The sequence below is a fragment of the Rhodoferax antarcticus ANT.BR genome (genome assembly GCF_001938565.1).
Classification (GTDB): Bacteria; Pseudomonadota; Gammaproteobacteria; order Burkholderiales; family Burkholderiaceae_C; genus Rhodoferax; species Rhodoferax antarcticus.
In genome coordinates, this window is record NZ_MSYM01000011.1 from 280,496 (window position 1) to 323,525 (window position 43,030).

Consider the following 43,030-nt stretch of genomic DNA (forward strand, 5'->3'; position numbering starts at 1 on the left):
TCAACAACAACTCATGGCATTCGAACACCATGGCTTTTGGCAGCCTATGGACACCCTGCGTGACAAAACGCAGCTTGAAGACCTGTGGGAATCTGGCCAAGCGCCATGGAAGGTGTGGTAATGCACCCCAACGCATCTTTTTGGCGCGGTAAGCGCGTGCTGCTCACCGGGCACACCGGTTTCAAAGGCGGGTGGCTGGCCTTGTGGCTGCAGCGCCTGGGGGCAGAAGTCACTGGTTTGGCGTTGGTACCCAACACGACACCTAGCCTTTTTGACACGGCGCGTGTCTCGGATGGAATGTGCAGCCGTCTCTGCGACATTCGTGACGCAACTGCCGTTGCGCACCTGATGCAAGAGGCGCAGCCGGAGCTTGTGTTACACCTTGCCGCCCAGCCCTTGGTGCGCGCCAGCTACCGTGACCCGTTGGCTACTTTTTCCACCAACGTTATGGGCACTGCGAACTTGCTGGAGTCCCTGCGCGGCCTAGCCAGCGTGCGGGTGGCCGTCATGGTGACCACCGACAAGGTCTACCGCAACCTGGAGCACGCCTACCCCTACCGAGAAGACGATGCGCTGGGCGGGCATGACCCTTATAGCGCCAGCAAGGCGGCCAGCGAACTGGTGATTGCCAGCTACCGCGACGCTTTTTTGGCGCAGCAAGGTGTAGCTATTGCCAGCGCGCGCGCGGGCAATGTCATAGGCGGAGGCGACTGGTCTGAGGATCGCCTTATTCCTGACGCGGTGCGGGCTTGGCAAGCGGGTCAGACCCTGTCTATTCGTAGCCGCCAAGCCATTCGCCCCTGGCAACATGTACTGGAGCCCTTGGCGGGCTATCTTCGCTTGGCCGAGGTTTTGTGGGAGCAGCCAGAGCTTGCCGGTGCCTACAATTTTGGTCCTCCCACGCATGAGGCCGCAACGGTAGAAAAAGTAATGAAAATGGCATCTAGCCCATACCCCTATTGCGCAACAAGCTATCAGATAAATAGTAGTCATCCGCATGAGACTGCGTGGCTGGCGCTGGAAACCGCCAAGGCGCGCAGCGTGCTGGGCGTGCATCCGCGCTGGACTCTGCCGCAGGCTGTTGCGCGCACCATGGATTGGTATGTAAAGCAGCACGCTGGTGCCGATGCGCGGGAATTGTGTGGCGTGGACATTGATTCTTATGAGTCAAACGAATGAATGCATCCGCTAAAGTCGCCGCCACTGTTAGTCTAATTTTTGGGCGTTACTGTGCTGCAGTCATCATGGCTGTAAATCAGCATTGACGTGCTCACCACGCGCTCAGAAACGGAGTAGCCCATATGCTTGCCATACAAGCCCATTGCCATGACGGTCACATCCAACTAGACCAGCTGGCCCATCTGGGCATCCCCCGGGATGCTGAGGTGGTGGTCGTATTCTTGCCAAAGGGCACATCACTGCCTAGCAACAGCGCCGCTGCACTCAGCGCAGTGGCAGCCAGCCTACGCCCCGAGCAGCGCGCCGCATGGCAAATGCAAAGCCAAAGTGGTTTTGCTCAGACCGATCTACTTAACCCAGCAGAAGACGTGTGGAACCATGCTTGACATTCAACAAGGTGGCATTTACAAGTTGCCGTTTCCCTACCCTGACTTGAGCGAAACCAGATATCGCCCTGCGCTGGCCATAACTCCAACCGATAGCGCTGGCGACGCGCGCTTTGTTTTTATAACCACCACCGAGCCCACCCCGCCAGCCATGCGGTTGCCCTTGGGCGAGGCAGATTTTGACGGCGAACCGCTAGCCTATAAAAGCTACGTACGGGCAGAGAAAGCCATGCTCTTAAGCGCCCGTTTGGCTGTTAAAAAACTGGCGCAGCTCACCCCAAAAGCACTGCAAAGCGTATTGCGTCAAATCATCAAAGACGACGTGGCCCATTTTTCAGTGAGCGCCTACGCCCCAGAGCCGTTCGTTCCGGGTCAGACACCCATCCCCCCTTCCGGCAAGCTGCTTGATGCCGCCGAGCTCAAAAACATGGTGGACGCGTCGCTAGACGGCTGGCTCACCACCGGTCGTTTCAACGCTGAGTTTGAGAAAAAGCTTGCGGCCTTTATCGGCATCAAGCACCTCATCACCGTCAACTCCGGCTCATCGGCCAATCTGGTGGCGTTCAGCACCCTGACTTCGCCCAAGCTGGGCGACCGGGCCATTAAAAAAGGCGACGAGGTTATTGGCGTTGCAGCGGGATTCCCCACCACCGTCAACCCCATCTTGCAGTTTGGTGCCGTGCCGGTGTTTGTGGACGTGGACCGCCTCACCCACAACATCGACGCCAGCAAGATCGAAGCGGCCATTGGCCCCAAGACCAAGGCCATCATGCTGGCGCACAGCCTGGGCAACCCGTTCAACCTGGATGTCGTCACGGCCCTGTGCAAAAAATACAACTTGTGGCTGGTGGAAGACTGCTGTGATGCGCTGGGTACCACCTACCGCGGCCAGATGGTCGGCACCTTTGGCGACATCGCCACCTTGAGCTTTTACCCGGCACACCACATCACCATGGGCGAAGGCGGCGCGGTATTTACCAATAACGACGAACTCAAAACCATCGCCGAGAGCTTTCGCGACTGGGGCCGTGACTGCTATTGCCAGCCGGGCAAAGACAACACCTGCGGCAAACGCTTTTGTCAGCAGCTGGGCGACCTGCCGTACGGCTACGACCACAAATACACCTACAGCCACCTGGGCTACAACCTCAAGATCACCGACATGCAGGCCGCTTGCGGCTTGGCCCAGCTGGACAAGGCCGCGCAGTTCATCCAGGCCCGCAAAGACAACTACGCCTTCCTGAAAGAACGCCTGAAAGCCTGTGAAGAATTCGTCAGCCTGCCCGAGCCGACCGAGCATTCCGATCCCTCATGGTTCGGCTTCCCCATAACGCTCAAAGAAAACTGCCCGGTCACCCGGCTGGATTTGCTGACCTACCTGGACCAAAACAAAGTCGGCACGCGCCTGCTGTTTGCCGGCAACCTGACGCGCCAGCCTTACATGATTGGCGCCAACTACCGCATCAGCGGCGACCTGACCAATACCGACAACGTGATGGACAACACTTTCTGGATTGGTGTGCAGCCTGCGCTTACGCCAGAGATGCTGGACTTTGCGGCGCACAAGATCGAGGTTTTCCTAGGCATTAATTTTTAGATGGATTCAGGAGCAAGGATATGAGCTATATAAGTCAAAAAGACCGGGATTTATTCGAGAATCTTTTTGTTCTAGAGCTCGCCAACAACCATTGGGGTAAGGTTGATCGCGGTCTGAAGATTATTCGTGACCATGCTGCCATAGTCCGCTACAACAACGTCAAAGCTGCTATCAAGCTGCAATTCCGCGACGTGGATGAGTTCATTCATCCCGAATTCAAGGGCAGCATAGATCACCGTTACATCAAAAAGACAGAAGACACCAAGCTGAGCAAGACAGACTTTGCCCGCATGGTCGAAGAAATTCGGTATCTGAGCTGCATCCCAATGGCCACGCCATTTGACGAAGCGTCTGTTGACCTTTGCGTCGAATTCGACATGCCGATCATCAAAATCGCCAGTTCAGACATGAATGACTGGGTGCTGATTGAGAAGATTGCCTCTACCCGGCGCCCCACCATTGTGTCCACCGGCGGCGCTTCTGAAAAAGACTTGGATGACTTGGTTAGTTTTTATGAAAAACGCGATATCCCGCTTGCCATCAATCATTGTGTCTCGCTCTACCCTTCTGAAGATGGCGAGCTTGAATTAGACCAAATTGATTATTTAAAGTCCCGCTATCCCGACCATGTGATTGGTCTTTCGACCCACGAATACCACGATTGGCAATCGTCCATTTTGATTTCATACGGTAAGGGCGCACGCACTTGGGAGCGGCATATTGACATTGATCACGAGGGCGTTTCAGTCGCATCTTATTGCTCTCTGCCGCAGCAATGCGACACCTGGTTCAAGGCGTTTCACAAGGCTGCAGAAATGTGCGGTGGTCGTAGTCGGTCCAAGCGCATCATCTCCAGAAAAGAAGTGGAATATTTGGATGCATTGGTACGCGGCGCCTATGCCAAGCGCAATTTAGAACCGGGTTATGTGTTCACTAAAGAGAGTTTTGAGCGCGACTTCTATCTTGCAATCCCTTTGCGTAAAGGCCAGTTGTCATGCCGTGAAATCATGAATGGTGAGGTGCTAGCGTCTGCAATTGAGGTCGATAGCCCTTTGACGATTGATCACTTGAGCGGACCCTACAACCAGAATCCTGGGCTTAAAAGCCTCATTTTGAATCGCGGGCTCTGAATGAAACGTGTTGCAGAACAGATTGCCGACTGGCTTGTGCGCCAGGGTTTGGAGCAGGTTTTCACCGTCACCGGTGGTGGTGCCATGTTCCTAAACCAAGCCTTAGGTGGTCATCCCAGCCTACGCTGTGCGTTCATGCACCATGAGCAGGCTTGTGCCATGGCGGCAGAGGGCTATGCGCGCATTGCGGGCAAGCCCGCCGTGGTCATGCTCACCACCGGGCCAGGTTCAATCAATGCTTTAAACGGCGTGTTTGGTGCCTATACTGACTCGATCCCGATGATTGTCATTTCCGGCCAAGTCAAGCGCGAGACCTGTCTTGACTTCCATAACCTGCCTGGGCTACGCCAACTTGGCGACCAAGAAGGTCCTACGGTGGCCATGGCGCAGCATCTCTGCAAGCACGCGCAGCTGATGCGAACGCCCGAAGATCTCATCGAAGCCTTGCCTAAGGCCTATGCGCTGGCGGTATCGGGCCGGCCGGGGCCGGTTTGGATTGACATCCCTTTGGATATTCAGCAAGCCGTAGTTGAACTGCAAATCCCTGACGCTGTCCTACCCGAGCTTATGGCCCAAGATGACTTGGGCGTTGCTTGTGCCGAAATCGCACGTCGCCTGCAATCGGCCCAGCGCCCGCTGCTGCTAGGCGGTACCGGCGTTCGACTGGCTGGCGCGGTGGATGATTGGGTTGCTCTGGGTGAACTTTGCGGCGTACCCATGGCCACGGCATGGACTCACGACCTGATTGCCTCCGACCACCCACTGTTCGCCGGCCGCCCCGGCACTATTGGTACCCGACCAGGAAACTTTGCGCTACAGGGTTGCGACTTGGTCATCGTAATTGGCTCCAGGCTCAACATTCGCCAGACCAGCTACAACTGGGAAAGCTTCGCCAAGCACGGCTTTGTGGTGCAGGTGGACATCGACTCAGCCGAGTTGCACAAGCCCGGCGTACAACCGGGTTTGCGGGTGCAATCGGACGCCAAGCGGTTCATCGCTGCACTTGACCAAGCGTTGGTTAATGTGCAACTACCCGACTTCAGTCCTTGGCAAAATTTCGTGCGTGGCCTGAACAAGCGGTTCGACCCGCGCCAAGAGCACCCATTTGTAGAAGGTGCGCCACTGAACCCCTATCGGCTGGTGGACCGTGTGTTTCAAAATCTTCGACCTAACGATGTTGTGGCTTGTGGTAATGCCAGCGCTTGCATCCTGCCGTTCCAGATGGCCCGTCTGCAGCGCGGCAACCGGCTTTTCAGCAATTCCGGCTCAGCGTCCATGGGCTATGACTTACCAGCAGCCATTGGCGCCGCCTGCGCCGAAAAGGGCCGCCGCGTTATTTGCTTTGCCGGCGATGGCAGCCTACAGATGAACGTACAGGAGTTGCAAACGCTCAAGACCTTGCAGTTGCCGGTCATCATCGTCGTGTTGAACAACGCTGGCTACCTGAGCATCTGGCAAACGCACGAGAATTTTTTTGGCCGGGTGATTGGTGCCACGCCAGCCACGGGTGTCGAGTTCCCCGATTTCGAAGCCTTGGCCAAGGCGTATGGCCTGAAGGCCCACACATTGGAAGGCGAGGGCGCGTTGACGGATATCGACTTGCTGATGCAGCAAGCCGGGCCCATGCTTCTAAATGTGCACGTCGATCCGCGCCAAGAATTCGTGCCTCGTATCAAATCGCTCGTCGGCGACGACGGCAAGTTCATCACCCCCGAGCTGGACGATATGCACCCCTTCTTGCCGGTGGAAGAGCGAGACGGCGTGCGCGCTGAGGCTGTAGCTGTGCGGGCAATCAACCGATGAGCGATTGGGCTACGTCACTCGCGGCAAGAGTCAAGCCGCTGCGGCCATTGAATGTCGGCGAGTCGGTGTGGATCTTCGGCACTGGGCTCTTCGGCCGCGCTGTGGCCAGCGCTTGTGTCCAACAGGGCGTGCGTGTCGCTGGTTTTGTGCAAACGCTGCCCGCGCAAAGTGAAGTTGAAGGCCTGCCAGTGCGAGGCTGGAGTCAGCTCACCGAGGCAGATCTGGCCATGCCGTTACTCATTGGTATCTACAACCGCGTTATGCCGCTCAATGGCTTGGCGCAGCTGGCTCGCAAAGTTGGCTGCCAGCGCGTGGTGATGCCCTGGCACATCTATGCTCAATTTGCCTCGCAACTGGGCTGGCGCTACTGGTTGGCTGACCCAGCTTTTTTGTTGCAGAACTTGGACGCTTTGAGTCGCACCCACGCCCGGTTGGCCGACGACGTCAGCCGTCAGTGCTTTGAACAATTGGTTGCCTTTCGCCTAGGGTTGAACGACGCCTACGCAGGTTTCACTCACACGGATGCCCAATACTTCAACGAACTGTCCCTGCCGCACCTGAAGCCAGAGGGTCTGAGCTATCTGGACGGTGGTGCCTACAACGGCGACAGCTTCATTGACCTGCTAGGACATCGTCAAGTGGGGCAAGCTTGGTTGTTCGAGCCCGACAAGGCTAACTTCGCCAAGCTCTGCCAAACCGTGCGTTGGCACCACCTGCCGGGGCTTTGTCTGCCCTTGGCGCTGGCCGACTGCTACCGCTTGCTGCGCTTCAACACTGGCTTGGGCGAAGCCGGCAATGTGCACCCTGATGGCGATGAGGGCATTGCCACCGTGGCCATTGATGAGTTTCTAGCGGGCGCGCAACTTGACTTGCTCAAGCTTGATGTGGAGGGCTCAGAGGTGGCTGCCCTGCGCGGCGCGGCGCAAACCCTGCGCGACTCACGCCCAGTACTGGCGATATCCGGTTACCACCGGCCCGAAGATCTGTGGGTGATTCCCGACGTGCTAGCGGAGCTCTGCACAGACTACCGTTTGCACATGCGGCAGCACACGCATAACAGTTTCGATTTGGTTATTTACGCAGTGCCCGCATGACATCGCAGCACCGTCATTGCCCAGTCTGTAACACCGATCAGCCCAAGCTGTTGCTGCATAACCAACTAGCGGCCGTTCACGACTTGGACATGAGCTATCAGGTGGCCCGTTGCGGTGCCTGCGGTTTTCATTACGCGAGCGACCTGCCACCTGATGCACAGTACGCTGCCTACTATCAAGCGGTGTCCAAGTACGACGCACAAGGTAGCGTATCGGCGCTGGACCGCCAGCGTATAGCCGCCGCTGTGGCTTTGTGTCAGCGTGCCGGGCTGCCCAAGACAGCCCGCATCGTTGACATTGGGTGCGGCTTTGGCGTGCTGCTTGCAGCATTGCGCGACGCCGGCTGGTCGCAAGTGCAGGGTATTGACCCAGCCCCACAATCTGCCCAAGTGGCGCTTGCGCTTTTTAACCTCACCGACATTCGCACTGGCTGGCTGGCGAATGCGGGCGAGGTAATGGACTTGCGTCAAGCAGACCTGGTCTGCCTGATGGCGGTGTTGGAGCACCTGCCCCAGTTGCACAGCGACTTAGCGCAATTGATCAGTCATATGCGACCAGGGGCCCGTCTATTGCTAGAAGTCCCGGCGCTGGAGGAGTTTCGCGGTGATGCGGGCGAACCACTGGGTGAGCTTTCTCTGGAACACATCCAGTTTTTCAGCGTTATTAGCCTGCGCAACCTATTAGGTAGGCTCGGTGCGAAGTTACTGATGCACGAAGTGTTAACGCTGCCTAGCGTCGGGTCCGGCGCATTGTTTGTGATGGCCGAAGTAGGTCAGGGTGGTGCGACTAGTACGCAACGCGAGGACAGCGCGAGGATGGACGCTTACCTTGCCGGATCGACAGTGCGACTGGCCCGGGCACTACAGTGTGTGCCTGATGAGCCCTTCGTGCTCTACGGTGCGGGTTCCCATAGCGCCCGTCTCATACCAGCGCTGCAACCCGAGCAACGTCAATGCGTGTTGGCAGTGCTGGATGGCAACCGCAACCTGCACGGCAAGCAGTTTGATTCATGGCCTGTGCAGGCTCCAGAGGCGCTGGTTGACTACCCAGGCGTGCCCGTTCTTATTTCCTCTTACCGCGCCGAAAAGGCCATTGCGCGTGCGCTGGCTGCGCAATATGAGAACCCATTGGTGCTGATGTATGGCGGTGTTAGTGCGGCCGTCTGATCTAGACGCCCTCGGCTCTCAGCACCATGTGCTTCTTACGGGCGGTACTGGCTTCTTTGGTCTTGCGCTGCTGCGGCATTTCGCAGCACTTGGCGCTGCTGCGCCGCGTCTGACCGTGCTAAGCCGCGACCCAGCCCGCTTTGCAGCCCAGCATCCGCAGTTGGCAGGGCGCGCGTGCTGGTTGCAGGGCGACGTGCTGCAGGCACACAAGCTGCCGCGTGGTAAGCGTTTCAGCCACGTCCTTCACGCGGCTGCTGATTCCACATTGGGGCCGCAGCTGTCGCCGCTGCAGCGCTATGACCAGATCGTCAGCGGCACGCGCCAGATGCTGGACTTCGCACTGGCTTGTGGCGCCCAGCGTTTTCTGCTGACCAGCAGCGGGGGGGTCTATGGCCGTATGCCGGCTGGAATGGTGACTGTGCCCGAGACGTACCACGGCATGCCCGACCCGATGGACCCACAACAGGCCTATGGCGTAGCCAAACGAGCTGCAGAACATTTGTGCGCGTTATACGATCAATCAAGCGGGCTAGAGGTAGTGGTAGCGCGGTGCTTTGCCTTCGTTGGGCCTGATCTACCTTTGAATGTGCACTTTGCTATTGGTAACTTTATTCGTGATGCCTTGCATGGCGACAGGATCACAGTAAGTGGAGACGGCTCACCATTGCGGTCTTACCTAGACCAAGCTGACTTGGCTAGATGGCTAATGCTGTTGCTGCATAAAGGCGAGGCGGGCGCAGCCTACAACGTGGGTTCGGATGAGGCTATAAGTATTGCCGAATTAGCCAATTTGGTTCGAGATACTCTAACGCCGGGTAAGTCGGTGGATATCATTGGAGGCTCAAATTTTGACCATAGTCAGCGCAGCATCTATGTTCCCGATATTCAAAAAATAAAGACTGGGCTGGGTGCCTCTGTTTCCGTCTCACTGCGTGACGCGATCACCCGTGCTGCGCAGGCGGCCGTGCTTGGCGCTTGAAAGAGTCGTTATGCCCAGCATCCAGAACGTCATTTTCGACCTCGATGGAACTTTGATCGATAGCTCGGCCAGCATTCTGGCCTCCTACAACGCTGCCTTCGAGTGTGCAGGTCTTACCCCTGTGCTCGCGCTCACCGCAGACATTATTGGCCCTCCATTGCGACCCACGTTGCAGATGCTCAGCGGCTCGTCGGATACGGAGCTGCTTAACGGGTTGACCCGGGCGTTCATCGCGCACTACGACAGCACTGGATACAGGTACACAACGGTATTCGAAGGTGTTGATGCTTTCCTGCGTGAGCTGGCTGAGGCCGCCGTTCCTCTATTCATCGTCACGAACAAACGAATTGCACCGACCAAGCTCATCTTGGATTACTTGGGTTGGGCGGGCCTTTTTCAAGGCGCCTACGCACTGGATTCTTGGGGGTCGCCCTTGCCGTCGAAAGAGGCTGTTATCCGACGAACCATCGAACTGCATTCGCTGCAACCCGATGCCACCCTGTATGTCGGGGATCGCGTTGATGATCGATTTGCAGCCGAACAAGCAGGTGTCGCCTTTTTTCTCGTGCCATGGGGATATGGGATGTGCTCGCCTACTAATATGGACGAGGTGCAGGACAGTACCTTTGGATGGAAAGCACTACGATTGCATTCGGCTCCCCGTTGATTTAGTTCGCGAACTTCACGAACACGGCATGACCATTTAGGTTATGCATGAAGCGCAATCCACGGGTATTCCGTAGTTCGTTACATAGCTTGGTGACGCCTTCACACCCAAAAAATCCGTAATCGTCGAACACCATTATTGCCCCGACGGATAAGCGTGGTAGACACCAGTCCACAATGTCTTTGCTAGATGAGTAAACGTCCACGTCACAGTGAAGCATGGCGATCTTACTGGGAACGATATGTTGCGTGTCGTCCGGAAAGATGCCTTGTAATAAAGTGGTGTTTCCCAGCGAGACAGTTTCCATGAGATCGGAAACAATATCTCTTGAGGTATCGGAGTGCTCACCGCCCGTGTAGCGGGTGTCTTGCTGTCCCGCTTTAACTACGCCTTTGAATGTGTCGGCCAGAAATACCTGCTTATCTGGGAAGTCCCTTACGGCACTGGCCAGGATTGCACCGGTGCCACCCCGCCAGACGCCAACTTCCAGCACATCACCCTCAACGTCGCCGACTTGTTTCGCAAGCGACCAAAGTTCGTGGCATCTGTAGATATCTACCAGCGTGTGGTTTTTGATTTGCTCGTACAACTTCAAAAAGTCGGGGTCCATTAACCAAGGGGCATAGGTCGCAAAGGGTAGTACCCGGTGGTGCAGGATGGCGGATCGGTCGTGCTGCCAAGGCGGTTGTGCTCTTAACGTGTTGTAGGCTGCGACGATTGCTTCATGTGTACGTATGTTGTCGGTCATCGATCAGACTCACGTTTTTTGGAACTCGTTAATACGTATAGCGCGGGCAGCGTACTCTAAGTAGGTCACCGCAAAATCTGTGTGACCATGCGCATGTTCCACCTCCGCTAAGCATGCAAGCGACACGGGATCATTTGGGACCGCACTGAGAACCAGCTCTGCTAATTCGGTGATTGCCGTCCAGCGCTGGTCCATTCCGTCCTTACCATCTGAATTAACCTTAGCACAGGACGTTGCCAGAGCATTGGCGACCATTTTTTGAAGTCGCTGGTGCACTTCCTCCAGAGTGAGCTTTTCGCCAGTTGCAAGCCCTACTCGGCGGTTAGGGTGTGTACAAAGGTGCGCTGGGCGGCTCGCCTCCCATATGTCCACGATATTTTTTTGGGCAATGCCATCACCTGGATGCTCGATTTTGGCCTGCCATCGGAACCACATTGTCCTCATCGCCGCTGCAAAGTGCTGACAAACGATGTCGTCGCGCATCAATGGAGATTGCTCTACCTCGTGGCGGAACGCTAAGCGAAACTCATTGAGCTGTAAAAAGTTAGACGCCAAATCAATAGCGATATCAAGATATTCGCCCGGAGTTTTCGCTAGCCACTCTGTTCGGCGTAAGTGTGTAAGCGCATCAGTGCTCATGCGGCTCGGGGAGCTACGCCCCTCCATTGACACCAAAGGCACCCCCATCCAAAGCACGTCGCAGGTCGTGGTGCCGCCAGTCAGCGGGAATGGGTCGAGCGCAATGTCAATGTCGTGATAGGCGAGGTATTGCTTTGCTGTATCGAGTGGAATCAACACCAGTCGGCCAGTATCAATGCCCATGCTGGCGCACCGTGTTCGATAGCCTTCTGCAAAATCAGCTTTGCCAAATCCTTTGCCCTCAATCAGTAGGCGGGCAGTCGGCATTTTCTGTAACAACTGACCCCAAAGAGCCAGCACTTCGTCAGTGAGCTTGCCTAGGTTATTGCATGAGCCAAAGGTGATGAATCCGTTGCTTAGAGCAGGAGTTTTTCGCACTGCATAAAGCGGCTGGTAACGCCACAACGGGTTACGGCTCAGCGCCCGGTAAGAGCCGGCATAAGTTGGTAGGCGAAACAAGGCCTCTATGAAGAGATGATCGACACCATGCGGTGTGATCACTTCGTCAGTCAGATAGTAATCAATGGCCGTTAACCCAGTGGTTGCAACAAATCCAAGCCATGTCACCTGAACCGGCGCTGGTTTGCGCACCATGGTTAGCAGGGCGTTATTACCTGTGTGCCCTGTCATGTCAATCAGGATGTCAATTTCATGCGAGCGAATGCATGTGGCTTGCGCTTCATATCCCATGCCCGACAGGGGTATAAAGTAATCGACATGGCATTTCACCCGCTTGGTGACTTGGTCCTCGCTAGGATGTAGATAAAAGGCATAGACTTCAAATTGCCGGCGATCGAGTTGCGCCAATATGCCCTCGGCAAAACACATGACTGCGTGCACCCGAAAATCGGGCGACAAAAAACCTATCTTCAGCTTGCGCCAAGGGTCACCTTGCCGCTCCGAATAGCTGGGCCAGTGAGGTTTGTGGTCTGCTTCAAAAATCTCACCAAATTCGCGTGCAGCGGCCGTCAGTTCTTCTGGGGCTGTTTGTGGGTCAGCCAGCATGAAAAGCAAACGGTTCGTATGGTTGCTTGGGTCAGTGGGCCATAGGGCAATGGCCGCTGTGCAGTCTTCCACAGCTTCGCGAATTTGGCCGAGTTCGCGGCGGTGAATAGCCCGCTGTGTCAGTGCTGCCGTTTTTTCCCAGTTGGTTTTTGCCATGGTGTATGCCACCATGGCCGATCCGAAGCCTTTTTCGTTGAGACCAAGCGCATAACAACACTGAGCAACGTGCGCCCAACTGGTGGAGTCGGTCGGTCGTAAAGCGCATAACTTTTCTAAAAGTGGCAGCGCCTCTCCGCTGCGCGCCTGCTCCAGCAGCAAGTTCGTGTAGTTGGCAATCAGTTCGGCATCGGCGGGGCAATACACCACGCCCGTTTGAAATGCTTGTATCGCCGGTTCGAATTGCCGTAGCATTTTCAGGGCATAGCCCAGAAAACGATTGGCAAGCAGATGACGTTTGTCTTTGCGCAGAGCTTGTTTGCACAGCAGTGTGACTTTCTTCCAGTCTTGGGCTGCGTGTGCCGCACGAAGGCGTGCATTGCTCTGATCGGTATGTTTGCTATTCGTCGTCATTGAAATGAATCTTCCTGCTTTGCCGCAAACATCTTGCTAGAACACTGCCTTGCCTTTGTACCAGAATTAAAAAACTGCTGCGACGACGGTACGTGGCTTAAACGACTTACTCTAGGTTCACACTTACTTCAGCAACTGCAGCACACCCTGCGGAATCTGGTTGGCCTGCGCCACCATAGCCGTACCAGCTTGCTGCAGGATCTGAGTGCGCGACAAGTTAGCAGTTTCTGCAGCAAAGTCTGCGTCCAGAATGCGTGATCGCGAAGCCGATAAGTTTTCCGATGTAATGGTGAGTGCAGAGATGGCTGTTTCAAAGCGTGACTGTAAGGCACCCAATTTGGCGCGTTCACCGCTGATAAAGGACAGCGCTGAATCCACCGTCTTCAGTGATTCCGTTGCTTTATCGAAGGTGGTGATATCGAGGTCAGACACTTTCTTTAGCGTAGACGCCGTAGCCGCCGCCCCCAAAGCGTTGGTAGTGGTTTGAGCCACCGCAAAAGACTTCTCAGAGTCAAACGTGACATAACCGGACACCAAGGCGTTTTCGGCAATGGCGTCAGCCGTCAGAGTCACAGCAGAACCAACATCACCCCCGGTGTTATTCAATTTTTGCACAGTGACGTTGCCCGCGTTGGAGAAGACCGCCGTGTCAGAAACTTGAATATCGTTACCTGTCGCATTCGTCAAAAGGATCGCAGTTTTACCAGAGTTGAGGGCTGCGGTGACCCCTGTCTTTGAAGACTGATCGTTGATGGCACTTACAGCTGCAGAAAGCCCGTCTGCCGTGTCTTTTGCAGACAGGGTGAACGAAATTGTTTGGGCTGTGCTGTTGTCGGACTTCAGTTCTAGCGAATACGCGCCTGCAGACGCAAAGGTCAGGCTCGACGCAGTCCGCGCTGTGGCGACCACGCCGGTTTCGTCCTTGACAGCATTGACACTGGCCGCAATATTTAGAGCTGTTGCATGACTGGCAACACTGACGTCCTTTTTGCCCACAAAGCCACTGACTGCTAGCGTGCCAGCTAACACGCCATTCGCACCAAAGGCACCCGCAGTTCCCGTGCCGCCAACCGCTAGAGTACCAGCCGCAACCACTTGGTTATTTCCGTACACACTGGTGCGCAAATTGGCAGTGGCCGCCACAATAACTTGGTTGGCATTTGCGCCCACCTGGAACTGCTGTGTGCCAAAGCTGCCATCCAGCAACTTGGTGCCATTGAACTCGGTGGTTTGAGAGATGCGTTCCAGCTCTGCCACCAGTTGCCCAACTTCTGCCTGCAGTGCTTGGCGGTCCCCCGCGCTGTTTGACGCGTTGGCTGACTGCACCGCCAGTTCACGCACCCGTTGCAAAATATCGCCCGCTGCCTTCATGGCACCTTCTGTCACTTGGGCTAGAGATATACCGTCGCCAGCATTGCGCACCGCCTGATTTAGACCGCGAATCTGGCTGGTGAAGCGCTCAGAAATAGCCAGGCCAGCCGCATCGTCTTTGGCGCTGTTGATGCGCAAGCCCGATGAAAGGCGTTGAATGGAGGTGTTGAGTGACGTCTGGCTCATGCTCAGATTACGCTGCGCAGTGAGAGACGCGACGTTGGTGTTGATGGTGGCGGCCATGGTGAACTCCTTAAAGGCGGGTAACCCACATTGCTATCCAATTAAGGCAGGCGGGCAACGCGGTAGATGAGTGAATTGTGGAGAGTGCCGTGCGCTGCAGTGCCCCAATAACCCGCGCTAAAACCGCCTTTATTTTGGTTTTGACCTCAAGTTCCCTGCGTTTCCTCCGACGGGGTGGCTTTGTTAGCGCATATTGGGATGGGCTGTGGCCTGCGCGAAAAAAAGAAGTGTCAAACCACTTGTTTGCCATTCAAGTTTTCTGCTGGATACCCGAAAACTATTCCAACGGACCAATTTGATGGCCCGTCGTTTACAGAAGGCCAACCGGCACTGCAAACACGAGGGTCCAGCATAGTGCTCCCCTTGGCTGGCGGTAACGCCATATTCAGTAAGTTCTTTTTAGGAGATTTGCAATGGCTTCCACCATCAACACCAACGTCGCGTCTCTCACCGCTCAACGCAATCTGGGCATGAGTCAGACTTCACTCAACACCTCTATTCAACGCCTGTCATCGGGCTTGCGCATTAACAGCGCCAAAGACGACGCGGCAGGATTGGCCATCTCAGAACGCTTCACTGGTCAAATTCGCGGTATGAACCAGGCGGTGCGCAACGCCGGCGATGGCATTTCTCTCGCGCAAACCGCTGAAGGCGCGCTCAAGGCTTCGGGCGACATCCTGCAACGGGTGCGTGAACTGGCGGTGCAGTCGGCCAACGCGTCAAACAGCGCGGGGGACCGCCAAGCACTGCAGGCAGAAGTTGGGCAACTGGTGGCAGAGCTGGACCGCATCTCGCAAACCACCGAGTTCAATGGCACCAAGCTGCTAGATGGTAGCTTTGGCACACAGCAGTTCCAGGTGGGCGCCAATGCCAACCAGACCATCGTTGCCGCAACAGGTAACCTGCGCACCAGTGTGTACGGAAATAACCAGGTGGTTGCGGCTGGTACTCTAGCGGCTAGCGGCACGGGAGCTGTGGGTGCCTTTGGCTCGAATGGCGTGTCAGCTGGCACGCTGGCGGTCAGTGGCTTTGTGGGCAAAAAGGACGTCAGTGTTGCCAGTCATGCAACAGCTCTAAATATTGCGGCCAGTGTCAATGCTGTCAAGGACGAAACCGGCGTGGTCGCCACAGCGCGGACTGCGTCGAGCCTTTCCTTTGCGGCTGCAGGCGCGTATTCGCTAGTACTGAAGTCCGACAACAGCACAGCCCAAACAATTTCGTTCACCCTTTCTGCAACCAATACTGCAGACGGGCTTTCTGCAGCTGTGAGTGCCATCAACGATCAGTCTTCAAAGACAGGGGTTAGCGCAGCCCTCGACGCTGGTAAAACTAAAATCCTTTTGACAAATGCGACAGGTAACGATATTCAAGTTTCTGACACGGCAGTCGCCAACGCGGGCAGCGTCACTGTGCAAAAATTGAATAACACCGGGGATAATGTTGGTTCTCCTGCTGTGACTCTGGCGGCTGACACCGTTGCCGAAAACGCCTTGGTGTCCGGTTATGTCACGTTTGACTCTGAGAAGTCTTTTGCGGTGGCTCAAACCACTACCAACGCTTTGGGGGCGGCGGCTACGGCGTCTACGCTAAAGAAAGTGTCTGAGCTTGATATCACTGATTTTGCCAAAGCAACGGAATCACTGAAGACGGTGGATTCAGCGCTGTCCTTTATCAACGGTGAACGCGCCAAGTTGGGCGCCTTGCAGTCACGCTTTGAAACCTCCATCAACAATCTGCAAGTGACGTCAGAGAACCTGTCTGCATCGCGTAGCCGTATTTTGGACGCAGACTTTGCCGCAGAAACAGCCAACTTGTCACGTGCCCAGATTCTTCAGCAGGCAGGTACCGCCATGGTGGCGCAGGCCAACCAGTTGCCGCAGGGTGTGTTGGCTCTGCTGCGTTAATTCGGTAAAAACGGTTAACGCGAACAAGGGCTCTTAGCCCTTGTCACAGTGCCCCAGGCGGCGACGGTTTTTCTGTCGCCGCCCTTTTGGTTTTTGGAGTTTGTGCTGCAGGAGTCAGAAATGGGTGTGATCTGCGGGGCTTGACGAGCCTTAACAGACCGCATATTCCCGGCAGAATGCTTGCAGCTTAGTTTTCAGGAGGTTTGTATGGCCACTATTTCATCGCCAGGCGTTGGTACCAACGGACTGGATGTCAAAAGTATCATCTCGCAATTGGTTACGTTAGAGAAGCGCCCACTTGACAACCTCAAGGTGCAGGCGGCAGTAGTCAACACCAAGATCTCAGCCTTTGGCCAAATTAAATCGCTGGTTTCGGCTTTGGCAGACGCGGCGGGCAGTTTGACCAGCTTGACGGGGTGGAACGGCGTGTCCACCACATCGTCTGATAGCAAGTTTGTCAGCGCTACGGCCATCGGCGGTACTCAGCCCACCAGTTTCAGTGTGGAGGTGCAGAGCTTGGCCAAGGCGCAGTCCACGGCCTCGGCACCTGTGTTGCCTGTGGGCGCTGCGGTAGGCGCTGGTACGCTGCGCTTAACGCAGGGCGCTTGGTCTGGCGCGGTGTTTACGGCCGGTGCAGGCCAACCGCTGGACATTGCCGTGTCTGCAGGCGACAGCGTTTCTGACATTGCCAGCAAGATCAACGGCGCCAATGCCAGCGTCACCGCTACGGTGCTGACCGATGCCTCTGGCGAGCGCCTGCTGTTGCGCAGCAAGGCCACAGGCGAGGCGTCTGGGTTTAACCTGACGGTCGATGAAGGCCCAACTGGTAACAACACCGACATGACAGGCCTTTCGCGCTTGACCACGATTAACGCCATGGTGACGCAGTCCGCAGCCGATGCCAAAGCTACGGTCAACGGTATTGCAGTCAGCTCTGCCACCAATACCTTTGACAAGACCATCTCCGGTGTCACCTTCAAGGCAGAGCAGGTGACCACAACGCCCATTGAAATCACGGTGTCCAAAGACACCTCGGCGGTGCAAGCCAAGGTGGATGATTTTGTGAAGGCGTACAACGCCATTAACCAGCTACTGCAAGACGCTACCAAGTACGACGCTGGCGCCAAATCGGCCGGCTTGCTGCAGGGGGATTCGACCGCTATTGGCTTGCAAAACTCGCTACGCTCGGCCATGCAGTCTGTGACGACCAGCGGTGGTGCCTTTCAGCGGCTGGCTGATATCGGTATCGCTCAGGAGCGCGGCGGTAATCTATCCGTCAACGCCACCAAGCTGAACAAGGCGCTCACTGAGAATCCGGATCAGGTCAGAGATCTGTTTCGCAATACGGGCGGCGGTGCGGTGGATGGCATTGCCGTGAAGGTGAAGGCGCTGACGACCAATTTGTTGTCGAACGATGGGTTTTTTAAGTCCAAGGATGACACCTTGCAGATGTCTCTTAAACGCATCAGCAAAGACCAGCTGCGTGTGAATGAGCGGGTGAATGCTTTCGAACAACGCATTACCCGCCAGTACAACGCGCTCGACACACAGCTGAGTAACTTGAACGGCCTGAACGCGTACATCGCGCAACAGGTGACGACTTGGAACAAGTCAAACGGATGATTTGGCGCTTCAGTTTCTTCGGGGTTGGCCGATAAATTAAGTACCAACCCAGAAGGATCGACAGCATGTTTAGCGCTTACAACCCCCGTGCATCGAATGCATACCAGCGTATCAATGTTGAAACGAGCATGCACACCATGGACCAGCACCAGCTTGTCAGCCTGTTGCTGCAGGGCGCCATCAGCGCTATTGCCACGGCACGCGGTGCGCTGGTCCGTGGTGATGTGTTGCTCAAGTGCAATTCGGTCACCAAGGCGATCCGCATCATTGATGAAGGCTTGACTACCGCGCTGGACCGCGAAGATGGCGGTGAGCTAGCAGTGAATCTTGGCAACTTGTATGACTACTGCATTCGCCGTTTGATTACGGCCAACGCTCGCAATGATGACGACATGATGCTGGAAGTGCAGCGCCTGATCGAGCCCATTGCCGTGAGCTGGAACGCCATCAAAAATGGCGGTGCAGCCCTAAGGCCAGAGCCCGCTTTTGCAGGCCAGCGCGTACTGATGGAGGCCTAAGCCATGTCACAACAACTCATCGACTACTACAAAGCCATCGAAAACAGCAGCGCCAAAATGCTTGACGCCGCCAAAACCGAGGATTGGGAGCAGGTGGTGCGCTTTGAGGGTGCTTGCGCGGTGCTGATCGAGCAGCTGCGCGAGCGTGCTGCAAGCGAGCAACTGCACCCCGAGCAGCGCGCCGAGAAGACCCGCATCATGCAGCGCATCTTGAACAACGACGCGCAAGTCCGCTACCTCGCGGAGCCCTGGCTCATGCATTGCGAGCAAACCCAGCAGGGGCAGGCACAGTATCTGCACTGATGGCGGTTTGCCTGCGCAGTGGGGATTATATGAAAAATAGTGCTCTAGCCCTTGTGCAGTATGCGCTAGCAGCTATTAAAAAAATAGTATATCTAAGCATCTGTTGATGCCATTGGCGTTAGGGTTAATGCACTCAGTGCGCAGATTCAAGGCAGTGCAAAAACGGCAGAATCGTGAAGTGGTTAGGCTCAATGCGTCGCAACGCAAACGCATCGCGAGCAAATGAAAACTTCCACCTTTCCATCTCTGCGAGTCAAGGCTGAATTGCCCTGCGCGATACCCGACACGCTTTTGTGCCGTTGTTGCTGGTAGCCGCAAGACGCTGCGTAGCAAAAGCTCAGACGGTTTTGTAGATCGCGAATCAAATAGTGCTCTAGCCCTTTTGCAATAAGGGCGAGTTGCTATCTTATTTTCAGCGACGCAGTTTGCCGCACAATGGGGTTGCGCGGCATACTGGTTCGCTTTGTAACTGCTTCCTAGACCTAACAACACCTGAAATGAATACGGCTGAACTCATCACCGCCCACCTCAATGCGCCCTACGGCGCAGTGATAACGGTGGATGATTTGGCGCAGTCCCTGCGCACAGGCCAGCGCAAGGCCCGCACGGCAGCTGGCAATGCGGTTCTGGCGTATTTGTTCACCGAACTCGAGCCAAGGTTGATCGTGACTTGTGCCCAAGAGGTGGGTGCCAACGTCAGTAGTGCCCATTCTTTGTACCTTGATACCTTGGCTCACGCGGCGCACCCCAGCCCGGCGTGGGAGCGGGCGGTAGCCGATTGGTTATGACAACGCATCAAGACATTGAGAATCACCGGGCTTCGGGGTCGTGGCGGGTGCTTGAGCGGATGGCGAGCGAGATGGTGGATGACGCCGCTGCCGCAGCGAAGACTGAGTTTTGCCCTCTTTTGGGTGGAGGGACAAGGCTAATGCTCAGTTTGGGGCACCGTATCAGCGACGGCATCGATCTTTTTGTTCGGGACCCGCAATGGTTGGGCTACCTGACCCCGCGGCTCAATGACCGCTTTGAAGACCAAATCGACGCATACGATGAAGGTGCGACGTCGCTGAAAATCAAATTGCCGCAGGGTGAGATTGACTTCATTGTGAGTATGTCTTTGCTCGGCTTACCTAGTGAGCAGTCATCAGAATGCCTGTTTGACTTGGAACCGGTTGCCGAGGTTTTGGCAAAGAAGCTGTTCTACCGAGGTTGGGCGCTGACACCGAGGGACTTGTTTGATTGGTGGTCCATAGAGGCCCATTTGGCGGCCGATGAGGTGTTGATGCCACAAATCGCCAAGCTGATCCAGGGGCGTGTAAGCAATATTGTCCAGGCGCTCACTCAAATGCGGGCTTCCGGTGTTGCTGCGGTGGTTTGGCAGCAGATTCGCGCGCCGGACATTCCCAAGTTCTCTGAAACTATTGATTGGGCCGAAAACCGATTGAACGAGTTGCGCACCTAAACCTGCATATTCATGATGTCGGTATAAGCCTGCACCATGCGGTTGCGCACATGCAGCGTGGCTTGGAAGCCGATTTGGGCTTTCTGCATGGCCACCATGGTTTCTTCCAGGCTGACCTTGGGGTTTTCCAACTGAACTTCGCGCTGCAGGCGGGTGGAGGTCTTTTGTGCGGCGCTGACAGAGCCCAGCGCACTTTTCAGCGCACCGGAAAAACCGTCTGATTCGGCGCCAGTGACTTGACCCGTAGCCCGCCCGCCGGTCAAGTTGGGCCGAAGGCCGACCGGCATGGTGTTGGGAGTGAGTCTGAGGTCCATGGCGTGAATACTAGCAACGCCACTGACCAAACATAAATTTGAAGTGAGGGGTAAAAACCGCTCTTATCGAACTCATGTTTTTGGGGGCGTGTCAAATAATCATCCGCATCCGAGTTGCGATACACCCTGTATTGAGCACCCATTAACGGAAGAACCCCATGCCTGCCGCCATTGCACTGCCAGCCATCTCTGTGAACCCCAGCATCAGCCAGCGCTTGGCTGCGCTGGATCAGGGCCAAAAATTGCGTTTGGCCGTGGGCATTGTGCTGTTTGTGGTGATTGGCGTTGTCGGGCTGGTGATGGGGCGCCAGGCCGAGTGGCGTGTGCTGTATGCCAATTTGGCTGAAAAAGACGGTGGCGCCATCGTGGCGCAGCTGACCACCATGAACGTGCCTTATAAATATGCCGATGGCGGCGGTGCCATTTTGGTGCCTGCCGACAAGGTGTATGACACCCGCTTGAAGCTGGCATCTCAAGGCTTGCCCAAGGGTACGGTCACAGGTTATGAGTTGATGGACACAGCCAGCCGCTTTGGCATGACCCAGTTCCAAGAGCGTTTGACCTTTCAGCGCGGGCTCGAAGGCGAGCTGACGCGCTCTATCCAAGCGTTGGCGTCAGTGGCCAGTGCCCGGGTACATTTGGCGCTGCCGAATCAAAATGGGTTTTTCCGCGAGCAGCAAAAGCCCTCCGCCTCAGTGGTGGTGGGCATGAACGCTGGGCGCTCGCTGGACCGTGGGCAGCTCGCCGGCATCATCCACCTGGTGTCCTCCAGCGTGCCAGAGATGGACCCAAAATCGGTCAGCGTGCTGGATGACACTGGTAAATTGCTCTCCACCCCGCCAGAGGGCGATATGGGCATGGGCGGTGATGCCCAGCAGTTGCAGCATGTTCAGCAGTTGGAGCAGTTGTACACCAAGCGTATTCTGGACATTTTGGAGCCGGTGGTTGGGCGCCAAAACGTACGTGCCCAGGTGACCGCCGAGCTGGATTTCTCGCAAACCGAGTCCACCTCTGAGCTGTTCACGCCGAATCAGACACCCGATGCCACTGCCATCCGCAGCCAGCAGTTGATGGAAAGCACCACCGCTAACTCTGGCCTGGCCACCGGTGTGCCGGGCGCAGTGACCAACCAGCCGCCAGGGCCAACGGAGGCGCCTATCAACGGCGCAGCGCAAACACCCGTAGCAGCCAATGGCGTTAACGCCACAGTCGGCGGGGTTGGTCGCAAAGAGTCGATCATCAATTACGAGGTTGACAAAACTGTGCGCGTGGTGCGGGGTAGCACCGGCATGGTCAAGCGCATTAGCGCCGCGGTGGTGCTCAATCACCAAACCAACACCGACGCCAAGGGCAAAACCACCACCGTGCCGCTGACCGACGAGCAGCTGGCCAAAATGACCACCCTGGTGCGCGAAACCATTGGTTTCAGCCAGGAGCGGGGCGACTCGGTGAACGTGGTTAACGCGCCCTTCACCACGGAAAAAGTCACGCCAGTGGATGTGCCGGTGTGGCAACAACCCGAAATGCTGGACTTGGCCCGCAGCATTGCCTGGCCAGTGGGGACGCTTCTCTTTGGTGCTTTGGTGCTGCTGGGGGCTATTCGCCCTGCGCTTAAAGTTATGGCGCAGCCGGTGCCAGCGCGCGCCGGGTATGCCACAGCGGGTGGTGCTCTGGATGCAATTGAATCAGACGAGCTGGCCCGGCCCTTGCTGGCGGGTCCGTCGGTCAGTAGCCTGTCCATGGAGCCTAGCCCGAGCGACCTGGCGCTGGAAGAGGCCCGAAAATTAACCCGTGACAACCCTGCTGCAGTCGCTAACATTGTCAAAACCTGGATCAGCGGCGAGGCGTCGGCCTGATGGTGAAGCCCGCCCAACGCAAGGCACTGAACGGGGGAACGTAAAACATGTCGCAAACTGACGGTCTGGAAGATGCAGCCATCCTGATGATGTCTCTGGGTGAAGCCGAGGCCTCAGAGGTGTTCAAGCACCTGTCGCCCAAAGAGGTGCAAAAGCTGGGCGAGGCCATTGCCAAAACCAAAACCATCACCCGTGAGCGTGTCATCGAGGTGGTGGACAAGTTCACTGGCATTGCCGCTGCGCAAAGCTTGCTGGTATCCAACTCAGGCGACTATGTGCGTTCTGTGCTTAGGCGTGCGCTGGGTGACGACAAAGCCGCGCTGCTGATTGACCGCATCTTGCAGGGTGGCGACGTCTCAGGTATCGAAAGCCTGAAGTGGATGGAGCCCGCCAGCGTGGCAGAGTTGCTGCGCAATGAGCACCCGCAGATCATCGCGGCCATTCTGGTGCATCTGGACTTTGACCAGGCGGCTGACATTCTGAAATTTTTCAATGAGCGCCAGCGCAATGAGGTGATGCTGCGCGTGGCCACCATGGAGGGTATCCAGCCCTCGGCGCTGAAAGACCTGAATGAAGTGTTGTTCAAGGTGCTGGCGGGTGGCGACAAGATGCGCAAGTCATCCTTGGGCGGCGTCAAGACAGCGGCAGAGATGATTAATCTGATGGGCACCGCGATTGAAGGCACGGTGATTGAGTCCATTCGCAACCATGACGCAGACCTGGCGCAGAAGATCATGGACAAGATGTTTGTCTTTGACGACGTGATCAAACTCGACGACAAGTCTATCCAGACGGTGCTGAAAGAAGTGTCAAGCGACGTGCTGATCGTCGCGCTCAAAGGGGCGCAACCCGAGCTCAAGGAGAAGTTTCTCTCCAATATGTCGACGCGGGCGGCCGAGTCGCTGCGCGAAGACCTGGAGTCACGCGGGCCGATGCGCCTGTCCGAAGTGGAGGCGCAGCAAAAAGAAATTCTCAAGACCGTGCGGCGTCTGGCCGACGAAGGCGTCATCGTCATTGGCGGTGGTGCAGATGATGCGATGGTCTAGCCATGCGGAATTACGCGCGTTTTATCCCTGGTGAAGAAATTGATGCGGTTGAGCAGTGGCAGTTTGGCTCAATTAATACGGCTGCCCAATTGCTGGCTGCCCGGGTCAAGGCGCGTGAGGTAGAAGAATCGACTGTTCAGACCGAGTCGCAGATGCAGCAGGTGTATCAAGACGGTTATGCGGCCGGCCTGGAGCAGGGCAAGCTGCAGGCGCAGGCTGAAGCGCAACGCCAGATACAAGCATTCACAGACAACCAGGCGCAAGAAGCTGCCGCCAGATTCGCTGAATTTTTTGCGGCGGCGCAGCGCGGGTTGGATGCCGCTGAACAAGCGATGGCGCAGGGCGTGCTGTCACTGTCTTGCGAACTGGCACGCCAAGTTTTGCGCCATGAGCTGATCGTCAACCCGCAAGTGGTCATGCCGGTGCTGAGCGAGGCCATTGGTCTGCTGGGCACCGAGTTCAAAACCGCGGTGGTCAAGCTGAACCCCCAAGACCTGGCGGTGCTGGGCGAGCAAATCCAGGCAGACTTTGCCGGTATGGGTCTGAGCCTGCGTGCTGACGCGGATGTGCTGCCGGGTGGCTGCCTGGTCGAGTCTGCGGGCTGTGTGATTGATGGAACGCTACAAAAAAGATGGCAAAGAGCCATCGCTACGCTTGGGCTAAGCAGTGTTTGGGAGGTAGCTGATGAACCAGCTTGACGCCACCCTCAAGTGGTCCAATTTTTTGACCGATGCACAGAAAAGGGTGGAAACTGGCACCCAACTGGAGATGCGCGGTACGCTGACGCGCTTGGCCGGTTTGGTGCTTGAAGCGGTAGGCATTCGGGTGCCGGTGGGTTCGCAGTGCTGGATTCGCTCCAAATCGCAGCCACCGGTGTTGACTGAGGTGGTGGGGTTTTCCGGCGACCGCGCCTTTTTGATGCCTGCGGGCGATGTGCATGGCCTGTCCAGTGGCGCCAGTGTGGAGCCCGCGCCCGCCTATGTGGTGGTGCCCCGTCTCGGTGAGCGCCGCCAGACCGATCGGGTGCGTACCCTGGGCGTGCTGCTTCTGCCGCTGGGCGAGGGGTTGCTGGGCCGGGTGGTCGACGCGCATGGCGCGCCGATGGATTACAAAGGGCCGTTGCAAAACGTGAGCTCTGTCCCGCTGGACCGAAAACCCATCAACGCCATGGACCGCGCCCCGGTGCGCGAAACCCTGGACACCGGCATCCGCGCCATTAACGCCTTGCTTACCGTGGGGCGGGGTCAACGGCTCGGCCTGTTTGCCGGATCAGGCGTGGGTAAAAGTGTGTTGATGGGCATGATGGCGCGCTATACCCAGGCGGATGTGATTGTGGTCGGGTTGATTGGTGAGCGCGGTCGCGAGGTCAAGGAATTCATTGAAGACATTCTGGGCGATGAGGGTCGCGCCCGCTCGGTGGTGGTAGCCGCGCCAGCGGATGCGCCGCCGCTGTTGCGCATGCAAGGTGCCGCTTACGCCACCGCTGTGGCGGAGAGCTTTCGTGACAAAGGCAAGCATGTGCTGCTGCTGATGGATTCGCTCACCCGCTACGCCATGGCGCAACGCGAGATTGCGCTGGCCATTGGCGAGCCGCCCGCCACCAAAGGCTATCCGCCGTCGTGCTTTGCCAAGATGCCGCAATTGGTGGAGCGCAGTGGCAACGGGCTGCACGGTATTGGGTCGATCACCGCTTTTTATACCGTGCTGTCGGAGGGGGACGATCAGCAGGACCCGATTGCCGACGCAGCGCGCGCTATTTTGGATGGTCACATCGTGCTGTCACGTTCTCTGGCTGAGGCTGGGCACTTTCCGGCCATTGACATTGAGCAGTCTGCCTCGCGGGTGATGCACAACGTGGCGTCGCGTGAGCATTTTGAGCTGGCGCGCAATTTCAAGGCCACTTACTCGCGCTATGAAAAAGCGCGAGATCTGGTGCAGATCGGTGCCTACGCGAGCGGCTCAGACCCGGCCCTGGACGAAGCCATTGCCCTGCATGAGCCGATGATTCAATTTCTGCAGCAGGACATGTTTGAGGCCGCGCCCATGGCTGCGAGTCTGGATGGTATGCGTGACGCCCTGACCCCGGTGAGCAGAAAGTAGCACTATGACTCACCGAAGCGGCTTGTTACTTGCCATCGATCTAGCCACTGCCCGGCGCGATGAGGCGCAGACGCAGCTGCAGAGAAACCAGCACGCAGAAGCCTTTGCGCAAGACCAGATGCATCAATTGCAGCAATACGCCCAGGAAACCGAACAACGCTGGATGCAGGGTGCACAGGTCAGCGCATCGCCCGAGATGCTGCGCCATCATTACCAATTCATGTCGCGGTTGAACCAGGCGGTTCAACTGCAAGACGGCGTGCTAGCCAGTAACCGGCAGCGCGTGGACGCGGCGCGCCAAGTGCTGCTCAGCGCCGAATTTCGGCTGATGAGTTTCAAACAGGTCGTGGCCACCCGGCAGGGCAGCATTAACCAAGCACGCCAGCGCCAGGAACAAAAGCAGATGGACGAATTTGCCAGCCAGCAATCACAGCGCCAACAGCGCCTTCAAGCGGAGAATGAAACATGACGATCGAAACAACCCGTGCCCCGGAGGGTGCCAAGAACGCGTCTACGGGGGCCAACCGCGCCACTGCATCGGCTCGCGTGGGTGCTGCAGGTGCGCCAGGGGACGCCGCTGCCGGTGGAGGGTTTGCTGGTTTGATGAGTTTGTTGTCAGCATCGGATGCCCCGGCTGAGGCTGGAGATGGCATTCTGGGCGGAGCTGATGCGGCTCTGGTGGCGTCTGATATGCCAGAAGATAAAGAGAAAAATGTGCCTCTAGTCCTTGATTTACAAGCGCTGATAGCTCCTAATTTAATACCTGATGCGCTGCCAGCAGCGCCTGCGGATACAGCAGTGCGCCCAGGCTCAGCCAGCGCACTTTTGGCCACGCAGCTCGCGTCCAAGTCACGTGCTGCTTCCGAGACCAAGCTTGATCTTGGCGATGCTGGCTCAAAGCCTGCCGCTGGAAACACCGATGTGGCAACCTTGCTGGGCCATCGCCGGGCGTCACAGTCACACGCCGCTGTTCAGGCGCAAGCGGAACTTCGCCAGGCCAGCTTGCAGCCGGGCCATCAACCCGCTTTGGCGGCACTGGATGCCAGTCGCGCAACGCCGATCCTGCTAAACGCTGCTGTGTTGCCGGGCTCGGCAGACCCTCGGGCGAACAGGCCAGCCACCGGGCAACCACGCTCCGGTCTGGAAGGTGCTCTGGGCGGCACCGTAGGCGGTCGGCTGGGCATCAGCCCCACGTATGAAGTGGCCGCAGCGTCTGCCGTGGTGGCAGAGGGTGCGGTGGCAGAAACCGTGAGTTATTGGGCGACCAATGGCGTGCAAAGCGCCGAGCTGACGCTGGACGGCTTGGGTGATGAGCCGGTGGAAGTAAGGATCTCGGTGGACGGTGACGAAGCGCAGATTGACTTCAGAAGCAATATGCCCGAAGTGCGTCAGGTGCTGGAGAGTGCGTCTGCGCAGCTCAAGGCCATGCTGTCGAGCGAGGGTTTGCAATTGACCGGTATGTCAGTTGGCACCTCTGGCCGGGGCGGCGCCCAGGACAATGGTCGCCAACCCAGGCCAGGCGCGCGCCAGACCACGCTGGTGTCTGTGGAGCCCGCGCGGGCCAGCAGCACGCGGGTGGCCAACGCCGCCGTTGGGCAAGCGCTTGACCTGTACGTCTGACGTTAGACTCACTAGCAGGACAGATGTGCTGTCGTTGGGCCGCTTATCTGTGGATCACGACAACCACCGTGTCAAATAATGCCCTTGTCTAACGTATCCAAGGAACCATCGTGGCCACCAAACCTGAAGTAGCCGAGGCAGTAGTCGCCAAGCCCGCTAAAAGCAAGAAGATGTTGATCATCATCATTGCTGCGGTAGTTGTGCTTGCACTGGGCGGCGGCGGTGCGTTTTTGTACATCAGCAAACAACGCGCGGCAGCCGCAGCGGCTTTTGAAGACGAAGGGGGCGGCGAGTCTGTTGCGAATGCCGCGGGCTCTCACGACGATAAAAAGACATTGCCGGCGTACCTGCCGATGGACAACATGGTGGTGAATCTGGCCGACGAAGGCGGCGATCGAGTGGCGCAGGTAGGCATCACGCTGCAATTGCGGGACGCCAAGGCGTCAGAGATCGTCAAGGCGTATATGCCAATCATTCGCAGCAGTGTGCTGATGCTGTTGTCGCAGCGCACAGCGGTCGAGCTGCTGTCTGCCGAAGGCAAGCAAAAGCTGATCGAGGATATTTTGCTGGAAGCGTCCCGGCCTTTTGGCGGCGGTAGCGAAGCGGAGCCAGAGCCGGGTAAAAAGGTGCGCAAAAAGGCCAAGGTGGAGTACCCGGTGGTGGGTGTGTTGTTTTCCAGCTTGATCGTTCAGTAAAGTGTTGGCCTAGCCATGAGTGAATCTTTCCTATCGCAAGAAGAAGTTGACGCACTGCTGGAAGGCGTTACCGGCGAGAGTCAGAAGCTCGCCGAGGAGGTTGCCGAAAGCGGCGAGGTTCGCGCCTATAACATTTCCAGCCAAGAGCGCATCGTGCGTGGGCGCATGCCCACCATGGAAATTGTCAATGAGCGATTTGCCCGCAACCTGCGCGTCGGGCTGTTCAACTTTGTCCGCCGCAGCCCGGAGATTTCAGTAGGCCCGGTGACGGTGCAGCGCTACAGCGCCTTCTTGCGTGAACTGGCGGTGCCTACCAATTTCAATATCGTGGCGATACGCCCGCTGCGCGGTAGCGGCATGATTGTGTGTGAGCCGGCGCTGGTGTTTGGCGTGATCGAGTCGCTTTATGGCGGCATTGGCAAGTTTCAAACCCGCATTGAAGGGCGTGATTTTTCTGCCACCGAGCAGCGGGTGATCAACCGGCTGGTGGATGTGATCACCGACGAATACAAGAAAGCCTGGGTTGGCATCTACCCGCTGGAGCTGGATTACCAGCGCTCGGAGATGCAACCGCAGTTTGCCAACATTGCCACGCCGAGCGAAATCGTGGTGTCGACCTCGTTTCAACTCGAAATTGGTGAAATCGCTGGCGCTATTCACTTTTGCATGCCCTATGCCACGCTGGAGCCGATCCGCGATGTGTTGTACTCGTCAACGCAAGGTGACTCGATGGAGGTGGACAGGCGATGGGTGAACGTGCTGACGCAGGAAATTCAGGCTGCTGAAGTGGTGCTGGTCGCTGAGCTGGCACACGCTGACGCCACGGTGGAGCAGTTGCTGGCGATGAAACCGGGTGATTTCATTGAACTCGATCGCCAGCCGCGCATTCAGGCCAAGGTGGATGGCGTACCGCTTTTTGAGTGTCAATACGGTACTCACAATGCAAAATATGCTCTCAAAATTGACAGATGTTTGAGGAGCAATGACCTCAACTGGAAAGGTGAACGACATGTCAACTGACGACAAACCCGCTGAAGACGACGGCCTGGCCGACTGGGCCGAGGCCCTGCTGGAGCAAAAGGCCGCAGACGCCACGCCCGAACCTGGCGGAGTTCTGTCAGAAGATCACTCGCGCTCGTTTTCATCCTCTGGCAGCAACAACGATATTCCTATCAATGACATCAACCGCGTGCTGGATATTCCGGTGCTGCTGTCGGTGGAATTGGGCCGCACCAAGGTGCCGATCAAGCACATTCTGCAACTCGGTCAGGGTTCGGTGGTGGAGCTGGACGCACTGGCGGGTGAGCCCATGGATGTACTGGTGAACGGCTACCTGATCGCGCAGGGCGAGGTGGTGGTGGTGAACGACAAGTTTGGTATCCGCCTGACCGATGTGGTGACGCCTTCAGAGCGCCTGCGCCGGGTTAGCAAAGGCTAGGAGGCAGCCATGGTATCCGCGTGGTTGCCCCTCGTTTTTGCCCTGGGCATTCTGGCGGCTCTTCCGTTTGGGCTGAAATGGTTGCAGCGCCGCATGGGTGGGGGTGTCACCGGCAATGGTGCGGCCTCCAAAGTGGTGTCCGCTGTGGCGGTGGGGCCGCATCAGCGGGTGGTGACCGTTGAAGTGGGGCCAACGGAGGCGCGGGTCTGGCTGACGCTGGGTGTTACCGCGCAGAACATTACCTGTCTGCACACCATGGCTGCGGTGCCAGGTCAGTTGGATGTAGCCCGTATACAAGACGTGCCGGTGACGCCGTTGGAGAAGTAGGCTTCTCGATGAAAGTATTTAAAAATCATAGCATTCAGCGCAGTTTTTATAAGGGCTTGACGGCAATTTTGTTGTTAACCTTGCATGCAGTGACGCTGGCACAAAACAACGCACAACTGCCGCTGCTGGTGGGGACCGGTGGCTCGGGTACGAGTTTTTCGGTGCCGATCCAGACACTGTTGTTTTTCACCGCGCTGTCTTTTCTGCCCGCCATTTTGCTGATGATGACGAGTTTTACCCGCATCGTGATTGTGCTCTCCTTGCTGCGTCAGGCGCTGGGGACGCAGTCAGCGCCGCCCAATCAGGTGGTGGTGGGTTTGGCACTGTTTCTCACGCTGTTTGTCATGGGGCCGACGCTGGACAAGGTTTATGCCGACGCCTATCTGCCTTACAACAACAACACGCTGACTTTTGAGCAGGCTTTGCCCAAGGCAGAGGCACCGATGCGCGAATTCATGAGCAAACAGACGCGGCAGTCGGACTTGGCGCTGTTTGTCAAACTGGCCAAACTCGATGTTAAAACCGATGCCACGACCGCACCCATGCGGGTGCTGATTCCGGCGTTTGTCATCAGCGAGTTGAAGTCAGCGTTTCAGATCGGCTTCATGATCTTCATTCCTTTTTTGGTGATTGATATTGTGGTGGCCAGCGTATTGATGTCTTTGGGCATGATGATGTTGTCACCAGTGCTAGTGGCGCTGCCTTTCAAGCTGATGATCTTTGTGCTGGCTGATGGTTGGAACCTGCTGATCGGCTCCCTGGCCGCCAGTTTTGTTACCTGAGGGCAGACAATGAACGCGCAAATGGTGCTAACCATGGGGCAGGATGCCCTGATCATGATGCTGATGGTGTCAGCACCCGTGTTGGGGGTGATCTTGGTGGTGGGTTTGTTGATCAGCCTGTTTCAGGCGGTGACCCAGATCAACGAGGCAACCCTGGCGTTTGTTCCTAAATTAATAGCGGCTATGGCAGTGTTCGCGCTGGCTGGGCCCTGGATGTTGACGACCTTGGTGGATTACATCCGGCGTACCTTCGAGTCCATTCCGTCGGCGGTGATGTAGTCAGGCACTGGCCGTGATCACTTTTTCAGAAGCGCAGTTGACAGCCTGGCTGTCGCCGCTGATCTGGCCGTTTTTGCGCACCTTGGCGGTGTTTACCTCGGCGCCGGTGCTGTCTTCCAAAGCGTTTCCGGTGCGTGCCCGCATTGGGCTGGCTTTTTTTGTGGCCTTGGCGGCGCAACCTACCTTGGGTCAGCAGCCGGTGATCAGCATCACTGACAGCGCCGCCTTGGGCGCTGTTTTTCAACAGGTGGTGGTCGGGTTGGCCATTGGTTTTGCCATTCGGGTGGTGTTTGCCGCAGTGGAGTTGGCCGGTGAAGTGGTCGGCTTTCAAATGGGCTTGAGCTTTGCCACGTTTTTTGACCCGTCGATAGGGGGGCAAGCCAGCGCAGTCGGTCGGTTTTTCAGTCAAATGACCTTGTTTATGTTCGTTGCGATGAACGGTCATCTGCTGGTGCTGATGGCGGTGATCAAGAGTTTTCAGAATTTTCCGGTCGATCAGAACTTTCTAGAAGCCCTGAAACAGATGAAGGTGCTGGATTTGGGGGTGGATCTGTTTGCCAGCGGTTTGTGGATCGCGCTGCCCATGGTTGGCATGCTGTTGTTTGCCAATCTGGCACTGGGAATCGTGTCCCGAGTGGCGCCGCAGATGAACATCTACGCCATCGGCTTTCCGGTCACCTTGTCGGTGGGGCTGATTGGTATGGCGGCCACTTTGCCGATGATTGATGCGCCGGTGATGGCCTTGATGCAGCGTGCCATCGACGTTTTTGCCATCAAATAACTGGCGCGGTCAGACCAGGTCGTTGCGGATGGCGTAAACCGTCAATTCGGCGTTGTTAGTCAGCCTGAGCTTCTCCAGCACCCGCGCCCGGTAAACGCTGACCGTTTTAGGGCTCAGCATGAGTTCTTCCGCAATGTCCGACAAGCGCTTGCCCGAGGCGATTTTCAGCAGGGTTTGCAACTCGCGCTCTGACAAGCTGGCGTGCAGGCTGGTGTTTTCCGGGGCGTTAAGGTTGTCCACCAGCATTTGGGCGACGCTGGGCGTGACGTATTTGCGCCCCTGGGCCACGGTGCGCACAGCAGTGACCAAGTCTGCCGGGTCGCCAGCTTTGTTGAGGTAGCCCTGCGCGCCGGCTTTTAGGCAGCGAATGGCGTATTGGTCTTCCGGGAACATGGACACCATCAGGACCCTGATGGGTGAGTCAACCTCTCTCAAGCTGGCCAGTACTTCCAGGCCACTGCGCCCAGGCAGGTTGATGTCAAGCACCAGCACGTCACACGGGTGGGTTCGCAAGGCGTCGCGGACTTCGGAATAAGAGCCGGTTTCAGCAACGACCTGAATGTCAACCGCTTCAGCCAGGGTGTCTTTGATGCCGCGCCGGGTCATAGCATGGTCATCACACAAAATGACGCGAATCATGGTGCCACCGTTCTTGTGTCGTCAGGAGGTTGAGAAACTTGGCCGTTGAGGGGAATGGACAGGGTGATGGAGGTGCCCTTGCCCTTGTGGCTGCTGACATCCAACCAGCCCCCCACGGTTTTGGCGCGCTCTTTGAGCCCGTTCAAGCCGAAGCCGCTCCCTTGCGGGGCCGTAGTTTCGGTCATACCTTGGCCATTGTCGGCAATTTCCAGCGTTAAAAAGTGTTCATCACCGACAAGATCGATTTTGACCTGTGTGCACTGGGCGTGTTTGCTGGCGTTGGTCAGGGCTTCTTGCGCGGTCCTGTAAGCGGCCAACTGGATCGCTTTGGGAAGTTGCTCAGTTTGCAACTGAGCCTTGATTTGGGTCGCGATGCCTGTTCGGCGTGAAAAACTGTCGCCGAGCCATTGCATAGCTGCCGCCAGACCTTGGTCAAGGATGGCCGGGCGAAGGCTCATCATGATGCGCTGGCTGGCTTGCACCGCATGCTGCAGCATCTCGGTGGCGGCATCAACATGCGTCAGCATCGTGGTGTCCAGGGTGTGTCGGCTGATCCAGGCCAAGTCGAAGCGTATGGCTGCCAGCGAGCCACCGATGTCATCGTGGATCTCCCGGGCAATCGCAGCGCGCTCCTGCTCAATGGTGAGTTGGAGCTGCTCGGCAAAGCTGGCCAGCTGCCGCTGGGATTGCAGCAGTTCAGCGTCGGCGTGTTCCCTGGCCAGCACGATGCGGTGCGTCTCAATAGCGCGCTGCGTCACATGACGCAGCTTGGCCAGATCTTCCTTGGGCAGGTAATCGCTCATGCCCGCCTGGATCGCCTGGACAGCGGCCGTCTCGCCGATGGCGCCAGAGAGCAAGACGAAAGGCAGGCGAATGGACAGACGCTGCATCACCTGCCAGGCGTCCAACGCCGTGAATCCCGGTAGGCGGTAGTCGGCCAGCACCACATCGAAGCGTGTCGCTGTCAAAGCCTGTTCAAAGGCAGGCAGATTTTCAACGCACAAGATCTCCAGCGGTTCCCCAGATTTTTGGAACTCGCGCTTGACCAATAGGTGGTCTTGTGGGGAGTCTTCAAGATGAAGTACTCGCAATGTAGGGTGCTGTTGTTGGTCTTCGTCGAGCATGATTGGCGCTATGATCATCCGTAGGTTTGATTTTGCTTGTTTTAAGGTGCCTTGAGCGGAGATTTCATTGCAGACGTCGCTTCAACCAACATTTTCAACCCCGACTGTGGCTTTGCCAGTGATGCTGGTGGCTGAGGTTCAGGATTCATTGTTGGTGGTTGTGCATGATTTGAAGCGGCTTGACGGCTTGCTGGCATACACGATGGACAGGTTGATGCAGCGGTTTGCCTCAGCGAGTGCTGATTTGTCAGACCCGGCTTTGGCAACCCTGCGTGAGTTGGAAAGCGTTCGCGCTACTTTGAATGCTGCGGTGACCGAACTTCAGTTTCAGGACATGGCCTCTCAGCTCATTGTGCACACCTCTAAGATTCTGCAAGGCTGTGCTTATCGTCTGGCCTCGGACGCGATGGGGTCCGAGGACGGTGAAGCTGTTCCGTTTGTGGACGATGTGCCAGATCGACCCAACCCGGTGACGCAAGACGAGATGCAGGCGGGATCAATTGAGTTATTTTGATATTGTTGGAGTTGCCCATGCCTGTCATTCTCACCGTTGATGATTCGCCATCCATGCGCAAGATGGTGTCATTTACCTTGATTGGCGCTGGGTACAAGGTCATTGAGGCGGTTGACGGCTTAGATGCCTTTGAGAAAGCACAGGATCAACCCATTGATCTGGTACTGACTGACCAGAACATGCCCCGCATGGACGGGCTAGGCCTGACGCGAAAGCTGCGCGAGCATCCGCACTTCAAAACAGTTCCGATTTTGATGCTGACCACGGAGTCCAGCGATCTCATGAAGCAGGCTGGCCGGGCCGCTGGTGCGACCGGCTGGTTGGTCAAGCCGTTTGACCCAAGCAGGCTCATTGAGGTCATCAAAAAAGTCATTAAGTAGCGGCGTTTTTGCGCCGATTCACAATATTCGATTTCTGGAGACGGCTATGGCTGAAGTGCATCATGAGAGCGGTGGGTCAAGTGCAGACTTTGACCTGAGCCAGTTTTATCAGATCTTCTTTGAAGAGGCAGGTGAAAATCTGGACTTGATGGAGCAGATGCTGCTGAGTTTGAATCTGGAAACAGCAGATGATGAAGAACTCAATGGTATTTTTCGCTGCGCGCATTCGGTCAAAGGCGGTGCAGCAACCTTTGGTTTTTCTGATGTGGCGGAGCTGACTCATCAAATGGAGTCGTTGCTGGACAAACTGCGGCGCCATGAACTCAAGCCAAATGCGGCGATGGTCGATGTGTTGCTTGAATCTGCTGACTCATCCCGGGCCCTTCTGGCCTGCCATCAGTCAGGAAATGTCGGCCAAGGTCCGGCGACCGGAAACCTGGTCAGCCGGATTCGAGCCTTGGTGGCTGGTGAAATTCCGCCGCCTTTGGCGAGCAAGGCTCCCGAGCCAGCCAAACCCGTATTTGTCGAGTCACCGCCCTCTGCCACTGCACCAACAGGCGTCGCCGAGAGTGCTGGTGGAGGTATGCGTCAACTTGAAATTAGCTTCATCAATCTCGATCAACCGGCCCAGGCAGACGCTGTTGTGGAGTTGTTTCGCGATATCCCCGGACTGGGCGAGATCAAACCCCACACGTCTGGCGAAGTCGCAGCTGACGCCCGTGTTTTTGAGGTTCAGACCACTTCCAGCAACGAGGACCTGCTTGATTTATTTGCTTTCCATGTGTCCAGAGAGCATGTGGTTATACGCGATATGGTCTCACCAGAACTCTTAGGTGATCCGCGGGGTCCTGCCGGCGAGCAGTCTTTGCCCGCTCAGGACGCTGCAACGGCATCGCCAGGCTTTGGTTTCTTCGATGGCGCGCCAGGCGCACCGCCAGCGCATGACCGGACGTCAGAATCTGCGCTGCTAGCAACTCAGCCGATGGATTCGGGTGTTGCCAAGTCCTCGCCAAGCGCCGCCAAGGTGCCAGTTGTCGGCAATATGCAGCCTGAGGCGGCGACTATTCGCGTTGCGATCAGCAAGGTGGATCAACTCATCAACTTGGTGGGAGAGTTGGTCATCACGCAGGCCATGTTGGCGCAAAATAGCCGGGCATTGGATCCGGCTGTATACCAGCAGTTGCTGACGGGTTTGACCGATTTGGATCGCAATACACGTGACTTGCAAGAGTCGGTGATGTCCATTCGGATGATTCCAATGTCAATCGTGTTCAGTCGTTTCCCCCGGATGTTGCGAGATTTGGCAGGAAAGCTTGGAAAGAAAGTGGATTTTGTGACTCAAGGCGAGGCCACTGAATTGGACAAGGGGTTGGTTGAAAAAATTACCGATCCGCTAACGCATCTGGTGAGAAACAGTTGTGACCACGGCATTGAGAGCCCGCATGAACGAATTCGGGCTGGCAAACCAGAGACTGGCACGATCACACTCTCAGCGGCTCATCAGGGGGGCTCGATCGTCATTGAGGTCCGTGATGACGGCAAAGGCATGTCACGGCAGAAAATTCTGACCAAGGCCCGGGAACGTGGGCTGGATGTGTCAGATCAGATGTCAGACGCCGAGGTTTGGCAGCTGATCTTTGCGCCGGGTTTCTCCACGGCAGAGGTGGTGACGGATGTGTCGGGTCGCGGTGTCGGGATGGACGTGGTCAAGCGAAACATTGCTTCTTTGAATGGCACGGTTGAGATTGAGTCGTCGGAAGGCTATGGCATGAAGGTGTCGGTGCGCCTTCCTTTGACGCTGGCCATCATGGATGGCATGTCGGTGGGCGTTGGCAATGAGGTGTACATATTGCCGCTGTCTTCCGTGGTGGAGTCTTTTCAGGTCAGGTCTGATGCGGTGAGTACGGTTGGGCAGGGGGCCCAGTTGGTCAAGGTGCGTGACGAATATATGCCGGTGATCGAATTGGAGAAGGTCTTCCAAGTTCCGAGGTACGACTCTGATAAGACCAGCGACATCATGGTGGTGATTGAAGCGGACGGCAGCAGGGTGGTTTTGTTGGTGGATGAGTTGCTCGGGCAGCAACAGGTGGTTGTCAAGAATCTCGAGTCAAACTACCGGAAGGTTCCCAACGTCTCCGGTGCGACGATTCTTGGAGATGGCAAGGTAGCGCTCATTTTGGACACCGGTGCTTTGGTTCGCCGTTCACGACATTAACTTTTCAGTAGCCCAAGTCATGAAGGATTCAAGCGGTATGGATAAAACAAATGAGGAGTCAAATGCCAAGGTTTGCGAGTATTTGACCTTTCGCCTCGATCAAGAGGAATACGGCATCGATATCTTGAAGGTTCAGGAAATTCGCGGCTACGAACCGCCTACCCGCATAGCCAACGCTCCACCCTTTATCAAGGGCGTTGTGAACCTGCGTGGCACCATTGTTCCTATTGTGGATATGCGCCTGAAATTCAATTGTGCCAACGCGAATTACGACGCCTTTACGGTTGTCATCATTCTGAATCTACACCAGCGCATCGTGGGTATCGTGGTGGACTCGGTCAGCGATGTGATGGGCTTGGTGCCCGAACAGATGCGTGCTGCGCCAGACATTGAGAGCATCATCAACTCAGATGCCATCATCGGGCTGGGCTCGCTCTCGGATCGGATGCTGATTCTTCTTGATATCGAAAAATTGATGTCTGACGCAGATATGGGTTTGGTCGCTGACGTGTAATCACTGAAAACATACCCCTCATGATCGATTCTGTGGCTTTGTCGGCCGGGCAGGGCAACAACTCCGCCGACATGCAGAGCAGGGAGTTTTCCTGGTCTGACGCTGACTTTGACCGTGTCCAAAAGCTCATCTACCAACATGCCGGCATCAGCCTGCACAATGGTAAGCATGCAATGGTCTACAGTCGGTTGTCGCGTCGCTTGCGTGAGACCGGGCATAGAAGTTTCAATGAATATTTGTCTTGGCTGGAGTCAAGTGAGGGCCCTGAGTGGCAGGAGTTCATTAACGCTCTGACCACTAACTTGACATCATTTTTTCGTGAAAACCATCATTTCAAGATTTTTCACGATTACCTGACGGCTAATCGCCAAATAAGCAAATGGCGCGTCTGGTGTTGCGCAGCCTCAACGGGCGAAGAGCCTTATTCAATATTGATGACGGCGACGAACGCCTTAGGGGCGCATCCCAACTTGTCCCTTGTCGCGAGTGATATCGATTCAAAAGTCCTTGCCGCCGCCGCCGCTGGTGTTTACCGGGTTGAAAATTTGAAAAACATCAGTGATGCCCAGTTCAAAGAATTTTTTCTACGTGGAAAAGGCGCCAACGCAGGCATGGTCCGGGTCAAGCCAGACTTGCAAAAACTGGTCGAGTTCAGAATTGTCAATTTGGTGCGGGACTCGTGGCCGATTCAGGATTTGTTCGAAGTCGTGTTCTGTCGAAATGTCATGATTTATTTTGATGGGCCGACGCAGCGCAAAGTCCTTGAGCGAATTCACCGAGTTATGTCTCCGGGGGGGCTGCTGTTTGTAGGGCATGCTGAGAATTTCAGTGAGTCCCGGGACCTCTTTGTTCTGAAAGGCAAAACGGTGTATGCGCGAACATAAACCTGATGTGCCGCCCTTTTCAGAAGTCTTGTTTACATCTGATGCCAGGTTGCTGGCTTATCTATGAGCGAGTCTCCATTGGCTTCAAGTCGGGTGTCTGCACAGACGCCAGACTTGCAAAGGAGTTTCATGAGTGCGCGTGTGTCCCAATTGGAGCGTTTAAAGGCCCTTCCGCGTGTTCCAGGCGAGGCGTCATTCTTTTATGCGGATCACCACTTTCAGTACGACGCAGTGAAGGTTTTACCTGGGGAGTACTTCGTTTCCAATCAGGATTTGATGGTGATGACGGTGCTTGGATCATGCATTGCAGCGTGTATTTGGGATGGCCGTGTGCGTGCTGGTGGCATGAACCATTTCATGCTTCCAGAGGGTGATGGTACTGAGGGCGGTGGACGGTACGGATCCTACGCCATGGAGTTATTGATCAACCATTTGCTGAAGTTGGGTGCTAGGAGGGAGTCCATGCAAGCCAAGGTGTTCGGCGGCGCTCAAGTCATGGCCGGTTTTACGTCGATGAATGTTGGCGAGAGAAACACCAAATTTGTACTCGATTATTTGGCGACTGAGCGTATTCCTGTTGTCTCACAAGACGTTTTAGATATTCATCCACGAAAGGTTTGCTTTTTTCCGACATCGGGAAAAGTATTGGTCAAGCGTTTGGCGCATGCGCATCCCGAGACCCTGGCGGTCGAGGAGCGCAAAGGCAGTGCAGCGGCGGTGGTGCGTTCAACGTCTGGTGGCTCTGTTGACTTGTTTTGAGGAACCAGGTTGAAAACGATTCGCGTCCTCGTCGTTGATGACTCGGCTTTGGTTCGCAGCCTGCTTTCAGAAATCATCAACCGTCAATCTGACATGGCATGTGTTGGGGTTGCCAATGATCCGTTAATCGCTCGCGAGATGATCAGGGAGCTCAATCCCGATGTGATCACCCTGGATATTGAAATGCCTCGCATGGATGGCCTTGATTTTCTAGGTCGCCTGATGCGGCTTCGCCCCACACCAGTGGTCATGATCTCTACCCTGACGGAGCGAGGCGCTGAAGCGACATTGAAGGCGCTCGAGTTAGGCGCTGTTGATTTTGTTTCAAAGCCGCGGCTCGGCCTGGCTGATGGGCTGCGCGAACTCTCTGATCAAATAGTCGACAAAGTTCGTGCTGCGTCTCAGGCAAATGTTCGGAGGATCGCGCCCGCATCGGCGGTTAGTTCGACGGCACAGAAAGACACAGCACCCATCACGCCGTCAGTGCGGGCGACAGGGGCGAGCTTTTCGACTGAAAAGTTGGTTTTTATTGGCGCTTCCACGGGGGGAACCGAGGCCATCAAAGAGATTTTGGTTAGGTTGCCTGCGAATTTTCCTGCAGTGCTTGTCACCCAGCACATGCCACCCGGATTTACTAAGACTTTTGCCGCCAGGCTGAACGGGTTGAGCAAACTTGCTGTGAGGGAAGCTGTTAACGGTGAGCGACTGTTACCTGGTCACGCCTACATTGCGCCAGGTGGCACTCAGTTCCGTGTAGATCGAAGCGGTGCAAATTACCTCGCAGTCGTGGAAGATTGTCCGCCTGTGAACCGACATAAGCCATCTGTCGAGGTGCTTTTCAAATCAGCAGCAAAATTGGTCGGTCGCAACGCTTGCGGAGTTTTGCTCACTGGCATGGGTAACGATGGTGCCCAAGCTTTGCGTGAAATGAAGGACGCAGGCAGCTACAACTACGTTCAGGACGAAGCGTCGTGCATTGTGTTCGGCATGCCAAGGGAAGCCATGCTTTATGGCGCTGCCGATGAAGTTTTACCGCCAACAGCAATCGCTGAGAGTCTGATTCAGCGGCTTAGATCAGTTCCTGACCGGTACAGGATCTAGGAATCGGAAGCAGCAGGCCTCATAAAACGAAAATAGTTTAAAAGAACTTTGCAAAGGCGAAAAGTTGTGCAATAATACAAGGCTTCGCTGATCACAGTGGAGCAAGAAGGCAAGCGGTAAAAGCTGCTTGAGAGATCATTAAAAACATACAGCCGATAAGCGTGGGCGTTTGAAGCGAGGGGCTCAAGTTCTTTAGAACTTAGTCTTAATTGGCTAAAAACGCTCATGAAGTAAAAAAGATGTGAAATTCAGAAATGAAGTTCACGTTGATTCCAATTTATGAGTTGCACAGAGATGTGCAAAAAATTCAAGATCGAACTATAGAGTTTGATCCTGGCTCAGATTGAACGCTGGCGGCATGCCTTACACATGCAAGTCGAACGGCAGCACGGGAGCAATCCTGGTGGCGAGTGGCGAACGGGTGAGTAATATATCGGAACGTGCCCAGTCGTGGGGGATAACGCAGCGAAAGCTGTGCTAATACCGCATACGATCTCTGGATGAAAGCGGGGGACCTGCAAGGGCCTCGCGCGATTGGAGCGGCCGATATCAGATTAGCTAGTTGGTGGGATAAAAGCTCACCAAGGCGACGATCTGTAGCTGGTCTGAGAGGACGACCAGCCACACTGGAACTGAGACACGGTCCAGACTCCTACGGGAGGCAGCAGTGGGGAATTTTGGACAATGGGCGCAAGCCTGATCCAGCAATGCCGCGTGCAGGATGAAGGCCTTCGGGTTGTAAACTGCTTTTGTACGGAACGAAACGGCTCTTTCTAATAAAGAGGGCTAATGACGGTACCGTAAGAATAAGCACCGGCTAACTACGTGCCAGCAGCCGCGGTAATACGTAGGGTGCGAGCGTTAATCGGAATTACTGGGCGTAAAGCGTGCGCAGGCGGTTTTGTAAGACAGATGTGAAATCCCCGGGCTCAACCTGGGACCTGCATTTGTGACTGCAAGGCTAGAGTACGGTAGAGGGGGATGGAATTCCGCGTGTAGCAGTGAAATGCGTAGATATGCGGAGGAACACCGATGGCGAAGGCAATCCCCTGGACCTGTACTGACGCTCATGCACGAAAGCGTGGGGAGCAAACAGGATTAGATACCCTGGTAGTCCACGCCCTAAACGATGTCAACTGGTTGTTGGGTCTTTACTGACTCAGTAACGAAGCTAACGCGTGAAGTTGACCGCCTGGGGAGTACGGCCGCAAGGTTGAAACTCAAAGGAATTGACGGGGACCCGCACAAGCGGTGGATGATGTGGTTTAATTCGATGCAACGCGAAAAACCTTACCCACCTTTGACATGTACGGAACCCTTTAGAGATAGAGGGGTGCTCGAAAGAGAGCCGTAACACAGGTGCTGCATGGCTGTCGTCAGCTCGTGTCGTGAGATGTTGGGTTAAGTCCCGCAACGAGCGCAACCCTTGTCATTAGTTGCTACATTCAGTTGGGCACTCTAATGAGACTGCCGGTGACAAGCCGGAGGAAGGTGGGGATGACGTCAAGTCCTCATGGCCCTTATAGGTGGGGCTACACACGTCATACAATGGCTGGTACAAAGGGTTGCCAACCCGCGAGGGGGAGCTAATCCCATAAAGCCAGTCGTAGTCCGGATCGTAGTCTGCAACTCGACTACGTGAAGTCGGAATCGCTAGTAATCGTGGATCAGAATGTCACGGTGAATACGTTCCCGGGTCTTGTACACACCGCCCGTCACACCATGGGAGCGGGTTCTGCCAGAAGTAGTTAGCTTAACCGCAAGGAGGGCGATTACCACGGCAGGGTTCGTGACTGGGGTGAAGTCGTAACAAGGTAGCCGTATCGGAAGGTGCGGCTGGATCACCTCCTTTCTGGAAACAAAAGTTTCTCAAATTGAACGCTCACACTTATCGGTTGTTGGAAAGTCAAGTCGCTGATGACTGCGGTGAAAAGCCATGGTCGCAAGTGACCGACTTGGGTCTGTAGCTCAGTTGGTTAGAGCACCGTCTTGATAAGGCGGGGGTCGTTGGTTCGAGACCAACCAGACCCACCAGTGTCGGGCTATATCAGTGATTTTGGCTATCCAATAATTCTTTCTGGCTTGGGGGGTGTAGCTCAGCTGGGAGAGCGGCTGCTTTGCAAGCAGTAGGTAGCGGGTTCGAGTCCTGTCACCTCCACCAACGGTTTAGTAATACTTATCTGCTGCGTGTTTATTCAACACCAAAGCGGCTTCAGGTTGAAGTGTCTGAGGCCTCTTTGTTGTTGATCAAGATAGCTTGATCAACATTGGCCCATCCGTAAAGATGGGTGGCTGTTCTTTAACAATTTATAGAGTTTAATCAGCGTTGCTAGCGGAAAGTGCACATTCGTAAAGGTTTAGTGCACACCGTGCCGCTAGTGACAAATTTTTGATTGCGTCAAAATGAATATCAGACTTCACGTTTGAAATTCGAGTTATTCAAGTTAAATTGAATACGGCATAACGCGTCAGGTGAAAGACCTGACAAACATTCCTTGATAGAACGATGGTATTTCGAAAGAGTCCGCAAGGATCCTCTGTTGAGATGTCAAAGTTATAGGGTCAAGTGAATAAGAGCATGTGGTGGATGCCTTGGCAATGATAGGCGACGAAGGACGTGATAGCCTGCGATAAGCTTCGGGGAGCTGGCAAATTAGCTTTGATCCGGAGATTTCCGAATGGGGAAACCCACCTGCAAAGGTATCGCATGATGAATACATAGTCATGCGAGGCGAACCGGGTGAACTGAAACATCTCAGTAGCTCGAGGAAAAGACATCAACCGAGATTCCGAAAGTAGTGGCGAGCGAAATCGGAGAAGCCTGCAAGTGATAGCATAACTCTTAGCAAAACAGTCTGGAAAGTCTGGCCATAGCAGGTGATAGCCCTGTATGCGAAAAGAGATGTGTGATACTGAGCTTGCGACAAGTAGGGCGGGACACGTGTAATCCTGTCTGAATATGGGGGGACCATCCTCCAAGGCTAAATACTCATCATTGACCGATAGTGAACTAGTACCGTGAGGGAAAGGCGAAAAGAACCCCGGGAGGGGAGTGAAATAGATCCTGAAACCGCATGCTTACAAAAAGTAGGAGCCCGCAAGGGTGACTGCGTACCTTTTGTATAATGGGTCAGCGACTTACATTCAGTGGCAAGGTTAACCGAATAGGGAAGCCGTAGAGAAATCGAGTCCGAATAGGGCGTTAACTGGAAGGAAACTTCTAGTTTCGAGTCGCTGGGTGTAGACCCGAAACCAAGTGATCTATCCATGGCCAG

At 55.8% G+C, this 43,030-nt stretch carries 42 protein-coding genes, 2 tRNA genes and 2 rRNA genes (1 of these 46 only partly in view); 40 read left to right on the top strand and 6 right to left on the bottom strand.

Going from position 1 to position 43,030, the window contains the following annotated elements; all coding sequences use genetic code 11:
- The 10 genes from rfbF to BLL52_RS08365 form a co-directional block, all read left to right on the top strand.
- On the top strand, positions 1-121 hold the 3' portion of the coding sequence (gene rfbF / locus BLL52_RS08320) for a glucose-1-phosphate cytidylyltransferase (protein WP_075586285.1). It extends 650 nt beyond the left edge of the window; 121 of the gene's 771 nt are visible here — the last part of the coding sequence; the start codon falls outside the window, past its left edge; its stop codon occupies positions 119-121.
- Positions 106-1,179: a CDP-glucose 4,6-dehydratase gene (gene rfbG, locus BLL52_RS08325; RefSeq protein WP_075586218.1), complete on the top strand. Its 1,074-nt coding sequence runs from the start codon at positions 106-108 to the stop codon at positions 1,177-1,179. Before rfbF ends, rfbG begins: the two co-directional genes overlap by 16 nt.
- 122 nt (positions 1,180-1,301) lie before the next feature.
- Positions 1,302-1,565, top strand: a complete 264-nt coding sequence (locus BLL52_RS08330) for a hypothetical protein (protein ID WP_075586219.1) — start codon at positions 1,302-1,304, stop codon at positions 1,563-1,565.
- Positions 1,558-3,162 (top strand): lipopolysaccharide biosynthesis protein RfbH, encoded by a 1,605-nt coding sequence (gene rfbH / locus BLL52_RS08335; protein ID WP_241839081.1) that lies wholly within the window; start codon positions 1,558-1,560, stop codon positions 3,160-3,162. Before BLL52_RS08330 ends, rfbH begins: the two co-directional genes overlap by 8 nt.
- A gap of 20 nt (positions 3,163-3,182) precedes the next feature.
- Entirely contained in the window at positions 3,183-4,292 is a 1,110-nt protein-coding gene (locus BLL52_RS08340; RefSeq protein ID WP_075586220.1) for an N-acetylneuraminate synthase family protein, read from the top strand.
- Positions 4,293-6,095: a thiamine pyrophosphate-binding protein gene (locus BLL52_RS08345; RefSeq protein WP_075586221.1), complete on the top strand. Its 1,803-nt coding sequence runs from the start codon at positions 4,293-4,295 to the stop codon at positions 6,093-6,095. It abuts the gene before it with no gap.
- On the top strand, positions 6,092-7,189 hold the full coding sequence (locus BLL52_RS08350) for an FkbM family methyltransferase (RefSeq protein ID WP_075586222.1): 1,098 nt from the start codon (positions 6,092-6,094) through the stop codon (positions 7,187-7,189). Before BLL52_RS08345 ends, BLL52_RS08350 begins: the two co-directional genes overlap by 4 nt.
- Positions 7,186-8,355: a class I SAM-dependent methyltransferase gene (locus BLL52_RS08355; protein ID WP_075586223.1), complete on the top strand. Its 1,170-nt coding sequence runs from the start codon at positions 7,186-7,188 to the stop codon at positions 8,353-8,355. The genes BLL52_RS08350 and BLL52_RS08355 overlap by 4 nt, the downstream gene beginning before the upstream one ends.
- Positions 8,330-9,334: an NAD-dependent epimerase/dehydratase family protein gene (locus BLL52_RS08360; protein WP_075586224.1), complete on the top strand. Its 1,005-nt coding sequence runs from the start codon at positions 8,330-8,332 to the stop codon at positions 9,332-9,334. Before BLL52_RS08355 ends, BLL52_RS08360 begins: the two co-directional genes overlap by 26 nt.
- A gap of 10 nt (positions 9,335-9,344) precedes the next feature.
- Positions 9,345-10,001: an HAD family hydrolase gene (locus BLL52_RS08365; RefSeq protein WP_075586225.1), complete on the top strand. Its 657-nt coding sequence runs from the start codon at positions 9,345-9,347 to the stop codon at positions 9,999-10,001.
- A gap of 1 nt (position 10,002) precedes the next feature.
- Here the strand turns inward: BLL52_RS08365 and BLL52_RS08370 are convergent, their stop codons facing one another.
- From BLL52_RS08370 to BLL52_RS08380, 3 genes are all read right to left on the bottom strand, one after another.
- Complete coding sequence (locus BLL52_RS08370) at positions 10,003-10,749, bottom strand: TylF/MycF/NovP-related O-methyltransferase (RefSeq protein ID WP_075586226.1); 747 nt, start codon at positions 10,747-10,749, stop codon at positions 10,003-10,005.
- Positions 10,750-10,758: 9 nt separating this feature from the next.
- Complete coding sequence (locus tag BLL52_RS08375) at positions 10,759-12,963, bottom strand: O-linked N-acetylglucosamine transferase, SPINDLY family protein (protein WP_075586227.1); 2,205 nt, start codon at positions 12,961-12,963, stop codon at positions 10,759-10,761.
- A gap of 123 nt (positions 12,964-13,086) precedes the next feature.
- Positions 13,087-14,577: a flagellin N-terminal helical domain-containing protein gene (locus BLL52_RS08380; protein ID WP_075586228.1), complete on the bottom strand. Its 1,491-nt coding sequence runs from the start codon at positions 14,575-14,577 to the stop codon at positions 13,087-13,089.
- 413 nt (positions 14,578-14,990) lie between these two features.
- On the opposite strand from BLL52_RS08380, the gene BLL52_RS08385 reads away from it, so the two are divergent.
- The 6 genes from BLL52_RS08385 to BLL52_RS08410 all read left to right on the top strand — a co-directional run bounded on the left by BLL52_RS08385 (position 14,991) and on the right by BLL52_RS08410 (position 20,387).
- Entirely contained in the window at positions 14,991-16,481 is a 1,491-nt protein-coding gene (locus tag BLL52_RS08385) for a flagellin N-terminal helical domain-containing protein (protein ID WP_075586229.1), read from the top strand.
- A 207-nt stretch (positions 16,482-16,688) separates the two neighbouring features.
- Positions 16,689-18,104: a flagellar filament capping protein FliD gene (fliD, locus tag BLL52_RS08390; protein ID WP_075586230.1), complete on the top strand. Its 1,416-nt coding sequence runs from the start codon at positions 16,689-16,691 to the stop codon at positions 18,102-18,104.
- A gap of 65 nt (positions 18,105-18,169) precedes the next feature.
- On the top strand, positions 18,170-18,622 hold the full coding sequence (gene fliS / locus BLL52_RS08395; RefSeq protein WP_075586231.1) for a flagellar export chaperone FliS: 453 nt from the start codon (positions 18,170-18,172) through the stop codon (positions 18,620-18,622).
- A gap of 3 nt (positions 18,623-18,625) precedes the next feature.
- A complete protein-coding gene (locus tag BLL52_RS08400; RefSeq protein WP_075586232.1) occupies positions 18,626-18,925 on the top strand; it encodes a flagellar protein FliT in 300 nt (99 codons plus the stop codon).
- Between the two features lie 497 nt (positions 18,926-19,422).
- The gene (locus BLL52_RS08405) at positions 19,423-19,713 is read left to right on the top strand and encodes a hypothetical protein (RefSeq protein WP_075586233.1); all 291 of its coding nucleotides are present in this window, start codon (positions 19,423-19,425) and stop codon (positions 19,711-19,713) included.
- A complete protein-coding gene (locus BLL52_RS08410) occupies positions 19,710-20,387 on the top strand; it encodes a nucleotidyl transferase AbiEii/AbiGii toxin family protein (protein WP_075586234.1) in 678 nt (225 codons plus the stop codon). The genes BLL52_RS08405 and BLL52_RS08410 overlap by 4 nt, the downstream gene beginning before the upstream one ends.
- Here the strand turns inward: BLL52_RS08410 and fliE are convergent.
- Positions 20,384-20,701, bottom strand: coding sequence for a flagellar hook-basal body complex protein FliE (fliE, locus tag BLL52_RS08415; RefSeq protein WP_075586235.1), 318 nt, complete (start codon positions 20,699-20,701; stop codon positions 20,384-20,386). The two genes, BLL52_RS08410 and fliE, sit on opposite strands and share 4 nt — an antisense overlap.
- Positions 20,702-20,859: 158 nt before the next feature.
- Here fliE and fliF point away from each other — a divergent pair, with 158 nt between their 5' ends.
- The 13 genes from fliF (at position 20,860) to fliR (ending at position 31,625) form a co-directional block, all read left to right on the top strand.
- Positions 20,860-22,557: a flagellar basal-body MS-ring/collar protein FliF gene (fliF, locus tag BLL52_RS08420; RefSeq protein ID WP_075586236.1), complete on the top strand. Its 1,698-nt coding sequence runs from the start codon at positions 20,860-20,862 to the stop codon at positions 22,555-22,557.
- Between the two features lie 47 nt (positions 22,558-22,604).
- Positions 22,605-23,603 carry a flagellar motor switch protein FliG gene (gene fliG / locus BLL52_RS08425; RefSeq protein ID WP_075586237.1) on the top strand — a complete coding sequence of 333 codons (999 nt, stop codon included), beginning with the start codon at positions 22,605-22,607 and terminating at the stop codon, positions 23,601-23,603.
- 2 nt (positions 23,604-23,605) lie between these two features.
- Positions 23,606-24,301, top strand: a complete 696-nt coding sequence (locus BLL52_RS08430; RefSeq protein WP_075586238.1) for a FliH/SctL family protein — start codon at positions 23,606-23,608, stop codon at positions 24,299-24,301.
- A complete protein-coding gene (gene fliI, locus BLL52_RS08435; protein WP_075586239.1) occupies positions 24,288-25,703 on the top strand; it encodes a flagellar protein export ATPase FliI in 1,416 nt (471 codons plus the stop codon). The genes BLL52_RS08430 and fliI overlap by 14 nt, the downstream gene beginning before the upstream one ends.
- 4 nt (positions 25,704-25,707) lie before the next feature.
- Positions 25,708-26,172, top strand: coding sequence for a flagellar export protein FliJ (gene fliJ / locus BLL52_RS08440; RefSeq protein ID WP_075586240.1), 465 nt, complete (start codon positions 25,708-25,710; stop codon positions 26,170-26,172).
- Positions 26,169-27,323: a flagellar hook-length control protein FliK gene (locus tag BLL52_RS19945; protein ID WP_083633855.1), complete on the top strand. Its 1,155-nt coding sequence runs from the start codon at positions 26,169-26,171 to the stop codon at positions 27,321-27,323. Before fliJ ends, BLL52_RS19945 begins: the two co-directional genes overlap by 4 nt.
- A gap of 110 nt (positions 27,324-27,433) precedes the next feature.
- The gene (locus BLL52_RS08450) at positions 27,434-28,018 is read left to right on the top strand and encodes a flagellar basal body-associated FliL family protein (RefSeq protein ID WP_241839083.1); all 585 of its coding nucleotides are present in this window, start codon (positions 27,434-27,436) and stop codon (positions 28,016-28,018) included.
- Positions 28,019-28,033: 15 nt separating this feature from the next.
- On the top strand, positions 28,034-29,038 hold the full coding sequence (fliM, locus tag BLL52_RS08455) for a flagellar motor switch protein FliM (protein WP_075586241.1): 1,005 nt from the start codon (positions 28,034-28,036) through the stop codon (positions 29,036-29,038).
- A complete protein-coding gene (gene fliN / locus BLL52_RS08460; RefSeq protein WP_075586242.1) occupies positions 29,028-29,456 on the top strand; it encodes a flagellar motor switch protein FliN in 429 nt (142 codons plus the stop codon). Before fliM ends, fliN begins: the two co-directional genes overlap by 11 nt.
- A 9-nt stretch (positions 29,457-29,465) precedes the next feature.
- Positions 29,466-29,783 (top strand): FliO/MopB family protein, encoded by a 318-nt coding sequence (locus tag BLL52_RS08465; protein WP_075586243.1) that lies wholly within the window; start codon positions 29,466-29,468, stop codon positions 29,781-29,783.
- An 8-nt stretch (positions 29,784-29,791) separates the two neighbouring features.
- On the top strand, positions 29,792-30,565 hold the full coding sequence (fliP, locus tag BLL52_RS08470) for a flagellar type III secretion system pore protein FliP (protein WP_083633856.1): 774 nt from the start codon (positions 29,792-29,794) through the stop codon (positions 30,563-30,565).
- 9 nt (positions 30,566-30,574) lie between these two features.
- On the top strand, positions 30,575-30,844 hold the full coding sequence (fliQ, locus tag BLL52_RS08475) for a flagellar biosynthesis protein FliQ (RefSeq protein WP_075586244.1): 270 nt from the start codon (positions 30,575-30,577) through the stop codon (positions 30,842-30,844).
- Positions 30,845-30,857: 13 nt separating this feature from the next.
- On the top strand, positions 30,858-31,625 hold the full coding sequence (gene fliR, locus BLL52_RS08480) for a flagellar biosynthetic protein FliR (protein ID WP_075586245.1): 768 nt from the start codon (positions 30,858-30,860) through the stop codon (positions 31,623-31,625).
- 9 nt (positions 31,626-31,634) lie between these two features.
- On the opposite strand, the gene BLL52_RS08485 is transcribed toward fliR, so the two are convergent.
- Together BLL52_RS08485 and BLL52_RS08490 are read right to left on the bottom strand one after the other, a co-directional pair.
- Complete coding sequence (locus BLL52_RS08485) at positions 31,635-32,264, bottom strand: response regulator (RefSeq protein ID WP_075586246.1); 630 nt, start codon at positions 32,262-32,264, stop codon at positions 31,635-31,637.
- Positions 32,261-33,388, bottom strand: coding sequence for a hybrid sensor histidine kinase/response regulator (locus BLL52_RS08490; protein ID WP_083633859.1), 1,128 nt, complete (start codon positions 33,386-33,388; stop codon positions 32,261-32,263). The genes BLL52_RS08485 and BLL52_RS08490 overlap by 4 nt, the downstream gene beginning before the upstream one ends.
- Before the next feature lie 121 nt (positions 33,389-33,509).
- Here BLL52_RS08490 and BLL52_RS08495 point away from each other — a divergent pair, with 121 nt between their 5' ends.
- The 11 genes from BLL52_RS08495 to BLL52_RS08545 all read left to right on the top strand — a co-directional run.
- Positions 33,510-33,902 (top strand): hypothetical protein, encoded by a 393-nt coding sequence (locus tag BLL52_RS08495; protein ID WP_075586248.1) that lies wholly within the window; start codon positions 33,510-33,512, stop codon positions 33,900-33,902.
- A gap of 17 nt (positions 33,903-33,919) precedes the next feature.
- Positions 33,920-34,282 (top strand): response regulator, encoded by a 363-nt coding sequence (locus BLL52_RS08500; RefSeq protein ID WP_075586290.1) that lies wholly within the window; start codon positions 33,920-33,922, stop codon positions 34,280-34,282.
- A gap of 46 nt (positions 34,283-34,328) precedes the next feature.
- Positions 34,329-36,497: a chemotaxis protein CheW gene (locus BLL52_RS08505; protein WP_075586249.1), complete on the top strand. Its 2,169-nt coding sequence runs from the start codon at positions 34,329-34,331 to the stop codon at positions 36,495-36,497.
- A gap of 37 nt (positions 36,498-36,534) precedes the next feature.
- Positions 36,535-37,011 (top strand): chemotaxis protein CheW, encoded by a 477-nt coding sequence (locus tag BLL52_RS08510; RefSeq protein WP_139313343.1) that lies wholly within the window; start codon positions 36,535-36,537, stop codon positions 37,009-37,011.
- Between the two features lie 20 nt (positions 37,012-37,031).
- Entirely contained in the window at positions 37,032-37,895 is an 864-nt protein-coding gene (locus tag BLL52_RS08515) for a CheR family methyltransferase (protein WP_075586251.1), read from the top strand.
- 129 nt (positions 37,896-38,024) lie between these two features.
- On the top strand, positions 38,025-38,654 hold the full coding sequence (gene cheD / locus BLL52_RS08520; protein WP_075586252.1) for a chemoreceptor glutamine deamidase CheD: 630 nt from the start codon (positions 38,025-38,027) through the stop codon (positions 38,652-38,654).
- 9 nt (positions 38,655-38,663) lie between these two features.
- On the top strand, positions 38,664-39,755 hold the full coding sequence (locus BLL52_RS08525) for a protein-glutamate methylesterase/protein-glutamine glutaminase (RefSeq protein ID WP_075586253.1): 1,092 nt from the start codon (positions 38,664-38,666) through the stop codon (positions 39,753-39,755).
- 315 nt (positions 39,756-40,070) lie between these two features.
- Positions 40,071-41,607, top strand: a 16S ribosomal RNA gene (locus BLL52_RS08530).
- Positions 41,608-41,712: 105 nt separating this feature from the next.
- Positions 41,713-41,789: transfer RNA gene (locus tag BLL52_RS08535), tRNA-Ile, on the top strand.
- A 51-nt stretch (positions 41,790-41,840) separates the two neighbouring features.
- Positions 41,841-41,916, top strand: a tRNA-Ala gene (locus BLL52_RS08540).
- Between the two features lie 399 nt (positions 41,917-42,315).
- A 23S ribosomal RNA gene (locus tag BLL52_RS08545) occupies positions 42,316-43,030 on the top strand; the annotation flags it as partial.

What these genes read in the sequence shown, in the direction of transcription:
- fliS (WP_075586231.1), top strand. Translation starts at nt 18,170, where the DNA reads ATGTTTAGCGCTTACAACCCCCGTGCATCGAATGCATACCAGCGTATC.
- rfbH (WP_241839081.1), top strand. Translation starts at nt 1,558, where the DNA reads ATGCTTGACATTCAACAAGGTGGCATTTACAAGTTGCCGTTTCCCTAC.
- fliI (WP_075586239.1), top strand. Translation starts at nt 24,288, where the DNA reads ATGAACCAGCTTGACGCCACCCTCAAGTGGTCCAATTTTTTGACCGAT.
- fliQ (WP_075586244.1), top strand. Translation starts at nt 30,575, where the DNA reads ATGAACGCGCAAATGGTGCTAACCATGGGGCAGGATGCCCTGATCATG.
- BLL52_RS08405 (WP_075586233.1), top strand. Translation starts at nt 19,423, where the DNA reads ATGAATACGGCTGAACTCATCACCGCCCACCTCAATGCGCCCTACGGC.
- BLL52_RS08495 (WP_075586248.1), top strand. Translation starts at nt 33,510, where the DNA reads ATGCTGGTGGCTGAGGTTCAGGATTCATTGTTGGTGGTTGTGCATGAT.
- BLL52_RS08505 (WP_075586249.1), top strand. Translation starts at nt 34,329, where the DNA reads ATGGCTGAAGTGCATCATGAGAGCGGTGGGTCAAGTGCAGACTTTGAC.
- BLL52_RS08515 (WP_075586251.1), top strand. Translation starts at nt 37,032, where the DNA reads ATGATCGATTCTGTGGCTTTGTCGGCCGGGCAGGGCAACAACTCCGCC.
- BLL52_RS08345 (WP_075586221.1), top strand. Translation starts at nt 4,293, where the DNA reads ATGAAACGTGTTGCAGAACAGATTGCCGACTGGCTTGTGCGCCAGGGT.
- BLL52_RS08380 (WP_075586228.1), bottom strand. Translation starts at nt 14,577, where the DNA reads ATGGCCGCCACCATCAACACCAACGTCGCGTCTCTCACTGCGCAGCGT.
- BLL52_RS08370 (WP_075586226.1), bottom strand. Translation starts at nt 10,749, where the DNA reads ATGACCGACAACATACGTACACATGAAGCAATCGTCGCAGCCTACAAC.
- BLL52_RS08360 (WP_075586224.1), top strand. Translation starts at nt 8,330, where the DNA reads ATGGCGGTGTTAGTGCGGCCGTCTGATCTAGACGCCCTCGGCTCTCAG.
- BLL52_RS08340 (WP_075586220.1), top strand. Translation starts at nt 3,183, where the DNA reads ATGAGCTATATAAGTCAAAAAGACCGGGATTTATTCGAGAATCTTTTT.
- BLL52_RS08365 (WP_075586225.1), top strand. Translation starts at nt 9,345, where the DNA reads ATGCCCAGCATCCAGAACGTCATTTTCGACCTCGATGGAACTTTGATC.
- fliF (WP_075586236.1), top strand. Translation starts at nt 20,860, where the DNA reads ATGCCTGCCGCCATTGCACTGCCAGCCATCTCTGTGAACCCCAGCATC.
- BLL52_RS08500 (WP_075586290.1), top strand. Translation starts at nt 33,920, where the DNA reads ATGCCTGTCATTCTCACCGTTGATGATTCGCCATCCATGCGCAAGATG.
- BLL52_RS08465 (WP_075586243.1), top strand. Translation starts at nt 29,466, where the DNA reads ATGGTATCCGCGTGGTTGCCCCTCGTTTTTGCCCTGGGCATTCTGGCG.
- fliM (WP_075586241.1), top strand. Translation starts at nt 28,034, where the DNA reads ATGAGTGAATCTTTCCTATCGCAAGAAGAAGTTGACGCACTGCTGGAA.
- BLL52_RS08400 (WP_075586232.1), top strand. Translation starts at nt 18,626, where the DNA reads ATGTCACAACAACTCATCGACTACTACAAAGCCATCGAAAACAGCAGC.
- BLL52_RS08510 (WP_139313343.1), top strand. Translation starts at nt 36,535, where the DNA reads ATGGATAAAACAAATGAGGAGTCAAATGCCAAGGTTTGCGAGTATTTG.
- fliJ (WP_075586240.1), top strand. Translation starts at nt 25,708, where the DNA reads ATGACTCACCGAAGCGGCTTGTTACTTGCCATCGATCTAGCCACTGCC.
- BLL52_RS08350 (WP_075586222.1), top strand. Translation starts at nt 6,092, where the DNA reads ATGAGCGATTGGGCTACGTCACTCGCGGCAAGAGTCAAGCCGCTGCGG.
- cheD (WP_075586252.1), top strand. Translation starts at nt 38,025, where the DNA reads ATGAGTGCGCGTGTGTCCCAATTGGAGCGTTTAAAGGCCCTTCCGCGT.
- BLL52_RS08355 (WP_075586223.1), top strand. Translation starts at nt 7,186, where the DNA reads ATGACATCGCAGCACCGTCATTGCCCAGTCTGTAACACCGATCAGCCC.
- rfbG (WP_075586218.1), top strand. Translation starts at nt 106, where the DNA reads ATGGAAGGTGTGGTAATGCACCCCAACGCATCTTTTTGGCGCGGTAAG.
- fliE (WP_075586235.1), bottom strand. Translation starts at nt 20,701, where the DNA reads ATGGACCTCAGACTCACTCCCAACACCATGCCGGTCGGCCTTCGGCCC.
- BLL52_RS08410 (WP_075586234.1), top strand. Translation starts at nt 19,710, where the DNA reads ATGACAACGCATCAAGACATTGAGAATCACCGGGCTTCGGGGTCGTGG.
- fliD (WP_075586230.1), top strand. Translation starts at nt 16,689, where the DNA reads ATGGCCACTATTTCATCGCCAGGCGTTGGTACCAACGGACTGGATGTC.
- BLL52_RS08490 (WP_083633859.1), bottom strand. Translation starts at nt 33,388, where the DNA reads ATGCTCGACGAAGACCAACAACAGCACCCTACATTGCGAGTACTTCAT.
- BLL52_RS08375 (WP_075586227.1), bottom strand. Translation starts at nt 12,963, where the DNA reads ATGACGACGAATAGCAAACATACCGATCAGAGCAATGCACGCCTTCGT.
- BLL52_RS08330 (WP_075586219.1), top strand. Translation starts at nt 1,302, where the DNA reads ATGCTTGCCATACAAGCCCATTGCCATGACGGTCACATCCAACTAGAC.
- fliN (WP_075586242.1), top strand. Translation starts at nt 29,028, where the DNA reads ATGTCAACTGACGACAAACCCGCTGAAGACGACGGCCTGGCCGACTGG.
- BLL52_RS08485 (WP_075586246.1), bottom strand. Translation starts at nt 32,264, where the DNA reads ATGATTCGCGTCATTTTGTGTGATGACCATGCTATGACCCGGCGCGGC.
- fliG (WP_075586237.1), top strand. Translation starts at nt 22,605, where the DNA reads ATGTCGCAAACTGACGGTCTGGAAGATGCAGCCATCCTGATGATGTCT.
- BLL52_RS08385 (WP_075586229.1), top strand. Translation starts at nt 14,991, where the DNA reads ATGGCTTCCACCATCAACACCAACGTCGCGTCTCTCACCGCTCAACGC.
- BLL52_RS19945 (WP_083633855.1), top strand. Translation starts at nt 26,169, where the DNA reads ATGACGATCGAAACAACCCGTGCCCCGGAGGGTGCCAAGAACGCGTCT.
- BLL52_RS08430 (WP_075586238.1), top strand. Translation starts at nt 23,606, where the DNA reads ATGCGGAATTACGCGCGTTTTATCCCTGGTGAAGAAATTGATGCGGTT.
- fliP (WP_083633856.1), top strand. Translation starts at nt 29,792, where the DNA reads ATGAAAGTATTTAAAAATCATAGCATTCAGCGCAGTTTTTATAAGGGC.